We start from the raw sequence: 57,671 nt of genomic DNA, 5'->3' as shown, positions 1-57,671 counted from the left end.
CGTTCAACAGCGGAACAAGGATGGGAATGATCCCGAATTACTGCTGGTTATAGATGATGCGGACATGTTGAGTAAACAACTGAACGATTTTATGATAAAGGACCAGCTTTCCGCCATTGTACGTTTGGGGCGTGATCGCAATGTGCATGTCGTGTTGTCGGGCGTGCCATCTGATTTCCCGACCTTTGGGGTAGACTGGTTCAATGATGTCAAGGCAAGTCAAAGCGGTATGCTTTTCGGTACACTGGACTCAAATGACTTATCGTTCTTTCGTATCCCTTATTCGGAGGCGAATGCTGCTGCTGGTGGCCTAAAAGTCCTGCCGCCTGGGCAGGGATACTACGTACGGCGCAAATTTATCAGGATAAAAGCGGCAATTCCTTTCTCGGAGCAAATGAGCAGTAAGGATTGGATAACGAAAATTCGTGACCGATGGCATGTTGTAGTTTGAAGGGAGGTGGCTCATAATGTTAACGTTTCAAGCTTCCAAGCAGAAGATCATAACCCTCAAGTCGAAGGAACTGTTTTTTCTGGCAGGCGTGCTGGGTTCTGATAGACTGCTTGGGGTGGAAGATCCGTTTAAGGGCTATCTGGCTGAGGAGTTGGCAGAAGAGTGGGAAAAGGTAAAAGCCGCTCTTTTGGAAAAAGGTTATCTAAAAAAGGGAGATAAGGGCAAAGAGCTAGCCATGCCCCCTACTGTTTTTTCGAGAGTTGCTATCGCGGGATTATCTAATCGGGCTTGCCGCCTTCGCTATGCACGAGAAGGCAAGCAATTTGAAGGCTACCTTCATTGCACGAACGAGCGTGTCGTGGAACTGGTGAAATCCGTAGATGAACCCGATGAATATCGCCTGTACGATCTGGGTGATGTGGAAACGGCTTGTGAAACATTGATTGACAAGATGGGCTGGGAAGATCGGCCTCTGCCGGAATCTCCCGCGCTCATGTTTTCCAAGCAGGCATTTAATGAGATTTATAAGCAATCTGCAGGTGAGAGTGTAGCTCTAATCAGCAGTCAACTGACTGAGGCTAGCGGGGATGCTGAGGGAGCTGCCAGGCTGGCCCAGTCACTAAGTTCGCGAGTAGCTGAGGGAGAACTGCAATTGCTCGTTTGGAATGGCAGGGAATGGGAATCGCAACGGGCAGCTTTTGTCCTGTGTCCTGCTATAAGCTGGATATTTCGTATGAGCTCTGATGGGAATGGAGACTGGCTTATTGCAGCCATGACTTCAAGGAATCAGTTTGTGGATTTACTGTTAAATTGGCTGAGACAATCGGCAGTAACTGAAGAAGCATGAGAAGAAGGGTGATGGATATGCGCATTCGAGTTGAACCGGATGTGCTTCGGGGGCTTAGCGGACAGCTACAGCATGCGGCGGAGCAAATTCAACAGTTAACAGCAGGCTTGGAGCAGACGTTACAAATGCTGGATTGGGATGTATCTGTACGTGAGACGGTCCTGAATCATTGGATGCAGGCCAAGCGAATGTCGGAACAGATTCATGCTTATCTCCTTACAACAGGTGTGCAACTGAACCAAAAGGCAGAGCAGTTTCAGTCTGTTGACCACAACTACCATACGATTCTGTCATTTGCTGGCCTACCATTGGGAAGACCTGTCACGATGCTTGATTGGTCAAATCAGCAATCCCCGTCTATTTTGCCCGGGCAAACTTTGGAAGGAAGCGGTCTGATTTCAAATCCGCAGTCTGTCGTGCATGCCATTACCGGCATAACGTCTGCGGATACAGGAACACTGAATCAGGATATTCTAAAGCAGGCGTCCTCCAGTAGCCCGCAGGATTGGCATTTTACAGATCCGTCTGCGGCGGGAGATCAACCTGTTGCTTAACAGGGACAGCTCCGTGATGATCTTGTTGGTTGCGAGGTTACGCAATAATTAATATCATATTTCCCGGTCTTTCGGGACTTATTGGGTGTCTCTTTATTAAAAACATACTGTTAGGTGCTGTTTTGTAGTTAAAAAGTGGGATTGTTGTAATTAGGACCTTTGCCTTTTGTAGGGAATTAAATCCCTATAGTACAATTTGAACCAGCTAAACCATAACATTTTTTTATCATCAAGGAGGACTCCAAAAATGGCAGGACGCATTTTAATTACACCAGAACAGGTCGATCAGGTGGCAAATCAATTTAAGCAAAGCGGTGAGCAAAGTCAGCAAATCGTTTCCAGTCTGACACAATCCATCTCAGGTATGGAAGGTCAATGGGAAGGTATGACCAAGCAACGTTTCTTTCAAGAGTTTCAGGAAGCCAGCAAACAAATGCAAGCTTTCGTAACGACTTTGAACAGCATCAGCCAAGAACTGACGGCTATCGCTAACAAATTTCGTACAGTTGACCAAGCCAAGTAAGAAGCGAGATTGGCATTATTCTATAAATATACCACGCTATGAAGAAGCAATATGTGAACCATTCCTCACGGCTTAGTATAGGTGGTTTCTAGTAGAAACGGTTTAGCTGTCCAATATAAGGATAATATTCATTTCTGCGATAAATATAAGAACAGAGCATAACGTGCACTGATATTTTCTTATATTTTAAGAAAACCGGGCGATCTCAGGACACCCGGTTTTCTTGCCATCCATGGATGATATAATCAAGTAAGGAAACTAGCATATTGAACGATGTAAGGAGAGGGATGTTTCATGTCTTTTCAACCGAATCCGGGAGATGAATTGATCATAAACGGCACAGTCTATGTGGTTGGACGACATCCGGCTGCACCCGGTTTGGCCTATGCTCAAGCGGGACGACAGGGCATTGTATATCGGCTGGATGCTAAAAGTGGAGCACCGCATGAGGCTAAAGCCCTTAAAGTGTTTTTCCCGAAGTTCCGTATCCCGGCTATGGTTTATCAATCTGAGCATATGGAAGCATACGGGGATATTCCCGGTTTGCAGGTATGCAAGCGTGATGTGCTCACTCCAGAAAGAAACGGAAGTCTGATCGCCGAGCAGCCTGACTTGCTGTATGCGGTACTAATGCCGTGGATTCATGGTACGACGTGGTTCGATTGTCTTACAGCTCAGCGTCCACTTGAGGCTTCCGATAGTCTGGCTTTGGCCAGAGCGCTGGCAGGGATCGGTTCGGCTATGGAACAAAAAGGACTGGCGCATTGTGATTTATCAGCGCCCAATGTCATGCTTCCGTTTTTTTCTGAAGTGGAACTGCCTGAAGGCACGTCAGCTGTACAACTGGTGGACGTGGAGCAAATGTATAGTACCAAAATGGATCGTCCGGACGCCCTATTGGCAGGTTCACCGGGATATGCTGCACACCGCACCGTTCACAGCGGGTTATGGAGCGCATATGCAGACCGTTTTGCAGGGGCCATTATTATTGGAGAAATGCTGGGCTGGTCTGACCGTGTCATCGCAGATAAAGCATGGGGCGAAAGTTATTTTGACCAGCATGAAATGCAGACACCTTGCGAGCGTTATTTCATATTGCGAAAATCGCTGGAAATGCGCTGGGGGAGCAAGGTGGTAGAGCTGTTCAGCCGTGCCTGGGACAGTCAGGATTTAAGCAGCTGCCCGACCTTTGGGGAGTGGCTGGTTGTACTTAATGCAATAACGGAACAGGATATTCCTGTTGAAGCAGAGGCGACGGAGCTGGAGACGGCGGAAACAGCAGTATCAGCGGAAGCGGCAGCTACGGAAAGTTCCTCTGTTGAGGCAGGCTCCTCTTGGGTTGCACCGCTCGGAGCCGAGCAGGCTGCAATGCTAAATCACGCCGCTGAGGAGCAGGGGGAGCGAGGGGTAACGGACAAACTGTTCCGACAAGCCCGCGAGCTTGAGCAGCAAAACAAACCTGCTGCAGCGCTGGAGGTATATCGCTCGTTATACCATTTTGTGGAAGAAGGCAGTCCTCTACATGTGGAGGTATCGGCTGCGATCACCGGACTGGAGGAACAGTTAAATCCCGAGACACCGGAGCAGCCAAAAAAACTGGCAGCCTGGTATCGTTCCAAACCGTTTATCATATCAACTGCTGCTGCGGTCGTTCTGCTAGCGGCTGGAATTCCGGCCGTTAACATTCTTGCGGATCAATCCAACCAGCGGCAAATTGAAGCAGCCAAACAGGAAGAGGCTGCGAAGGCGGAAGAAGCCAAGCTGGATGCCGAGCAGGAGGCCGTGCAAAAGGCGCTGGCTGAAAAGCAACTGCAGGAAGCGGAAGAAAAGGCCAGACAGCAGGCCAACCAACAGGCCCTTGCTGCCCAAAAGCAGCAGGAAGAGCAAAAAAAACAGCAGGCTCTGATTGATCAACAGGTCAAATATGAAGCGTATCTAGCGCAAAAGGAAAAAGAAAAGCAGGCGGCTGTCAAGCTGGCCGCGCAAAAGGCGTATGATCAGCAGGCGAAGTATGAAAAGTATTTGGCCTGGAAAAAGGACCAGCAAGCCCGTGCAGCCAAGGAAGGAGCAGCCCGTAAGGCTTCGGCCGAGGCGGAAGAACAACGAAAAGCGTCAGTTCATGTACGCAACAAGGAGAATGTTCTCAACCTTATTACCCTGTATAACAAGGCTTATGCCTCCCAGGAGGGGGGAAGCACGGCAAAGGCGAAAAGCTTTGCCAATAAATTCAGAGCATTATATGATAGTAATCCATCCTATTATCGTTCGGTAGGCGAAGTGGGATATCGGGCTTCTTCTATTTATAATTTTTTAAGTGATACGAATTTTAGACTGCCTAAAATTTAATTTGCATATATTTATATGAGATAGATGGATAAATAGAGCTGGAAGGTAACTGAGGGGAGCATGTGTAAACTATGAACTATACAATACAGGCATCACAGCGTACCCCCGCCCTGATCATTTACCTGATTGACATCAGCGCATCGATGAACATGCTGATGGAGGGGCGACGGCGTATTGACGTTGTGTATGAGGCTATATCGCTGGCGATCCGGCAGATGGTCTTTCGATCCACCAAAGGGAATCGCCTGACTGCACGCTATCGGATTGCGATTTTGGCTTATAGCGATGACGTATATGATCTATTGAATGGTGTAAAAGGGATTGATGAAATCGCGGCGATTGGTTCGCTGCCCGATTTGACACCCAAACGGTTTTCAGATTCGGCCAAAGCGTTCCTGCAAGCGGAGCGTATTTTACAGGCAGAACTGCCGGGAATGCAGGATTGCCCTGCTCCTCTGGTATGCCATATGACAGATGGAGTATCTACAGGCGATGATCCGGAGCCGATTGCTAAGCGCATTATGAGCATGAGCGTACCGGATGGTAATGTGCTGGTGGAAAATATCTTTTTATCCGACAGACTGCTGGAGACGCCTATCCAGGACCCCCGTCGCTGGAAAGGCTTGACGTATAATACCCCGTTGCAGGATGAGCATGCTGTGAAATTGCGTAATATGTCTTCTGTACTTCCTGAAAGCTACCGGGAGATGCTGTTTGAGGCAGATTATCAGCTGGGTGAAGGGGCGATTATGATGCTGCCTGGAACCTGTGCGGAGCTGGTGTCCATCGGTTTTCAAATGTCGGCCGCAACGCCTGTACGGTAAGGGAGGTAAAAGCATGAATCCACTGCTGTCCCTGCTCCCTGCGAGCAAAAGAAAGGGAATGCATGCAAGGCTGTCTCAGCAGTTTGCATATATAAGCTCTCAGACGGGCGATCAGCGTGTAACATCACATCACAGTCGTTTTACGTGTCGGTATGGGTATGGAAGGTCTGCCGAGTCTGCTAGCATGGGGGAAAGCGGTCAGGATTTTGCCGCAGTGCGCATTCATAAATCCGTTTGTTGTTTTGTCTTGTGTGACGGTGTCGGGCTTAGTTACCGAGGAGATTTTGCAGCCCGCTATCTGGGTTCCTCTTTGATGGGCTGGTTGGAAGAGGGACGGGATCTGTCTGCTGATCAACTGAAAATGTATCTTGATCGTTTGGCTAGTGCGGCTACAGAGGAGCTGGATCGGGAGCCTCTGGAACACGAATCCGGGTTTATGCGTTCTGTACTGGAGGACAAGCGTCGCCAGGGAAGCCAGTCCATGTATATTTGTGGTCGAATTGAGCTCCCAAACCGCGGTACCCGCGGGCGATTGAGACTGGCCTGGCAGGGAGATTCACGCTTGCGGCTGTGGAACGGTACGGAGGAAATCAGCGAGTTGTTCGATCACACCTTTTCTACCGCCGAGCGCTGGTCCACCAACCGGGGATTGATCGGAGGGAAGCCTCATTGGTACGAGAGAAGCATACCCGCGGAGATGCCGATGAGATTACAGGTGTATACCGACGGTTTATCCGATTTGGACCCTATTCGCGAGCCTGTTCCTGATGAGCAGATACAAGTATTGCTCGATGCATCCCATACCGGGGGACTGGACGATGATGCTGCATTTATTGAATTGCAGTGGTAGGAAAATAAAACACGATCCTGCTGGTCCAGCAAGGTGCGAATGTGAAGCTCACATAAAATTCCCGGGTCCTTCGCACCTCGAAATTTTGTCGAAAAGGATTTAAATTGGTTGTCATGGATAAAAGTCAATCGTAGATTCAAGCTTTTTCGGCATCGTTTGTTTTAAAAACGTACCGAATAGATACCTTTTTGGGATCAATTGGGTGCATTTTCGCTGTCGCACTCTATATGAGTGCGTGGATTGAAATCCCGCGAATTGGTCGGTTTCAACGGCTGTCTGCCCGTCGCACTCTATATGAGTGCGTGGATTGAAATTGTTATGATGGTAGTTGTCCAGACTCACCTATCGTCGCACTCTATATGAGTGCGTGGATTGAAATCACACAAGGGCTGTCCGTCTTTAATCCTGACCAAGTCGCACTCTATATGAGTGCGTGGATTGAAATTTGCACTCATTGTCGGCCCCATGTTGTTGTTGGCGTCGCACTCTATATGAGTGCGTGGATTGAAATAGGCATGTCATGAATATAATATCGTACCTTTATTGTGTCGCACTCTATATGAGTGCGTGGATTGAAATTACCAAGCCATTAGCCAAGCTGGAGACAGGACCCGGGTCGCACTCTATATGAGTGCGTGGATTGAAATAATCATTACAGGAGCATATCCACGAATTACGCCTACGGTCGCACTCTATATGAGTGCGTGGATTGAAATTCACATAGAACTCTTGTGTTGCATCTGGTGGTGTTGTCGCACTCTACATGAGTGCGTGGATTGAAATGCGTTACCGCTCGTAACTGGCCTTCGAGCCCTCTCGTCGCACTCTACATGAGTGCGTGGATTGAAATATCCCGAAAATGAAGTAATACTCTCTTTTTTTAAGTAAAGAAAAGAAATGGCAAATAATGCGCAAAAATGGTGATTATAAAGTATACCCTTTTGGGTAATCTTGTGAATATACAGGATACTGAAAGGAGCGATACATATGAGCTACACACCTTCAGGAAGCCCGCGCTTTGAAGGTAAAACTGCTCTAATTACGGGGGCCGGTTCTGGAATTGGTAAAGCAACAGCCATCCAAATGGCGAGAGAAGGAGCGAATGTCTCCCTTTTTGACGTAAGTAATGAGCGGATTTTGGAGACGGAAAGAGAGATTAATGCGATACGAGAAGGCTCAGCCCGTGCGTTTGATGTGGATATTGCCGACCCGGTTCGCGTAGAAAAAGCAGTTCTGGAAGCAGTTGAACTGTTTGGCGGCCTGAACATCGTTTTTGCCAATGCAGGGATTAACGGTGTGCTTGGACCGATTGAGGATTTGAGCATTGAGGATTGGCGGCAAACGCTGTCTATAAATCTCGATGGTACCTTCCTGACGGTGAAGTATGCGGTACCTCATTTGAAAAAAAACGGTGGCGGCAGCATTATCATTACCAGCTCCATTAATGGAAATCAGCGGTTTACCAGCTTTGGGATGTCAGCGTATAGCACTTCGAAGGCAGGTCAAACCGGGTTCGCTAAAATGGCTGCGCTGGAGCTGGCCAAATTCCGTATTCGGGTCAATGTCATTTATCCTGGTGCCATTTCGACCAATATTGATGAAACAACAGAGAAATCCGAAAGGTTAAAGCAGATTACCATTCCCGTTCATTTTCCCGAAGGAGGGCAGCCGCTGGCAAATGGGCCCGGTCAACCTGAGCAGGTAGCTGATTTGGTAACATTCCTGGCCTCTGATCATTCGCGCCACATTACGGGTGCGCAAATTGTGATTGATGGGGCAGAATCTTTATTGTTTTAGTATGAAAGCATTTCTATGACGGAAAAAGGATTTATGGTATTCTGATTGTAATATTTTGGTTAAGGTGCGAATGTGAAGCTCACATAAAATCCCTGGGTCCTTCGCACCTCGAAATTTTCGAAAAGGATTTTAATCAGTTGTCATTCATAAAAGTCAATCGTAGATTCAGGCTTTTTTGGTATTGTTTATTTTGAAAATGTACCGAATAGATACCCTTTTTTGGATCAATTGGGCACATTTTCGCTGTCGCACTCTATATGAGTGCGTGGATTGAAATTTCAAATGCACCGGGCCAAAGTTCCGTTTGCCGATGTCGCACTCTATATGAGTGCGTGGATTGAAATTATTAGGTATTCCGGTTGATCACGAACCTCTGCACGTCGCACTCTATATGAGTGCGTGGATTGAAATACGCATAACCATAGCGTCTTTTTCCGTATAGCTCGTCGCACTCTATATGAGTGCGTGGATTGAAATTGTCTTCCGGCGACCTAATCGGAGGCCGATACGTTAGGTCGCACTTTATATGAGTGCGTGGATTGAAATCAACAGTTTCAGGAGAAGTACGGAGTGAATAAAGGTCGCACTCTATATGAGTGCGTGTATTGAAATTTAAAATAAGAAATACAAATTTCAATACACCTTAGGTGGATTGTCAACAGTAAATCAGACAACTTTTTTAAGGGCCTCTTGGCGGTACTGAACAGGTTTTATGTATCCCAGTGTTCCGTGAATGCGATGCTTATTAAACCAGTTGACGTAATCATATAGTTCGATCTCCAAATGATGAAGGCTCTGAAATTCCATCTGGTTTACGAACTCGGTTTTCATGACCTTGTAGGTGGCTTCCGCTACGGCATTGTCATAGGGACAGCCTTTCATGCTCAGTGAACGACCGATCTTAAAAGTTTCCAGAAGCTCGTTCATCTTTTCATTTTTAAATTCACTGCCACGGTCTGTAGGAAACCACTGAATTTGATGCAGATCACCCTGTACTGTGGCAAAGGCCCGAGAAATCAGAGCAGCGTCCTTGTTCGGACCTGCACTATGACCGATAATCTCTCGATTGAACAGGTCAACGAGTACGCAAATGTAGTGCCACTGGTGCTGAACCTTCACATAGGTCAGGTCGATGACAGCGAAGCGCCTGGTCTCGGTTTGGTCAAATTTACGATTCAGGATGTTGGCTGTAGCTTCTTCGTTGCATGCGGCTTTATGCGGCTTATACTGCGCCACCGTGTACGTGGAAACCAGTCCTTGTGCTTTCATGATGCGGCCAATTCGGCGTCTGGACACCACGAATCCGCGTTCATGGAGCTTGACCTTGATCTTGCCGTGTGCCGTAGGCTTTTCGGTTTTTGTGGAAGATATCCACAACCGCTTCGGTCATATCGTCTTCATGGACCCGTTCCCTGGCTTCATAGTAGAACGTACTTCTTGCCATTTGTAGGACATCGCACATTGCTGATACTGAGTATTTATCACGATTGTTCAGGATGATAGCTACTTTCGTCCCCTGATCAGCGCGGCTTGCTTTAAAATATCGACCTCCATCTTCAAACGCTGGTTCTCTTTTCGCAAAGCCATCAGCTCGTTTTCATCTGAAGAACGATTGTCTTTCTCCTTGAAGGATCCTGACGTCTAAGCTTGCTTGATCCAGCGATCTAAAGCTGAAGCTGTGAGTCCATATTCCTCCACAATCGTTGCCCGGGATTTCCCGTTTTCATAGAGTTGCACCATTTGCTTTTTAAATTCTGAGGTGAAGGTTTGCCGTTGTTGTTTTGGCATTGTAGAGATCCGCTCCTTAACATGATAGGTTTATTCTACAAGCCCTTATTTTTCTTCTCCAACTAAGTGTAGCCGATCCATTATTCAGCTAAAAGCAGATCATACTGTCACAGGTGAGCTACAAGGGACATGGCGCAAGGCAGGAGACGCTAGAGTCCAACTGACGCTGGGCGGGATCGCCTATGACGGAGTTTTCATAGACAATGGGATGAATTTACCAAGCGATATGTGATGGCATTTGCGGTTTATCCCAAACTGGGGAAATGGCTTGGGGCAGCCAGCTTCCTAATTCATCCGATGCAACCGTAGTTGAAAGTGTATATCGTGAGCTGGAGCTTGGTGATACAAGTCGGATGGTAGCAAATTTGACCTTGCCCAAAGAAGGCAGTCGGCAAACCTCGATTACCTGGAAAACCTCTGACCCGAACGTCATTTCCGCCACAGGCGAGGTCAAACGTCCTGCAATTGGTGAAAAGGCTACCTCAACAACCCTGACAGCTACGATTACCAAAGGGGGGAGTAATAAGCACAAAATCTTTAACATCACAGTATCCCCGTATGAGACGGCAACGCTGACGGCACAGTACCCATTTGAAAATGATCTCAAGGCTCACAAGGTTGTTTTTGCCAATGGAGTGGTTATCGGTGACCGAATCGATCGTGATGGCGGAGCCGTTACCTACACTGAGGGGGGAAGCGGCAAAGCGGTATTGTTGGATGGAAAATCCGGAATTCAACTGCCCCAAGGAATGATATCCGGTCCTGCATATTCCGTGTCATTGTGGGTTCCTCCCCATGAGTTGACGCTGTATACACCGACTTTTTTCGGAGCTATGGATAACAACCACTGGATTAGTTTGCTGCCCAAAGGTCCCGAGGGAGAGAACACGATGCTTTGGTCCGGCGGCTCACCTCGGTATAACGGCAGCACTGGTATGAAAATCAAAGCCAATGAGTGGACGCATCTGGCCTTCACGGTAGACAACGGAGTGTTATCCGTGTATGTGAACGGCAAACTTCAGTTAACAGGCGCAGGATTTCCGAATATATTTACATCCAAAGCCGGAACGTTTAGCTTAGGTGTTAACTGGTGGGACCCTGTTTTTAAAGGCGCTATCGATGAATTAAATATATTCGAAGGTGAGCTTCCTCCATCACAGTTGGCAGAGCTGGCAAAGATAAAATAAGTCCAGGCACGTATTTTCTGCCAAGTTAAAAGAACTTTGTGAAAGCAATTTTGTTCAGGTGCGAATGTGAAGCTCACATGAACTTCCCGGGTCCTTCGCACCTCAGATTTTGTCGAAAATACGTCGAAAGTGAACAAGATGTGAACGGATTGCAAGGGATTGAAGTAATAATGGATGCGTTTTGACCGAAATAACGCTAGAATATTACTTAAATGGGGAAGATTTGACCCATTTTCGCTGTCGCACTCTATGCGAGTGCGTGGATTGAAATATCCATAACATGTTCCTCCTGCTGTGCGACGACCGTCGCACTCTATGCGAGTGCGTGGATTGAAATACCTTCGCAATAATACTCGCTTGGCTGTTTTTCTGTCGCACTCTATGCGAGTGCGTGGATTGAAATCATATAAATCCGAAAGCATCGGTAGCACCCCGCTGGGTCGCACTCTATGCGAGTGCGTGGATTGAAATCTTTAATTGTCCAAGAAACTTTACCTTGCGTCGTTAGTCGCACTCTATGCGAGTGCGTGGATTGAAATATCCACAATCAAAAACAGTTTCTATCCACCTGTTTGGTCGCACTCTATGCGAGTGCGTGGATTGAAATATGACCAACCGTACTCGAATATCCACGTTAACAAGTCGCACTCTATGCGAGTGCGTGGATTGAAATCATATAAGGTACTCCCCAGCACTATCCACGCGTCGTCGCACTCTATGCGAGTGCGTGGATTGAAATTGTACTGGAACGTCCTGAGTTGGAACGCCCTGCGCTGGTCGCACTCTATGCGAGTGCGTGGATTGAAATTCCCTACTCCAGTCATCTAATAGCCACAAGATAGCCTCGTCGCACTCTATGCGAGTGCGTGGATTGAAATTTCAATCAAAAAATATACGATGCTCATAAAGTGCTTACCGTCGCACTCTATGCGAGTGCGTGGATTGAAATATAGCAGGTTTTTCTCCGTTATATGCCAACTGTACCGTCGCACTCTATGCGAGTGCGTGGATTGAAATAGATATGCAGGCTGCCCGTAGTCTCCTGAACCGATGTCGCACTCTATGCGAGTGCGTGGATTGAAATCCCTCATCATCACGTAGGCGTTTGATGTAGGTGGCATAGTCGCACTCTATGCGAGTGCGTGGATTGAAATAGTGAGTTGCTTTGTGGTGCTGCCCGCCTTGCGTTCGTCGCACTCTATGCGAGTGCGTGGATTGAAATCCCAGGCTACCCCAAACCAAATTAAAAACAGTAGTCGCACTCTATGCGAGTGCGTGGATTGAAATCATCCGTTCGAGGCCGCCGTTTGCTGCGATAAACTGTCGCACTCTATGCGACCGCGTGGGTTGTAATCGTGGAGGGTGTAAGTGAGGGACTAAAACGTAGAATCGTCCTCTGACTAAGTTAGTGAATTGAAAATAAAGCTGAATAAATTTCAGCTTTATTTTCAGTCTATACATCCAATATGTGCCGATAATTTAAATAATATAGTTGCTAATATGTAATTCAATAATTTTAGTGAATAGATTGAGAGGATTATGAGAAAAGACGGAAGTTATGTTTAAAAAGAATGAGAAAAAACCCGCTAAGGGCGGGCTCTTCAATATAATTCTATAGTTTTCAATCCACGCCTTTCAGCGACACGCCGAGTGTATCATAAATCATTAATTTAAAGCAATTTTTATCGACTACGTTGCAAAACATAAATTTTTTTGATCTTTTGGGAAATGTTACTGTGTTTTATATAAGGCTCCTATAAAATTATATTGAATAAGATGGGCGACATTAACATTCAGTAGTTATTAGTGAATTACAAGGAGGCGCTTAAAGATGGAGAAAAACAGTAGAAAAACAGAAAACAGTTTTCAGGAATTTAGTTTTTTGTTGCGAGTTGATAGATTTAATTATGATGAGTTATTAGATTATTGCCGCACTAAAGGGCTGCTTGTACACGAAATTAAAACTTGGGTTAATGTTTCTGAGCAACCTAATGAAATCAGAATTAAACAGTTGGAAGAAGAACTTAGAGGTACAAAGCAGAAATTGAAGGCATTAGCTAATGAGATGAAACAAAAAAATTATGCATTAGCAGACATTGCAACAGCAATAATTTCACGAGGAAAAAAATCCAAAAAACCTTAATTTTATAATTGTTCTATACAGTCATCCATAAATATAAGTGTGGTATTATAGAGGAGATTCAATACTGCTAACAATGGAAGAGATGCTAAAAAGACAGGAAATAAGTCTTATTATGAGACACTAGTTTTAATCAAAGAAATCTACAGAACGCATACAGCAGGTAATGTTATTAGCATAAATTTGATTTTGTTGTTTTTTTACTTGGTAAAAAAATTACTCTAAAAGAAAATTAAAGGGGATTAATGATGGACTATATCGCCCATATACGGGAAAGTGATCAAGAGGTTCAAACGGTTGCCGAACATCTATTGGAAACTCAACAATTAGCAGAAATCTATGGTGACAAAATAGGTATTCGGCATATTACCGGACTCGCTGGTATGTTGCATGACTTAGGGAAGTACACGACAAAGTTCCAGAATTACATTCGTTTAGCGATACAAAATCCGGAGAATCCACCGAAACGGGGAAGCGTGGATCATTCGACCGCTGGTGGAAAGTTATTGTACAACCTCTTTCACATTCAACCTCAAGGAGCATTTGATCAGCAGGATTTTATGAACAAGGGTCTATTAGCTGAAGTAGTAGGAAACGTGATTATTTCGCACCATGCTTATTTACAGGATTTTTTAGACCCCAATTTGGAATCGAAATTCTTGGATCGGGTGCGTGACCGAAAACTGGAGGGATTTGATCATGCGGTTGCCCTTTTTTATGAGCAAGTTATAGAGGAAACTACGTTTTATCATTATGTGAATCAGGCAGGAGCCGAGTTGGTTCGCTATATGAAACGAGATGATAAGACAGAGACTGAACTTAAAATGATGTTCTTAACCAAGTTTGTGTTCAGCGCATTGATTGATGCGGATCGAACGAACACTCGTTGTTTTGAAGAAAATAACGTGAAAGGCGATATAAGCAGCAATGAACCGATGATCCATCAAAAGTTATTTCAAACGTATTACGAAAAATTAATGGTACATATAAACACTTTGCAAACAGGGTTGAATGCCAGTTCTTCCATTCAACAACTTAGAAAAGAAATGTCCCAACAATGTGAGCAGTTTGCGGACAAGCCGTCCGGGATATATACGCTCTCCATACCTACAGGAGGTGGAAAAACACTAGCCAGCTTACGTTATGCCCTAAGGCATGCAGCCGCTTTTGAAAAAAAGCATATCATCTATGTTGTTCCATTTACGACAATAATTGAACAAAATGCCCAAGAGGTTCGAAAAATCTTACTGGATGATGCTAACATTCTGGAGCATCATTCCAACGTGGTCATGGATGAAGTAGAAAATATAGATGGAGAGAGTAACGAACTTGAAGATGCTGTCGTGAATACACGCCAAAAATTAAAGCTGGCGAAGGACAATTGGGATTCGCCGGTCATCTTCACCACGCTGGTTCAGTTTTTAAATGTGTTTTATGCAAGCGGCAGCAGAAATATCCGCAGACTTCACAATTTGAGTGAGTCCGTTATCATCTTTGATGAAGTACAAAAAATACCCACCCACTGTATTTCATTGTTTAATCAAGCAGTGAATTTTTTGAAAACATATGCTTCTTCAAGTATTGTTCTCTGCACTGCCACACAACCGGAATTGGATTTTGTACACAATAAGCTGGAAATTGAACCAGATGCCGAAATGGTGCACGACCTCGATTTTGTCATAGAAGCGTTTAAGCGGGTTGAGATCGTTGATAAAGCAACAGATGTGAGCATGGACACGGAAAAACTTGCCGATTTCGTGGAACAACGGCTTGCTGATGAACCAAGTATACTTGTTATTTTAAATACAAAAACGGTCGTGAAAAATCTGTATCACCGCTTAACAGAAGGAAGCAGTGGGGTCCCTGTTTATCACTTAAGTACCTCTATGTGCCCTGCTCACCGCAATCACATTCTGGACAAAGTAAAACAGCATCTAGCAAACCAACAACCTGTTGTTTGTATCAGTACACAACTCATTGAGGCGGGAGTGGATATTAGCTTTACATGTGTCATTCGCTCTTTAGCTGGCTTAGATTCTATTGCTCAGGCAGCAGGCAGATGTAATCGCCACGGAAGAGATGAAATGAAACAGGTGTTTGTCATTGATCATGAAGAAGAAGATCTTGGGCGGCTCAAAGAAATTAAAATCGGCAAAGAAATTACTAGAAAAATGTTCATTGACTTACAACGTGATCAAGCCTGCTATGGGGGTAACATATTGTCTCCCCAGGCTTTGGAAGTATATTTTCAAAAATATTATACCGAGCTAGAAACGAATTTGAATTATTTTATACCCGAGTTGAGAAAAAACATGACTGAACTACTGGCGGCCAATCGTAGTGAAAATACGTACTATCGTTCGTATTACAATGAGAGAGGCACGATTCTCCCCTTATTTTTAGCGAATAGCTATAACACAGCAGCAGATTATTTTGAAGTTATTGAAGATCATACGACCGCAGTCATTGTTCCTTATGGAAGTGGGGCCAAAGAAGGGAAGGAAATCATTGCTGATCTAAACGGACAGCAAAGCATAGAGGACCTTAGCAGCCTGCTGCGCAGGGCGCAGCAATTCACCATTAATATATTCCATTATGAGAAACAACAACTAGATCAAAATAAGGCGTTGGTTTCTTATTTGGATGGGAAAATATGGGCTTTAACTGAGGGGGCCTATAATAATTCCTATGGGCTTAACCTTGAAAATGATAGTCTGCATGACGGTTTTATCTTATAGGAAAACCTTTTTAGGTCTTGGGGCTTGTATTTTGCGTTGACTGACTGCGTCAAAAGTAATATTCTGGTATTGAATTTAGAAAAAAGTCATAGAAAGGAGGCAGTTGCCAGTTGAGAAACGCAATCGAATTTAAAGTTTATGGTGATTATGCACTGTTTACAGACCCGCTTACCAAACTGGGTGGGGAGAAATTAACGTACAGTGTACCAACCTATCAGGCATTAAAAGGAATTGTAGAAAGTATTTATTGGAAGCCTACCATTACAATGGTTGTCGACAAGGTTCGTGTTCTTAACCCCATCCGCATGGAATCCAAGGGGATTCGGCCCATCGAATATGGCGGCGGTAATACGCTTGCAAATTATACGTACTTGAAAGACCCTTGTTATGAGGTTCAGGCTCATTTTGTTTTTAATCTGCATCGTCCCGAGATGGAATATGACCGTAATGAGAACAAGCATCATAATATACTCAAACGATCGTTACTTGCGGGCGGTCGGAGAGATATTTTTCTGGGCACACGAGAATGTCAAGCCTATGTAGAGCCCTGTGTTTTTGGTGAAGAAGCTGGTTTCTATGATAACTATGGTGACATTCATCTGGGAAACATGGTGCATGGAATCAATTATCCGGATGAGACAGGCAGAAATCAGTTGGAAGTACGCTTGTGGAATCCGGTGATGAAGAATGGAGTTATTGAATTTATTCCACCGGAGAAATGTCCACAAGTTCGCATCATTTCGGATATGCAGCCTAAACGGTTTGATGAGCACAATGTTCAACCCGTTGATGAATTGCTTGCAGAATGGGAGGGGTGGAACATGAAATGAGTTGGCTGTTGAATTTATATGAAACGTATCAATCCAACCTTGGCCGTGTGGGTGTGATAGAGAAAAAGTATAAGGATCGCGAGTACACGCTGCTGCCCATCTCCCACACGACCCAAAATGCGCAGATTGAAGTGGAAATCACGGAACAGGGGGATTTTCATTCAGCCAGAGTGCTTGATAAAGATGACTTTAATACATTGATTCCTTGTACGGAGAAATCAGCCAGCCGGGCCGGGTCTGTCGTAGCGCCTTATCCGCTGCATGATAAATTAGGCTACGTTGCTGGAGATTTTGCAGCATATGGAGGAGAAGTTAACAAAGAAGATCCCTTTGCCGCTTATATTCAACAGTTGGAAGGTTGGGCCACGTCAGACTATGCTACTTCAAAGGTGAAAAGTATCTATTGTTATTTAAGCAAACGCCGATTGATTCAGGATCTGGTAAACGAATCTGTTTTATATCTGGATGAGCATCAGAAATTAATAGCTAAATGGGACAAAAAGTACGAGGCTTTACATCGAGAAAAACCTCTTATTTTTACGGCGGTTCCTGGTGAACAAGCGAGTGCTTTCATTCGTTTTAATGTGTATTCTCCACATCAAGCATTAGCCAAGGTCTGGAAAGATAAAGAGATGTATGATTCATTTGTTGGTTACTACAGTCACTTGCTGGGGGAAGAAGACATTTGTTATGTTACCGGAAAGCAACTTCCCAGCACAGATAAACATGCGAATAAAATCAGAAATTCCGGGGATAAAGCGAAGCTGATTTCCGCCAATGATACGAGTGGATTTACGTTCAGAGGCCGATTTGTTCATAGTCAAGAAGCGGCAAGTATCAGCTATGAAGTCTCTCAAAAGGCTCATAATGCATTAAAGTGGCTGATTCATCGTCAAGGTAAAATTATGGATAATCGTGTTTTTCTAGTATGGGGGAATGATGCCCCGGATGTGCCCGGCTTTACAGACAATGATAACATCTTTGCAATGGATTTTGGTCTCGAATCATCCAAACCGATAGCAATCAAAAGTCATACAAATGAAGAGATTGCATTTGACCTGGCCAAAGCCCTAACGGGTTACAGTAATAAACTTGCTGTCAAATCGGATTCCAAAGCAAAGGTCAATATTCTTGTGCTTGACTCAGCAACAACGGGACGCATGGCTGTTCTATATTATCGTAATTTGAATAAAAAACTGTATTTTAAAAAATTGATTGACTGGCATTCTACGTGTGTCTGGCTGCACCGTTATCAAAAAAATGAACAAGGCGAGTTGTTACAATTTTGGGGAGCTCCAGCGACTAAGGATATTGCTTTTGCGTCATACGGCCCCAAAGCGAATGACAAACTCGTTAAGGGTTTGATGGAACGCATGCTTCCATGCATCGTAGATGGGCGAGAAATTCCTCAGGATATCGTGAGGAGCGCTGTTCACCGTGCTTCTAATCCGGTATCTATGGAAAAATGGGAATGGGAGAAGACATTGAGTGTAACATGTGCATTAATTAACAAACAGGAGGGATACAACGTGGCATTAGATGAAGAAAATACGGATCGCAGCTATTTGTTTGGCAGACTGTTAGCGATTGCGGATGTGCTGGAACGAAACGCATTGGATCAGGAAGAGAAGCGTTCGACCAATGCCATACGCTATATGAATGCATTCTCACAACATCCTGAAAGAACCTGGAGAACGATTCAGAATGCCCTGCAGCCACACCAAGCTAAATTTGGCAAACGCCTCAACTATTATTCCAGCATGATTGATGAAGTCGCTTCAAAAATCCCATTTGATCAATTTAATAATGAACCGCTAACCGGCAAATATTTGCTAGGATTTTATAGTCAGCGATATAAGCTCTATCACAGCAAGAATAAACAAGAAAATAAGGACAGCAACGCAGGTAATGACGACAACCAAGATAGTAACAACTCAGACATGTAAATAAACAGTAGTATCAGATCATAACAATCTTTGAAATATAGAGTCACATGAAAAGGAGAAGAATAACATGTCTATTTTGGATCATAAAATTGATTTTGCCGTTGTTTTGTCTGTCACGAAAGCAAATCCGAATGGGGATCCTCTGAATGGTAATCGCCCGCGTCAAAATTACGATGGTTATGGAGAGATTTCAGATGTGGCCCTGAAACGGAAAATAAGAAATCGTCTGCAAGATATGGGAGAATCCATTTTTGTTCAGTCTAATGATCGGAAATGGGATGCTTATAATAGTTTAAGAGAACGTGCAGAGGCTAATCCTGAATTGGAAAAAATTTTCAAAGATAAGCAAGGCTCCAGTGATGAATTTGCCAAAATCGCCTGTCAGGGATGGATAGATGTTCGTAGCTTTGGTCAAGTCTTTGCATTCAAAGCGGCGAGTAAAGGAGCGGGGGTATCCGTAGGGGTGAGGGGACCTGTATCTGTACATACTGCAACTAGTATTGAGCCCATTGACATTACAACCATGCAAATCACAAAAAGTGTAAATTCCGAGCCAGGGAAAGAAAAAGGTTCTGATACGATGGGGATGAAGCATCGGGTAGATTTTGGTGTATATGTTTTTAAGGGAAGTATTAATACACAGCTAGCTGAAAAAACGGGATTTACAAACGAGGATGCCGGAAAAATCAAGGATGCGCTCATTTCGCTGTTTGAAAATGATGTATCCTCTGCCCGCCCTGACGGCAGTATGGAGGTTCATAAAGTCTATTGGTGGGAGCACAATTCCAAGCTTGGAAAATACTCATCCGCTAAGGTACACCGATCTTTAGAAGTTAAATTAAAAGAAAATGTAAACGGAAACGACAAAACTTTTGATACACATTATGAATGCATACTCACACCGCTCGAAGGCTTAGAGGTTCAAGAGTATGCAGGGCTATAATGAAGAAGACTATTTGCTGTTGTCAGGGATTCAGCATTTTAACTTCTGCAGAAGACAGTGGGCATTAATTCATATTGAGCAGCAATGGGAAGAAAACGTACGGACGATTGAGGGCAATCATTTACACCGAAAAGCCGATCAGCCTATGATTCGTGAGAAAAGAGGGGATAAGCTTGTGGTGCGCGCATTACCTGTACATTCCAGAGAACTTGGGATTACTGGCATCTGTGATGTGGTGGAGTTTGTGCGTGATCCTCTCGGCGTTTCGCTTGCAGGGGAGGAAGGTACGTACCTTCCTTTTCCTGTTGAATACAAGCGCGGCAAACCTAAACGAAATGATTCGGACCATGCTCAGTTGGTCGCACAAGTCATGTGCCTTGAAGAAATGCTCGTATGTGATATTTCCAAAGGCTATTTTTATTACGATGAGATCAAACACCGCGTAGAGGTCATCATCACCGCATCGGACCGTGAACGTGTGCGATCAAGTTTGCAGGAAATGAGGCAATACTTTGAGCGGAATCATACACCTAAAGCCAAAGTGGGTCCGCACTGCCAAAGTTGCTCGCTACATAACATATGTGTGCCTGAAATATTGAATAAAAGATCAGTTTCAAGCTTTATTGAAAGCAGGATAGCTGAATGAAAAAATTACTGAACACCTTATTTGTAACGTTGCCGGATACGTATTTGTCACTGGATGGAGAAAATATCGTGGTCAAACAAGAAGAATCCATTCTTGCACGTTATCCTTTGCATAATTTGGAGGCTGTTTGCACGTTTGGCTACGCAGGAGTCAGCCCAGGCCTAATGGGAGCTTGTGCAACACGCAACATCAACCTGACCTTTATGACGCGCAGCGGACGTTTTCTGGCACGAGTTACCGGAGAAAGCCGGGGAAATGTGGTGCTTAGAAAAGAACAGTATCGGATTTCGGATGATGAGAGAAGAAGTGCTCTTATCGCAAGAAATATGATTTTAGGTAAGATATATAACCATAAATGGATTTTGGAACGGGCAACGAGGGACTACTCTCTTCGTATTGATACGGATCGCATGAAGAAGGTGACCGCTTCTTTAACAGAGATCATGAAGCAGGTCCGCGAAGTGGAGGAACTGGACATGTTGCGCGGCTTGGAAGGAACAGCGGCGGTTCAGTATAATTCTGTGTTTGATGAATTGATCTTGCAGCAAAAGGATGATTTTTATTTCCATGGCCGTCATAAGCGTCCGCCGTTGGATAATGTAAATGCTCTATTGTCCTTTGCCTACACATTGCTGTCAAACGATATGAAGTCTGCTTTGGAAGCTGTTGGTCTGGATGCTTATGTAGGCTTCCTGCATAGAGATCGCCCGGGACGAGCCTCATTGGCACTGGACGTGATGGAAGAACTTCGAGGAGTCTATGCCGACCGCTTTGTGCTTTCGTTGATTAACAAAAAGCTGATTCATGGCAAAGGATTTTACAAGAAGGAAAACGGTGCTGTGGTGATGGACGATGATACGAGAAAAATCGTATTGAAGGCATGGCAGGAGCGGAAGCAGGACAAGATCATTCATCCTTATTTGAATGAGAAAATGTCCTGGGGGCTGGTGCCCTATTCACAGGCCTTGCTCATGGCTAGGCATATTCGGGGAGACTTGGACGAGTATCCTCCATTTTTGTGGAAGTAGGTGTTAGCTTGCTGATTCTGATTACTTATGATGTAAGCACGGTAGACAGTGCAGGTAGAAAAAGACTGGCCAAGGTTGCAAAAAAGTGTACAGATCACGGACAAAGGGTACAAAATTCCGTATTTGAATGTATTTTGGATTCGACGCAGTTCCGTCGTTTGAAATATGAATTAGAAGAATTGATAGACAAAAAAGAAGACAGCCTGCGATTCTACAACTTAGGTGATAACTACAAAAAGAAAGTAGAACATATCGGGGCCAAAGAAACTTATGATATGGAAAGCCCACTGATTTTGTAAGGTGCGAATGTGAAGCTCACATAAAAACTCCGGGTCCTTCCCACCTCGAAATTTGTCGAATAGCAATGGAGAAGCTTTCTATCCGTAAAAGTCAATAGGTAACCCAAGCCTATTTGGCATCAGTTTTTCGAAAATACATGAAATTGATATCACTTAGATATGAATTACTGCATTTTCGCTGTCGCACTCCACGTGAGTGCGTGGATTGAAATATAATCCAATGCAGAAAATGAAATCATCGCTTCAAAGTCGCACTCCACGTGAGTGCGTGGATTGAAATCATCTGATCAACGAACCAGTCTTGCCCGGGTGACGTCGCACTCCACGTGATTGCGTGGATTGAAATACTTGGAGAGATTACTGGAGCGCTCGGTCCCTTTTGTCGCACTCCACGTGAGTGCGTGGATTGAAATATCCACGATCTGATCAATCTTACCGGACAATATAGGTCGCACTCCACGTGAGTGCGTGGATTGAAATTCGTATTCATCAAGATTGCTCACGATTACAGCATAGTCGCACTCCACGTGAGTGCGTGGATTGAAATAATCAAGAAGTACACGAAACGCATAAAGTGCTCACTTCCGTCGCACTCCACGTGAGTGCGTGGATTGAAATTATCGTGACCAGTGAATTAATGTGATACCACCCACGTCGCACTCCACGTGAGTGCGTGGATTGAAATCATCACCACCAGTGTGAAATTAAGTGAATACAAAGTCGCACTCCACGTGAGTGCGTGGATTGAAATAGCAATGCTGACGGCGTGACCGGGCATGAGGGTGCAGTCGCACTCCACGTGAGTGCGTGGATTGAAATCAGTATGTTGTATACGATGAGGAAATAGGTGTAGTCGCACTCCACGTGAGTGCGTGGATTGAAATCCCCTGTAGCTCAACGGCGTTCAGATCCCATAAAATGCCTCTGTAATGTCCCAGAAGCCTTTTTTGTTAAGCGTATTTTTATAAAATCCAAAACTTGACGTTTTGCATTAGTATATGACATAGAAGGAGGAATCATGCTGATGAATCCGGGTGTCTTTACTTCGTGTCGAACGGGCCAGAAAAAGACTGTACCAAGTGCAGGAGAAATACGGATTTTTAACGCATCCCAAAGTGATAGAACAATCCAGAAAACTGGATCATTTACTGAATCAATACCAAACCTGCAAATCAAAATCTTAGCTCATGCGTTCTTGCGTGCTCTGAAGGCAGAACACAGACCATAATCATGTGAAATTGAACATTACATAAATTGAACATAACCATCATGTGGAGGTAACATAGTTGAAAAGAAGCATTACTCCTATAACCCCTTTCGGTTGGAAAATCAAACAAAAGCTGGCCGAGAAACAGCTTGACCAAAGCACGTTTTGCGATACATATCATATTCCTCCTAGCCGATTGTCCAATCTCATTCACGGAACACGTAAGGCCAAAAAATATAGAAAGCAAATATCTGAATTGCTTGGCATAGAAGAATAACCCCTCTGTGTTCTCCTTCTACATAGGAAATCCTAAGCGTAGGCTACAGTGGCAAAAGAACCCTTGTTTATTTAATATAGATGTATGTCAAATGCTTAGACAAGGAGTTGATGCGGTCTATGGGGATCTTTTCCAGAATGGCAGAACGGAAGATTGCGGAGGCGATGGCAAGAGGTGAGTTTGATAACTTACCGGGAGCAGGCAAGCCACTGGACATTGAGGATTTATCCCATGTCCCGGAGGAACTGCGTATGTCGTACAAGCTGCTGAAAAATGCGAACATTTTACCGGAGGAGCTCCAGCTGCAGCAGGAATGTGTTCAACTGCATGATTTGCTTCACGCTTGTCGCGAGGCGGGAGAACAGGAGCGAATCAGTCGCAGGCTAACTGAAAAGTCACTGCGTCTCCGCATGCTGCTGGAGGAAAGAGGACTGAACACTTCGTCTGTATTTTATGAATATGAGTCCGCTGTACGTAAGCGGCTGGAAGAATAGAAGCGAATGAAGCAAAGACAAAATGCCATTGCCCGTATATTGAGCACTATCAATAAAAGCATTAACGCTGCAAAGCAGACAGCTTCCTGAGGAACTGTTCTGTCAGGATGACTGGCTCTTTGGGCAGCTTATCGAGATGAAAACCCTGGATCAAATCCACAGCCTTCACAGGCTCGGGAGCATCCAGCAGTCCGGAAAAATAGGCGAGCCAGCCAATGACTGCTTCCGGTGTGATCCCTTGCCTCCGCATCGCCCGGAGTGCTACTGCGCCATGTCGTTTGGCGAGCCGCCGGCCATCCGGACCCAGGACAAGTGGGACGTGTGCAAATCGTGGCGGTTCCCAGCCAAGAGCCTGGTACAGCAAGAGCTGCCGGGGGGTGGAATCGAGCAGATCATATCCGCGCAGCACATCGGTGATATGCATATCCGCGTCATCGACCACGACGGCAAGCTGATAGGAAAACATGCCGTCCGCCCGTTTGATGATAAAATCTCCCCCTTCTGCAGCGCCGAAGGCCACATGACCTGCTACCTGATCCTGAAATGAGATGACAGTTTCAGGACTTTGCGGTACTTTAAAGCGAAGTGAAGGGAGCTTGTACTGTGACCTGGCCATGGCTTCCTGAGGACTAAGGCTGCGACATGTCCCCGAATATGCAGGTCCTTCACCAGATAGTCCGTGCGGAGCACTGGCGGCAGCAAAAATATCTGCCCGGCTGCAAAAGCAAGGATACAGCAAATCCTGCCCCTGTAGTTTGTCCAATGCAGCCTGGAACCGTTCCAGCCGCTCACTTTGGGTATAGGGGCCGTAGGGGCCGCCTACATCCGGTCCTTCATCCCATTCCAGCCCGATCCAGCGCAAATCCTCCATAATTCCCTGAGCCAGCGGGCTGCGAGCCCGAGTCATATCAATGTCTTCCATACGCAAAACATAGGTTCCGCCCAGAGAGCGAACATGCAGCCATGATAATAATGCGGTGCGGGCGTTTCCCAAGTGTATCCATCCCGATGGTGTTGGGGCAAACCGACCTCTGATGGGTTGGGCCTGTAATTCCATACAACAATGACCTCGTTTCTAGATCCGTCCTTTAGCATTCCATATAATACATATTATAAAACGATTATGCCGCGAGTGCATCCCGACAGGACAAGACGATAACATCGGAAACTTTGATACAGCTAGCATACCTACTATAGCCAGACGGGACATCTAAAAATCTGTATAATAGATTCAAAAGCATGTCAGACCATCATAATTACAGGTAGTGAAAAATTCAAATAGAAATTAACATTGATAGAAAATTCACATATAAATTCGAAACAGAAAATTTATTGCAGAAATAATAGATGCAACGAAGCAAAATAAATAAGTAAATTTAGAACATGCGCATTCGCGTATTATTGGAGAGATTTCAATTGACAGAATTTCATTTATCGGATAAACAACTGCCAATCATGCAAGTGATCCCCGAGCTTAGACATGCGCTGCAATCCCATTCGTCCGCTGTCCTGATTGCACAGCCGGGTGCAGGAAAAACGACGGTTACACCGCTGGAGCTGCTGAATGAGTCGTGGCTGGCAGGACAAAAGATGATCATGCTGGAGCCAAGGCGTCTGGCAGCACGTGCAGCGGCGGCCCAAATGGCGAAGGCATTGGGAGAATCGACCGGGCAGACGGTAGGCTACCGGGTTCGCATGGACACCAAAGCAGGTCCAAACACCAGAATTGAAGTGGTTACTGAGGGGGTGCTGACCCGAATGCTGCAGCATGACCAGGCTTTGGAAGGAGTGGGACTCATCATTTTTGATGAATTCCATGAGCGCAGTCTGCACGCAGATTTGGGCTTAGCGCTTGCTCTGCAAAGTCAGGCACTGCTGCGACCAGATTTAAAAATATTAATCATGTCTGCCACACTGGAGGCCGAGCCGGTCTGCCGACTATTGAGAGATGCGCCATTGCTGGAATGTCCGGGCAATGTATTTCCGGTAGAAACGTTTTATAAATCCAAGCCTTTATCGGCTTCATTAGAAGATTTTACGGCAGAAGCGGTGGAACAGGCGCTTCATGCCCATGAAGGAGATGTGCTGGTATTCCTGCCCGGGGCCAGGGAAATTCATCGAACGGAGCGAGAGCTGGTTTCGAGGAATTTGCCTGCACAGGTCAAGGTCATTCCACTGTATGGCAGCATGAAGCTGGAGCAGCAAGACGAGGCGATACGCCCTTCGGCATTGGGTAGCCGAAAAGTAGTCCTGGCCACCTCGATTGCTGAGTCCAGCCTCACGATTGCAGGGATTACGGTGGTGATCGACAGCGGATTGTCGCGGGAGTCGGTATTTTCCGCGCGAACCGGCATGAGCCGTTTAACCACCGTCAGGGTGTCCAAAGCCTCGGCTGACCAGCGCCGCGGGCGGGCGGGCCGTCTTCAGCCGGGCGTATGCTACCGGCTGTGGAGCGCGCAGGAACACGCCGCGCTCCCGGAGGCCAGCCGCCCGGAAATCGTGGCGGCCGATTTGGCTCCGCTCGCGCTGGAGCTGGCCGCCTGGGGCGTGCGCGAGCCCGCCGAGCTGGCCTGGCTGGATACCCCGCCTGAGGCGGCGTATCGCCAGGCCACGGGCCTGCTGCGCCAGCTCGGCTGCCTGTGCAGCGCAGCCGATGGCACCGCAGGCGGCATAACCGCGCACGGGCGCGAGGTGTCCGCTCTGGGCGCACATCCGCGGCTGGGGCACATGCTGCTGCGTGCAGCCGCCCTCGGTCTGGCGCCTACCGCCAGCCGCCTGGCTGCGCTGCTGCAAGAGCGTGACCCGTTCCGCGCCCATGGCGGAACGGACTTGCGCCCGCGGCTGGATGCCTTGCGCGAGGCGGCTCATGCCCGCAGCACGCACAGCCTGCTGCGGGAGGCCGACGATACGGTGATCCGCCGTATCGTGCAGGAAAGCCGGCAGCTGCTGGCATCGCTGTCGCAAGCAGCCGCAGCGGAGGACGAGCCTGACGGCTCCGCGGCCTGCGGGCTGCTGCTGGCCTTTGCGTATCCGGACCGGATCGCGCAGGGCCGGGGGGATGGCCGCTTTTTGCTTAGCAGCGGCCGTGGAGCGCGACTTCGGCAAGTGGAGTGGATGTCGCGCTCGTCCTATCTCGTCGCTGCTGAGGTAGACGACGAGGGAGCGGATGGGGTCATTCAGTTGGCGGCCCCGGTTGAGCTGCATGAGCTGCTGGACCATTGTAGGGAATGGCTGCAGGAGCAAGCCCATGTATACTGGGACAGTTCAGCTTCAGCGGTAAGAGCGCGTAAGGTTTTACAGCTTGGCTCGCTTGTTTTGAAGGAAGCATCCTATGAACGGCCACCGGCTGAGGAAATAGCTGCCGCCTTGATGCAGGGCGTCCGTGAACGTGGCTTGAAGCTGCTATCGTGGAACCGGCAAACCCTTCAGCTGCAAGCCCGCTTGATTTTTATGCACTTCTCGGCTCCCGAGGACTGGCCGGACAGCTCGGATGCCGCGCTGCTGGATTCACTGGAGTCGTGGCTGTTGCCTTTTGCGCTTGGAGCCAAAAATGTATCCGACCTGCAGCGGCTGGACGGTAGCGGATTGCTGCTTGGCAGGCTGGATTGGGAGCAGCGGCAGCAGCTTGAGCAGGAAGCGCCAACGCATATACGTGTACCCAGCGGCTCCCGTCTTCCTGTCGATTACTCGAATCCCGAGGCACCTGTGCTGGCAGTACGGCTGCAGGAGCTGTTCGGCATGAAGAATACGCCCCGCATTGGCCGTGGGCGCGTGCCGCTCGTGCTGCATTTGCTGTCACCTGCCCAGCGGCCTGTCCAAGTGACCTCCGACCTGTCCAGCTTCTGGAATGAGGCATATTTTGAAGTCAAAAAGGACTTGAAAGGCAGATATCCCAAGCATTATTGGCCGGATGATCCTCTGGAAGCAACGGCGACTCACAGAGCCAAGCCCAAGCGTTGATTTGCTCTATTTGATGTCCAATCCGTTTGTTATAGTGAGCAGCGTCTTCCTAAGAGGGAAGGCTGCTTTTTTTATCGGCTATGTTAATCAGAAAGAACTTCCGTATCAACAACAAAGAAGACCGAGAAAGTTATTCCTCGGCTTAGTAATGTCCTAAAGATACACCACTTAGAAATAGGCGACATCGGGATCAGCAGTATGAAATTGTTTTTGTTACACGCACGTTTAACCATTCTATATCTTTTGGTGGAATTGCAGTTATAATAGATTCATACTTTGCTAGAAGATAACAGGAGAGTGACATGAGTCGAAAAGAGAAAATATCCGAAGTCGCTTTGTTGAGAGGACTGGCCTTTGCGGCCGTTGTTCTTCAGCATTCCGTCGCACATCATGCGGTTGCGCAGGGGGCGCGCATCCAGGACGGGGTTTTGATGACACTGCTATTGCTGTGTTCCAAATTTGCAGTACCTGTGTTTGTATTTATTACCGGAATGGTGTTGTTTTACAATTATGATGGAGCTTTAAAATACGGGACGTTTTTACGTAAAAGGTTCATGGATATCATCGTTCCTTATATCATATGGTCTCTTGTATACGAGTTGGGAAATCAGCTTGCCCAAGATGGAGGGCTTATTCACCCGCTCGATTTTTTTCTGAAGCTTTTGAACGGGAAAAGCAGCTATCATCTGTGGTATATCGTTATGATTATCCAATGTTATGTGTTATTTCCTGTATTTCGTGATGTGGTGCGCCGCTTGTCTGCGTTAATGCCGTCAAAATGGCGACCCGCTGCATTGGCTGGAGTCGGGGCACTATATGTGTTGCTTATGTTCGCAGTAGGACCTGTATATCATATGATGGATAAGCTCCAGCTTCCGGTCATTACTTCCTGGTTTACCCTTTACGCTGACCGGAATGTGATCTACTTTTTCTTTTATTTTGTGCTAGGCGCGGCGGCGGGGATGAACGTCAAACGCTGGGATGAATGGGTGATCAAGGCCCAGAGGGTGTACTGGCCGCTGTTTATCGTGATTACAGGATACTTGCTGTATGAGATGATCAGCTTGTTCCAGACGCCGCAAGGAGCGGTATTTTCCTTTAATTACTTGTCCCTGCTGCGTCCGGTCATGGCTGTGTATTGCGTTACATCTATTTTTGCAGCCTATCGGGTGGCTACGTGGATCGCCCATAAGGGTGGGCGTGCGGCGAGTCTGCTAACCTCAATCGGTACGCTGTCCTACGGAGCGTATCTGATGCATGCCTTTATGCTGCGTGTGACCTACTATTTTGATGAAACGTTGTTTGCAGAATGGAATCATGTGCTGCGTACGCTGATCTCGTTTGTACTTTGTGCCGTATTCTCCATTGCGGGAACCTGGCTGCTGGCTCGTACGCCACTGGGAAAATGGGTGGTGGGGCTGCAGGTGCGTCCCCGTCCGGCCGGAGGTCCGCCAGCCCTGCAAAAGCAGGCCTGATTTTACGGTTTCCTTACGCCTCAAATAATCTCGTTGTGGATGTTGCTTAAGTCCGCAACGGGATTTTTTTACATATAAAACGGAAAAATGGAGCGAAATTCACCTTTTCCAGGATTCTTCTCACCATGCAGAAATGAGATATTCTAGATTGCTAATTATATAATTTCAACATATGAAAAATTCACAATAGAAAAAATAATATGGTATCCCACCACTCGCAGCCTGCCTGAGAACGCTTCATTTTATCTCTCTCCCCATCTAAAAAACAGTCACAAGGGGCGAAGTATCTTATATGCTCTCCTGTACTGAAAGGAAATAGGGTATGGACACAGTGTGGTTTATAATGGAAGATAAGGTGTATGAATAAGTATGGAGGAGGCTGTGAAAATGGCGTTTATGATATCCCAGCGGGCTTTTATTAAAATTTATCTGATCACTATGGTGGAGAAGCATCGCGGTTATGGATATCAGATGCTCGAATCGATGAAGGACGAATTTCGTAGTTTCGGCTATGTTCCGCCTCAGAGCGAGGTCTATCGGGCGCTGCATGAGCTGGTACAGGAAGGCGTGTTTTATCGTACCAAACGTTTAAAAGGAACAGACCCCCGCGTAGATTTTCAGGAAATCGTGCTGTATCATTTTACAGATGATGGGGAGGAGAAGGCCCGGCTTTATAAAAAGCAGGTCAAAACCGATCTGGACCGCTGCTTGGGGATGCTGCACAAAGCGGAACAAGACAATTATTCCTAACCTTGAAAGGATGAAAATCATCGCATAAAAGTTATAACCACATTCACAGAAGATTCAGAGAGCAGCCTGTCCCAAGGACAAGCTGCTTTCTTTGGGATTTCACGAATACCTGGCCATATCATACCTGCTCCTAGTGCCGGACAATCAGCCTAAACTTTTATTTCCAGCCTGGAATGTGTTATAAAAAGAATAGTGTGTTAAGGAGGGAACAACCGATGGATGAACATATGAAGCGTCGTCTGGACAAACAAAAGCAGCTGTTTAAACAACTGGGCATTCAGCTGGACGCGCTCTCCATTCATGAAAAACAGTTTAAACATAAAATGCGCGGCTATGATCCGGATGAGGTAGATGCCTTTCTGGATGAAATCATCAAGGACTACGAACGTTTTTATGCGAATATAGCCGACCTGATGGACAAATGGCAGGAACAGCAGGCAACGATACGTGATTTGAAAAATGCACCCAAGCCTGCCGCCGATTTTAACGCGCTTGACCGCCGTCAGCTGGAGGATATCGTCAAACAGCTTGAATACAGTGTTCGTCAGTTGAAGGTGCGCTTGCGTCCTGAAAATGACTATTTTCCGGAGTGAAGCGCAGCAAGCGCTGTGTCGGCGCCTCTGTATTGTGGTATGATGTAGTTATATATTTTACACAATCATTCAATGAGGCACACATTAAAAGGTGGTTAACATGAGTACCCATTTTTCCGTAAGTATCCATTGTCTGCTTCTACTGGCTGAAGGAGCGCCTGAGCGAATGACCTCGACACTTATCGCTTCGAGCATTAATACCAATCCGGTCGTTGTCAGGAGAATTATGAGCAAGCTCAAGCAAGCCGGACTGGTTGACTCCTCGCCGGGAGCACGCGGCTTTCGTTTGAGCATGTCGAGCTCTAATATGAATCTAAAAATGGTATATGAAGCGACCAAGGATGAAGGTCCGCTGTTTGCCATTCATACCGACAGCAATCATAATTGCGAGGTAGGCAAGAATATAGACGCTTTGTTGGATGGTTTATATGCCGTGGCGGAGCAGAAAATACAGGCGTTTTTCGAGACCATCACGCTGCGTGATCTGGAGCAGGCACTCCAGCAGCGGATTGGGCACCAGACCTCGTCTGTGTAAAGATACCGGTAAGGAGAATTGAATATGAAAATCGTCGTACTTTCCGATACACATATGCCGTATCGAAGCAAAGCGCTTCCCAGTCGGCTTGTTCAGGAGTTAAAAGACAGTGATCTGATTCTCCATGCCGGAGACTGGACAGACTGGTTCGTATATGAACGCCTGGCTGAATTTGCACCTGTACAAGGGATTGCCGGAAACAATGATGGAATAGACATCGTAGATCGTCTCGGCTATCAACGCATCGTTGAAGCCCGGGGCAAACGAATTGGTATGGTTCACGGCCACGGCTGGCGCGGCTCGACAGAAAATATTGCGCTGAATACGTTCAAGGGAGAACCGTTGGATTGTGTGATTTATGGACATTCGCATATTCCGGTGATCAAAAGAGTAGGAGAACTGCTTGTCCTGAATCCCGGTTCTCCGACGGACAAGCGTGGTGAGGATGAATATTCATTCATCGTGCTAACCCTGGAAGCCGGGCGGCTCGAAGCACAGCTCGTTCTTTACCCAGATAAACATTAATAAACCTACAACCGTTGATCAAAGGGGAAGCTATGGCTATATTTGAATTGGAACCGATGAAGCATCATGTGCTGATCTGTAATGGAGGCACATGTATGCGTCATGACGGTGAAGAAGTGACACAAGCAATCCGGGAAGAAATCCGCAAGCAAAACGCGGAAACCTATATTCATACGACCAGAACTCGCTGTAATGGCCGCTGTCACGATACTGCGGTGGTGATCGTCTATCCTCAAGGCGACTGGTATGGCCAGATGACGCCCGCTGCGGGCACACAACTGGTACAGAAGCTCGTTGAGGGAAAAAAGCTGGAGCCTCATCTTTTTCATGAATGTACGGGCTCATCCCGTCCGGAATAATCCAATACGTGATCCAAATAGGAACATGGGAAGAGAAAATCTTTACGGAGATTTTCTCTTTTTTGCGTTTAATCCTTGTTCTGAAAGGTAAAAGTATACTGTGACAACCAGACCGATAGGGAGGGAAGCAACAATGGCCCCATTTGACAATGAACTGCACGATCAGAATGATGGGAAGGAACGAAGAGGGAGAATGGAGCATGACGCTCAGGAGCAGCCCGTAAGCCGGGATCATGCAGAGCAGTATCCGACGGAGCAGGAGAGCCTCTTTGACCGTTTTGAAAGTGAGCAGACAGTAGATGCTATTCCTGTCGAGGATTTGAAGCTGGAACAACAGGAGGAATTCGACAAGGATGCAACCAAACACACCTCTTCCAGTGAGAAAAAATACAAAGGCGATGTATAAACGTTCAGGCGGCTGGTAATATTTTTAAAAAATCTCTTGACATTAAGATATATATATTATACATTTGGTTACGAAAAGTAATTAAATTTTCTCAGGAGGTAACAAAAATGTCCAAAGACTTTTTCACAGCTCTGAAAGAAAGACGTTCCTATTATGGTATTAGCAAAGAACAAGTAATCTCTGATCAACGGATTCAAGAGATTGTAGAGGAAGCTGTGAAATATACACCGACCTCTTTTAACTCTCAAACTTCACGCGCAGTGGTATTGCTCGGAGAGCATCATGACAAACTGTGGAATATTACGGAGAACATCTTGCGTGAGGTTGTAGGCAACGAGGAGCAGTTTAAGTCTACTGCTGAGAAAATGAATGGCTTCCGCAGCGGCTACGGAACCGTGCTGTTCTTTGAAGACAACAATGTTGTAGCTGGACTGCAGCAACAATTTGAAGCATATGCAGACAATTTCCCGATCTGGGCCAACCAATCCAACGGTATGCTGCAACTCGTTGTATGGACAGCTCTGGAGCAAGAAGGACTCGGGGCATCCCTTCAGCATTACAACCCTCTGATCGACGAAAAAGTGAAAAATGAATGGAACATCCCTGAGCACTGGAAACTGATTGCTGAAATGCCATTCGGCAAACCAACCTTCCAACCTGGCGATAAAGAATTCCAGCCTATTGAAGAACGCGTAAAAACGTTTAAGTAAGACCCTACTTTGAATAGAAATTGGCTATAAAAAATGACCTCATCCTCCACTTTACCGTGGGTTTTGAGGTCATTTTTGGGATGTTCCCGTTTAAGTGCAACCCAAATACCGCAGCTTTAGGAGCTGCGGCTATAAGGATGGATGTGTATCTGTCTCAGACTAAAGGGCGAAGCGCTTTAATTGATCGCTTATGCCGTACTTACGTAAAATTTCCGTTTGTTTGCTGCCGATCAGATCAAAATGAGGATAGGGCTGACGCTGATGGATATATCGGGGGTTCAAGCCGTTATTGCCGCACCACAAACGCAGCTTGTCCAAATCAGAGCACCCTACCTTGGTGACCGTCGTATTTCCCGGGAAACGATCATCCAGCCAGTAATGCGTCAGAAACGCAATTTCACCGCGACTGACCTCTCGTTTCCAGGCGGCAAGCTCCTGTCGGTTAATGCCAAATGCCATCTGTCTCATCCTTTCCCGGCTCATTCCCCAAAATCATGGATTGTCACGTAAAAGTGCCAGTTTTTTCGTACCATCGCTTGTATGATGATCCTTGCCGGAACACACAATAACAGGAGATCGTGTATGACGATCTCCTATTCGCGGTTAAAGCCATCTTTCGGCCCAGATCTCTACACCATTCAATGCATCACCCAGCTCTTTCCCTTTGCGTGTCAGACAATACTCGGTACGCACAGGCCGTTCGGCGATGACATTGCGAAGGATCAGACCGGAAAGCTCTAATTCCTTGATGCGTTCGTTCAGCATACGTTTGCTAAGATCAGGTATAGAGGCATGAATTTCACTGAATCGTTTGGGATGTTCCATCAAAGTATGAATGATGAGAGCGGTCCATTTTTTGCTGATGATCTGAAAGGATTGTTCAACCTTACCACACAAAAGCTTGGGCTGCCTGTCGTCGCTCATCTGAATCCCCTCAATTTCATTGTTTGTTTTAAACAGTATACTAAAAGTAACTCCGTATACCAATAGTAACTATAACATGTTAGAGCAACTGTAACATTTTTTCACTTTCCTTTTGTCAATCATACCATAGAAAACGTTATCATAGCAGTATATATCCAATGTTCACGATTTCGCTGAAATTTGATTGACTTTCCCCTTATTTTGGGTGTATTATGGGTTGCGTTAATTCTGCAGGTAACTTTTAATAACCTCATCTTTAAAATGGGAAGAAGGAATAATTCATGGATTCAATGACTTTTGTCTTGTTTGGAGCGACAGGGGATTTGGCAAAACGCAAAATTTACCCTGCCTTGTATAATTTGTTTGTAGAAGGTAAAATTCCGGCTTCCTTTTCTGTCATTGGGATGGGGCGCCGTGAAGTGGCTGACGAGCAGTTTCAAAGTAATGTAGAGCAATCCATTAAGGATTTTTCCAGACAGGTGAATGATGATCGTGCACAGATGGATCAATTTTTGAGTGCTTTCCGCTATTGCGCTTTGAACGTTAATCATCCGCAAGATTATAAAAATCTGCTGCAACTTGCTGAGCAACGCGAAAATGACTTGGGAATTCCGGGGAACCGCATGTTTTACTTATCGGTGGCGCCGGAATTTTTTGATGTGATCGCTCTCAATATTCGGGAAAGTGGTTTGGCCGAAACCAAGGGCTGGAAACGACTCATTATCGAAAAACCGTTTGGGCACGATCTGGAATCGGCCCGTGAGCTTAATGATCGCTTGAGCAGAACATTTGCCGAGGATGAGATTTATCGCATTGACCATTATTTGGGCAAGCCAATGGTGCAGAACCTGGAAGCCTTGAAATTTGCTAATCCATTACTCCAGGGGGTATGGAACAATCAGTACATTGCCAATGTACAAATTACCGCTTCTGAGATCGTGGGGGTTGAGGAGCGCGCAGGATACTACGATCATTCCGGAGCGATTCGTGACATGGTACAAAATCACATGCTGCAGGTGCTGATGATGGCAGCCATGAACAAGCCTGCGCATGTAACCGCTGATCAGGTGCGTGACGAAAAAACCAAAGTTATGCAGGCGCTCCGTCCACTTGATCCTTCGGATATCGCCTCCAGCGTGGTTAGAGGGCAGTATACGAGCGGTGAGATTAACGGAACCGCAGTTCCTTCCTATAAAGAAGAACCGGGAATTGCGCCTGATTCGCAAAATGATACATTTATCTCTGCTCGTCTATGGATTGACAATGAGCAGTGGTCAGGTGTGCCATTTTATATTCGCACCGGTAAACGCATGAAAGAAAAATCCACACGTATTGTTGTGGAGTTCAAAAAAGACAGCACAGATCCATATGCTGCTCAAGGGCAGTCATCTGAAGCAAACTTACTTGTTATTCATGTGAATCCGGATGAAAAGATAACCCTGCGTCTGAACAGTAAAGACCCGCTGGATAATGGTCATCTGGAAACCGTTCTGATGAACTATAATACCGATGATAAGGATGTACCGGAAGCTTATGAGCGCCTTATCTTTGATGCGCTGCGCGGCGATTCCACCTTCTTCGCTCACTGGAATGAAGTCGAGCTTTCTTGGATGTGGGTACAACCCGTACTGGAAGCTTTTGCACGTGGGGAGGTTCCGCTTCACATCTATGCAGCAGGCTCTTATGGTCCGAAAGCCTCGGATCAATTGTTACAGGAACAGGGCTTTGCCTGGTGGCTTGACCAAAAGTCAGAAAGTGCTGAAAAAGCAGTTGTTCGCGCTTAATCATTAGCAGGTTACAATATAATTTTGCTACGGCAGGAGGCCTTTACAATGCAAATTGGACTAATTGGTTTGGGAAAAATGGGCTTGAATCTCGGCAGAAACCTGATCGATCATAAGCATGAAGTGGTTGCTTATGACGTGAATGCAGCAGCGATTCAAGAATTGAAGGAGTATGGCGCTACAGGTGCTTCTACATTAGAGGAGCTTGTTCAAGCTACACAATCTCCGAGAGTGCTGTGGATTATGGTTCCCCATCAAATTGTGGATACTGTGTTGGATCAGCTTCAACCGTTACTGTCCAAAGGAGACATCATTATTGAAGGCGGCAACTCTCATTACAAGGAGTCCATTGCTCGTCATACCCGTCTGAAAGATCACGGCATCAGCTTCATGGATGCAGGAACTTCCGGCGGTATGGAAGGCGCGCGTCATGGCGCTTGTTACATGGTCGGCGGCGATCCGGAAGCATGGGCAGTGGTTGAACCCATTTTCCGCGATACAGCGGTGGAAAATGGCTATCTGTATGCTGGTAAATCCGGCAGCGGACATTTTCTCAAAATGGTTCATAACGGTGTGGAATACGGTATGATGGCTTCTATTGGTGAAGGCTTTGAAGTACTGGAAAAAAGCAACTTTGAATTTGACTATGAGCAAGTAGCGCGTGTTTGGAACAACGGGTCCGTTATTCGCTCCTGGCTGATGGGCTTGACTGAACGTGCCTTTTCCAAGGATGCGAATTTGGATGAAATCCGTGGTGTTATGCACTCTTCCGGTGAAGGCAAATGGACCGTTGAAGAAGCACTGGATCTTCAGGCGGCCACTCCTGTCATTGCTTTGTCCCTGCTGATGCGTTACCGCTCTCTGGATACAGATACGTTTAACGGTAAAGTAGTTGCTGCGCTTCGCAATGAGTTCGGCGGTCACGCAGTTGAAAAGAAATAAAACCGATCTCAGGTAGTATGTATCCCCGTAGCTGCACAGGCTGCGGGGATATTGTTATATGCTCTTGCCATGCGCTTTTGCACGGTATGCATATTTTTCCTTGTATGTTCGCACAATAATTGAAAAAAGGCGGAAGGAAGAAGCGCATATGTGCAAAAGATTTTCGTTATCGGCTGATCTGGATGAGGTAAGGGATCACTTTGGCATACAGCGAGTGATGTATTATTACAAAACACGTTATAACATGAGTCCCACCCAGTATATCCCTATCGTGCTGCATCAGGATGGAGAACGGGTGCTTGATGAATTCCGTTGGGGGTTTATCCCGTACTGGGGAAAGGATTGTGTCAACGCCGATTTCAATACGGTTCGCGTTAATCCGAGCTATCGCAAAATGGTCGAGACCCGGCGCTGCATCATTCCTTGCAACGGGTTTTTTTATTGGAGAAAATTAGGCAAACGCATATGTGCTGTGCGAGTGGTGCTGCCGAAGCAGAAAATGTTTGCGGTCGCAGGCTTATACGAAATATGGCAGGATAGCCGCAAGGAGCCGCTGCGCACCTGTTCGATGGTGATGGTTCAGGCTAATAGCCATATACGTGAGTTCAACAGTCGTATGCCGGCTATTCTGGAACCCGAGCATATCGATTCATGGCTGAATCCATCCATTCAGAATGTCGGGGATTTGCTGCCGTTACTGAACACATATGAGCATGGCGATATGAGCATTTACCCGGTCACCCCGCTGGTGGCCAATGATGAACATGATAACCGCGAATGCATTCAGGAAATGGACTTGCAACTTTCCTGGATCAAACCTTAAATGCATGAAGATTTTTCATTCACCAAGATCATAAGCTGCCCGCCGCCTGCATAGGTATGTATTGGGGAACAAGTGTCATCAGTCCGGGGAGAGGGGAAACGGCCGAAGGAGTATCTCATATGGGATGGAGGCGTTTGGAATGAGCAACGATACACTCATCCAGCTGCTGGTGCTCATGGTGACGATCATCGGTCTGGTTCATAACCGGTAAGCGACAGGTTCCGAAAAGGCGGGAGAATTGCCGAAGGCAATCTTCCGTTTTTTTTGCGTTAAAATACTCGCAGACTGACGAGGCTTGCGATACAATAGAGGCTAGGCTACAGGTGACAAGACATTTGAATATACATCTGTATACATACATTTAAGGGAGAGCGAATCATGAGTGAATTAACTTCATTACCACCAGCCAAAAAAAGAAAGCTGCTATTCAGCGCGGGGCTCAGTTGGCTTTTTGATGCCATGGATGTAGGGCTGCTTTCATTTATAGTGGCAGTACTGGCGAAGGAGTGGCATCTGGACTCTGAGCAAATTGGCCTGCTGACGGCGATGAATTCCATCGGAATGATGTTTGGGGCCGCTTTGGCCGGGATTTTAGCTGATCGTTATGGCAGGCGCGCCATATTAGTGTGGACGCTGCTTATCTTTTCCATTGCCAGCGGCCTGTCTGCTTTAGCAACAGGGCTCGGCATGCTGCTGGTATTGCGTTTTATCGCCGGGGCAGGTTTGGGCGGGGAGTTGCCTGTAGCCTCGACGCTGGTGTCGGAATCAGTGCCTGTGAGAGAGCGCGGCAGAGCCGTTGTATTGCTGGAAAGCTTCTGGGCGGCAGGCTGGATTCTTTCGGCGCTTATTGCCTATTTTGTTATTCCAAAGTATGGTTGGCAAATGGCCTTTATTCTCGGTGCAGTCCCTGCGCTGTATGCGCTGTATTTACGCAAGGCGGTTGAGGATTCACCGCGTTACAAGCAGCAAAGCGCCAAGCCTCCGTTACGTGAACGTCTGGCTTCGATTTGGTCAGGGGCAAACCGCAGGTCTACGCTAATGCTATGGATTTTATGGTTTACGGTTGTATTTTCCTATTACGGCATGTTCCTGTGGCTGCCAAGCATGATGTTCATGAAAGGATTCGAGCTGGTTAAAAGCTTTGAGTACGTTCTGATCATGACGCTTGCCCAATTGCCAGGCTACTTTACCGCTGCGTATTTGATTGAAAAGCTGGGCCGCAAATTCGTACTGATTCTCTACTTATTGCTGACAGCGGTATCAGCGATCTGGTTTGGTACCTCGGAGACGGCAGGAATGCTGCTGGCAGCCGGGATTTGCTTGTCCTTTTTCAATCTCGGCGCGTGGGGAGCAATGTATGCCTATACCCCTGAATTGTATCCGACAGCAGCCCGTTCAACCGGTGTGGGCATGGCGGCTGCATTTGGACGCATCGGTGGCGTCATCGGGCCTTTTGTGGTCGGAATACTGGTCAGACAAGGTGTTACCTTGCCAGTCATCTTTGCCATTTTCTTCGTAGCGATCCTGATCGGAGCGGCGGCAGTAGGGGTGCTGGGTACCGAAACCAAAAATCAGGAGATTGATTAACTTTACATTCACCTGTGTAAAGATTCATAATACAAGAGAGGGGAGTGACCTGAAGTGGAGCATACCTTTCTGCTCAAGGCAGACTGGAACGGGGGGCGCAACAGCGACGGCCGCATTGAAGCCGGCCAGCTGCGGACGGCGATTTCGATCCCTGCTGAGATGGGCGGCCCCGGTGTAGGGACCAATCCGGATGAAATGCTGCTCGGTGCTGCCGCGACCTGCTACTTGATTACCCTGGCGGCGATGATGGAGCGTGCCAGTCTTCCGGTGGCATCACTGGCGCTGGAATCCGAAGGGATTGTCGATGTAACGAACAACATTTTTACATATCGCCAAATCGTGCATCGCCCACGGGTTCAACTGGCCGCTGGTGCGTCAGAACCGCAAATCGAACAAGCATTGCGACTGACACAGCAGGCAGAAACATCCTGCATGATCTCGCGTGCCGTTGCGGGAAACGTGGCTTTGTCTACAGAGCCTGTTGTGGAACGCGCCTCTTCAAGCGAAATTTAGACCAGAAGCAATCATTCCAATTGCCCGCTATTCTCTAATTCAAGGAGGACACAACCATGAATGCACAACAAAAATTGCTCGTATTCGCAGGCTCTTACGCCGAATTGGAAGGCAACGGAGTGTATGCGTACACTTTTAATGAAGAGACTGGTGAACTTACACTTCAGGATGAGTTCTCCGGATTGAAAAATCCTACATTCCTGAATGTGGACGTCAAAAATCGGAAGCTGTATTCCATCGGCGAGACGATTTCGGCTAACGGAGCGAAGGTAGGCGAAGCGGCTGCTTTTGAAATTGACCCGGTCAAGGGAACATTTGCATTGCTCAACCGCGCCGAAAATGTCAGCTCCACGACTTGCCACATTCAGCGTGATCCATCTGACCGTTACCTTATCGTCGTCAGCTACCACGGAGGTATGGTGGGACTGGTGTCTCTGACCGAGGACGGACGGATCGGCGAACTGCTGGATGTCAAGCAGCATGAAGGAAAAGGAGCGCATCCTGAACGTCAGGATCGTCCACATCCTCATTCCAGCTTCTTCAGTCCTGACGGCCGCTTCCTGTTCGTGCAAGATCTGGGCCTGGACCTGATCCGCGCTTACACCATTGATGCTAGCAGAGGCCAACTGGTATTCCATGGAGAAACCAAAACCCATGCAGGTGCAGGCCCACGCCACCTGACGTTTCATCCGAACGGCAAGTTTGCATTTGTCATTAATGAAGTGGATTCTTCCATCACTTCCTTTGCATATGATGCAGAGGCTGGCAAGCTGACTGAGATTGAAAGCGTATCGACATTGCCGTCTGATTTTACTGATGAAAATACCACCGCTGAAATTGCTATTTCAAAGGATGGTGCTTATCTGTACGGCTCCAACCGTGGACATGACAGCATCGTGGTATATGCTGTAGACGGAGCTACTGGCAAGCTGAGCCTGGTAGAGCATGTATCCGCCGAGGGCGAGCATCCGCGCCATTTTGCTTTGACTCCAAGCGGGGAACATTTGCTGGTGGCAAACCGTGACACCAACAACATTGTTACCTTCAAAGTGGACAAGACGAGCGGACGCTTGACCTACACCGGACAACAAGTGACCGTGTCCAAGCCTGTATGTGTGCAGCCTTTTTACTTTTCCGTGTAAAGTGATAAAGTAACAGTATGCGGCTCATGACCGCTATGAGGACGGATTATTCTTCCGATGGCTGTTACCCCCGGATTTCATGATTGTATGTTAGGTGACCATTCACTTTTAGTCAGGATTAAAAGAATTTGTGCATATACGATGGTTTCAGTGATTCACCAAGAATAGAGGATTTTTATAAAACGGTTCGTAGATTATTCTGCGACCGTTTTTTATTTTATGCTCAGTCGTTTTGATGAGGTTATAACCTAACCTAACCTACGAAAGTAATCTAGAATTTTAAGATCACAAATAAGATACGAATAAACTCGGCGGGGAAAGGGTACATATGTTATAAGCAGAACAGTTATGATTTATAGGGGGGATTTACATGAGAATTATCATTACACAAAAGGAAGCCGTCGACAAAGGAATCTGGACCGAGATTATGGGAATGTTCGGTGTAATTAAAGAAGATGAGGTATGGCCAAATGAGGAGTTTATTCTCACCGAGGAACAAGCACGTCAGGTCGGTTTGTTAAGTTGACGAGAAGCAGCTGGACATGTTATCAAGTTTTAAGACCAAGTCTTAAAAAATCGTAACTTCTTTTTTATGTATCTGATACACTTTTTAACTTTATAACGTTTATGATGGGTATATAAGGCTAATGAAGCTTACAGACACCGTATATATACCCAGACGGTAAGGAGAGATCAGACATGATGAGATTAGCTTCGAAATGGACAGTATTGGCTTTAATGCTAATGATGATGACGGCGGCAGGGGCCACAGCGCAAGGCTACACGCCCGTAACACCTGCTGAGAATCAGGAGACCGTATATATAAATCAAATGGAGATGCGTAACGGACAAATCTATTTGTCGGCTGATCCGATTGAATGGTATGAAGGTAAGGAAGCAGACAAGGCATTTTTGGAACATGAGGGAAATACAGGATTGGACGGAGCACCAGATGGCTATTATATCGTCAACAATTCCGTTCAAAATGATGTATATGAGGTTGCGCCGGATGCTTCGGTAGAGGTGCAACTTTATGATCACACCGGTCGTATGGAAGACATCGCTGTGAAATGGAATGAGTCGATTCCGCTGGGACAGTTTGAAAAAGATTTTGCCAAAAAAGATGTACTGGACCTCAGCCAATTTCCGTACCATGTGACGCTGCATGACGGCAAGATTGTTAAAATTGTACAGCAGTTCATTCCTTAATATACAAGGTAGTAGATAACCAACACGTGCTTTTATGTTATAACAAATAAAGAGGATATCCATCCCAAACAGGGTGCGGATATCCTCTTCTGTCCATATATATGGTATTAGAACGATTTTGCTGTTTCTACTGCATGTTGAACAGCAGATGCTACGATGTCTTGTGCTTGATCTGGAGCTTGGTTATGTCCTTCCAATACAACCTTCACGATATCTTTCACTCCGAAGAAGGACAGGATATTGCTCATGTAGTTCAAGGACATTTCAGCAGCCGCAGCCGGTCCTTCGGAATATACGCCGCCTCTTGCGTTCAACAGGACTACTTTTTTGTCAGTTATGAGACCAACAGGACCTTCAGCAGTGTATTTGAATGTTTTGCCAGCTTGGTTCAGGTAGTCAATGTACGTATGCAGCACTGCAGGAATCGTCATGTTCCAGAGCGGGAAAGCAAATACCACTTTGTCTGCTGCCAGGAATTGATCCAGGTAGCCATTGGCAATGTTAGCCAGGCGTGCTTCCTCAGCGTTCAGTTCCATGCCTCTAGCGGATTTGAACGTACCATTGATCATGTTGGCATTCAAGTAAGGCAACTCGACGGAGAATAGGTCCAGCTCTGTGATTTCATCAGATGGATGGGAAGACTTGTAGCTTTCCACGAAGGCATTATACAATTTAACAGTTGCAGATTCTTCAGCAGTACGGTCATTTGCTTTGACAAACAATACTTTAGACATGAAATATTTCCCCCTAAGTAGATGAATAAGTAAGTTTAGTAAGTAAGTTACCTCGCAATATTACAATATAAAGATAATTCCTGTCAACTCTTTGATATTAAATTAATTTTGAAAAGCTGCTTTATTTTTTACACTGCAAAAATAGTGTGTTTCTTTTGCAAATTATCAGTTTTGCGGTAAAATTTAAATATGAGCAGTTGAGTGGATGGATTAAATAGGTGAAAAATGAAGTTGCGACGCTGCCAGCAAGAAACGGTACAACAGTTGAACGAAAAAGGTGAGTAGCTTGAAAATTGGTTTTTTTGATTCAGGACTGGGTGGAATTACGGTATTATCCGAGGCGTTAAGACGGCTACCGAACGAGCGTTTTGTATACATGGCAGATACGCTGCATGTTCCTTACGGGACGAAAACACCGCAAGAAGTGTGCGGCTATGTCAAGGCTTCTGTACAAACGATTATGAAAGAAGAGGTCAAGGCATTGGTCATTGCCTGCAACACGGCTACGAGCATTGCAGTTGCGGAGCTGCGAAAAGAGTATTCTATTCCGATTATTGGCATGGAGCCGGCAGTGAAGCCTGCGGTAGAGATGAACCGGACGAATGGCAAAAGAGTTCTGGTGTTAGCCACACCGCTGACATTAAAGCAATCCGGTTATGCAGCACTGGTATCCAGAGTCGACGATCATGGAAGTGTGGACTCTTTGCCTTTGCCGGAGCTTGTGCAATATTGTGAGCAATTAAATTTTGACCGGACAGAATTGTCCGAGTATTTTAATCGCAAGCTGGCTTCGTTCAATCTGGAAATATATGGTACAGTTGTTTTGGGATGTACACATTATCCGTTTTATAAGGAAATTCTCAAGGAAGTGCTGCCTTCTCATATTCAGCTTATCGATGGAAGCCAAGGAACGGTCAGACGACTAAAGCAGGTGCTGTCCGAGCGTAATTTGCTGGCATCTCCGGTGAAAGCGGGCCAATCGCAGGAAGAGCATGTTACATTTCTATGTTCCAGCCAGGATGAAGCGTATATTCATAAGATGGAGCAGGCGCTTGAAATCTATACGGAGCATGAAAAAATATATTTGTAATTAGGGATAGTGCGGCTGGCGGAAAGGTTGGGTTAGAATGAATAATCCAAAGCGCCAGCCGCATGATGGATCAGATACGTGGGGGAGGTTTTACATGGACATTCAATTGATCCTGAATGAGCTTTATAAAGCAGGCGTGCTTGAAAGTCATATGCAAAAGCTCAAACCGCTGTCCGGGGGAACTTCGAGCGAAGTGGTTGCTGTCATGGATGGAACGAATCCGCGATATGTGATCAAGCAAAATGATCCAGCAATTATAGAAGCCGAAGCGGAATTTTTACATACTTATTTACGGATTGAGAAGCTGTCGCGATTGGTTTATGTAGATTCGTTGCATCGTTATCTGGTATATACGTTCAAGCAAGGGATCACTAAGCAATATGGTGGAACGAACAAAGCTGATTTGCTGGTCAGTCTGGCGACCGAAGTTATTGCACATTACAAGCCCCTTGGAGCGGAACGCCACTATGGATATCCAGACCATCCGTTTGTAGAATGGAGAGATCTTCTGCTGCATAGAATGAAGGAATCCGGAAAGATCATACAAGACGTTTTGCCCCAAGAGGATCATCATTTTGTCCATACACTTGTGGCCGGATTGCCACAACGGAATATTAAATATTTACTTCATGGCGACTTTGGAGTACATAATTTTGTGTTTGCTGAAAACGACACGTTGACGGGTATTATTGATCCTGATCCAATGGTGGGAGAACCTCTATATGATCTGATATACGCCTTTTGCTCTTCACCAGATAGCTTGACAGTCGATACCATTGTACCTGCGGCAGAGAAGCTTGGACCGGAGATGACAAGGGAATCTGAGCTGAACAGGGAAGTGCTGCAGGGATTATACTTTCGTATAGCTACCTGTATTCGGCATCATCCGGAAGATCTCGATCAAAATATAGAAGCGTGGACCTATTGGCTGAACGGGGTTCGCTGAAAGGAAGAGAGAATATGAACATACAAGGATGGAATCATATTTGCTTTTCGGTGTCAGATTTGGAGAAATCGATACATTTTTATCAACATGTACTAAATGGAAAACTGCTCGTCAAAGGACGTAAGCTGGCTTATCTTGACTGTCTGGGAATGTGGCTGGCTCTCAACGTGGAAGAGGATATCCCGAGAAATGAAATTCATCATTCCTATACGCATATTGCATTTTCGGTTGCGGAAGCGGATTTTGAGGATGTGCTTAACAAGCTGAAAACTTTCAATGTCACCATTTTGCCCGGCCGAGAACGAAATGAACAGGACAAAAGGTCGGTCTATTTTACAGATCCGGACGGTCATAAGTTTGAATTCCACACAGGACAATTGCAGGACCGCCTGGAATATTATAAAAATGAGAAGAAGCATATGACTTTTTATGAATGAGTAAGAGTTATCGATATTGATGTGTAAGTAATGATTGGGTCCGCATTTGGGAGGAATACAGGAGTATGTCACTGTCTCAGGAAAACGGTTCCAATCAAGTGAAAAACGTTAAAACGATGACGGTTTTCGTGATTACTTGGCCGATCTTTATAGAAATGCTGTTTCATATTTTGATGGGCAGCGTGGATACGTTCATGCTCAGCCATGTTTCAGACGAGGTTGTATCGGCTGTAGGGGTATCGAGGCAGTTGATTGAATTTACGATTATACTGTTCAATCTGCTTGGTCTTGGAGTAGGTGTCATCATTGCCCAGCTATTAGGTGCGCAAAAGCATGTGGATGCGAGCCGTGTTACGGCTTCAGCCTTAACCTTCAATCTGGTATTTGGTTTGACGCTGAGTTTGATGTTTATTATGAGCCGCGATTTCCTCCTTTCCTTTTACCATATTACTCCAACGATAAAGAAAAATGCCGAGATCTATATGATGCTGGCAGGAGGCTCGCTGTTTCTGGAAGCGCTAATGCTAACCGCAGGTCCGGTTATTCGCTCGCATGGTTATACCAAGGATACAATAATTGTGGGCATTGGTATGAATATTTTACACGTTGTGGGGAATGCGCTGCTTATTTACGGCTGGTTTGGGTTGCCGCAAATGGGAGTGGCGGGAGCGGCTATTTCAACAGTAGTTAGCCGAGCTGTAGCATGTATCTGGATTTTTATACTGCTGTACAAACGCGTAAGTGCGCCGATTCGCATTCAGTATTATGTACAGCTTCAATGGAGCAAGCTGGTGGCGATCCTGAAGATCGGTATTCCGGCGGGGCTGGAGTGGTTGTCTTATCAGCTTAGTCAAATGATGGTGACCCGGTTTGTCAGCTTTATGGGTACAACGGCGATCGCCACTCATTTTTATACGAATACGATTGTGCACTTTTTCATGGTATTCGGAATGGCGGTAGGCGAAGGGACAGAAATTATTGTTGCCCGCCTGATTGGAGCAGGAGACAAGGAAAAGGCGTTCTACAACAGACATTTTCCAAGAAAATGGTGGGGATGTCTGTTTTTTTCATAAATAAGCAAAATCAGGATGGAAAAACCTTTCAAAAGTTTCTAGAATATAGTAACCTCGGACGATATACTTCGTAGAGGGTTTCAAAGTTTCATAGACGGATGGTTTTCGACTGTATCCATGAAGGAGGGAATAGGATGGAACGTAAAGTGCATATCATTCCTTACCAAGTGATCAAGCAGGAGCAGCAAGTGAATGAAATATCGCGAGGTGTAGAGCTGATTCAGGTTCCTGCGGTATGGAATCAGACCCGAGGCCGAGGAGTGAAGGTGGCAGTGCTGGACACGGGCTGTGATTCGGACCATCCTGATTTGCAGGAGCGCATTATTGGCGGCCGGAATTTTACGCATGACGATGGAGGCGATCCGGAAATTTTCAAGGATTACAACGGTCACGGCACACATGTGGCAGGAACCATCGCGGCAGCCGAAAATGAGCGTGGTGTCGTGGTTGTCGCTCCAGAGGCGGATCTGCTTATTGTCAAAGTGCTGAACAAGGAAGGCTCCGGCCAATATGACTGGATTATTCAGGGCATCTATTATGCAATTGGCTACTCCGCATGTAGCCGGTGCATTGGCATTGATAAAGCAGCTGACGAATGCGAGCTTTACAACGTCATCTCACGGAGTCGGAGCTGTACGCACAGCTCATCAAGCGCACGATTCCTCTCGGCAGTTCGCCCAAGGCGTAAGCGGGCCGGAGTAAGAGCTAAAGCAACAATGTGTATACATGTTCATTTATCGCAAAAGATCACAGCCGGAGAGAAGCAAGCCTCTCTTCTCGACTGTGATCTTTTGCTGTCTAGCTATAGGCTACGTACCCTGGAGAGTGGCATGCCGCGATTATTGCGCACCTTCGGTAACAGCGATTTCCTTATCCAGGTCTTTTCTCGACAGGTTGGCATTCAAGTAATCCGGTGTATCTGGCAGCACCAGATGCAGATTGGATTTTTGACATATGCGGATGGTGCATTTTTCGACGACGACATCAAAGACATGGCCGCCTCCGGTACGTTCGTCGTTTATAAAATGAAGATGAAAACCGGCTACTCCGATGCCTTGGGCATATGCAGGTGTCCAGAAACCTGTAATGACACCGGAAGCTTCATTAAAAGTAAAGGTAGGCTGAGACTTGGTTACCTCAATAAAAGGTTTATAAGGCTTTACCTGGTGAGGAACGGTCCGTGTCTTTACTTCGCGGAAAGTGCCATCTATACGGAAGGCATAGAACATGTTGCGGCTTGGAAAAAGCTTGAGCAACAGGGCTTCCAGTTCTTCGCGACGCATAGGACGGTCAACCGTATATATGAAATCTTCACGAAAAAAGGTGACGGTGGAAAAGGGAGTGGTTTCTTCAGGTTTTACACGATGGGCCGTACCATCTGGGAATAAGTGGTAAAATTCACTATCAAACGCAATCATCTCACCATTGAGCTGGTCAAAGGTACCGAGCCCGAAATCTCCGTGTTTTTGCAGTTCCGCGAAGGAAACGACCCCGTCATATAGACCATCCAATAAAGCGAGCATGGTGGATGTTTGGTAAATATCATGATCAGTTTCCTGCTTGGTTTCCTGCTTGGTTTCTAGTTCTGCAACAGTCATAGTAACACACTTCCTTTTGTAATTGTATGCGTATATTTTCTTTCTTTTTCGATATTAAACAGATTTCTCATTCAGGTTAGTTTAATTGGTCAGGCAATAGTTTGCGTCCTAGCTGGATGTTATCCTGATAGTCAATCGGAACATCGACGACCACGGGGCCATCGGTACGGAGTGCCTGCTGCAATACACTTTCCAGTTCTTCAGGGCCATGTACACGCAAGCCGGTTGCCCCAAAGCTTTCAGCGTATTTCACAATATCTACGTCTCCAAATTCTACACCAGCTGTTCTGCCGTATTTAATCTTTTGCTGAAAAGCAACCATGTCGTAGGAGCCGTCTCTCCATACGATATGCACGAGCTGGGAGTTAAGACGTACAGCGGTCTCAAGTTCCATGGATGAAAAAAGGAATCCTCCGTCTCCCGAAATCGAAACGGCCTTTTGACCAGGGTTGATAAGTGTGGCAGCAATCCCCCAAGGTAGAGCCACGCCCAGCGTCTGCATCCCATTGCTGAACAGAAGGCGTCGCGGCTCATATGAGCGGAAATATCGGGCCATCCAAATGTAGTGTGAACCAACATCACAGGTGACCGTGACACGATCATCAATCAGGCTGCGCAATGTGCGTATGAAATGCAAGGGATGAATCAGGTAGTTGTTTTTGCGTGCAGGGACAGCAGCCTGGTCATCCAAGTCTTGCCGAAGGCGGTTCAATTGGGCACATGAGTCTTCCGACAGCTTCAATGTAGGTATTTCCTCTGCGAGACTGCTCACGATCAGGGCAATATCGCCGATAAGCTCGTAATCCGGCTGATAATCATGATCGATATCCGCCTGATGATCATCCAGATGGATGAGGGTTCGATTAGCAGGAACATTCCAGTTTTTAGGGTCGTATTCGATAGGATCATAACCAATCGTCAGTACCAGATCTGCGGCTTCAAGAAGCATGTCTCCCGGTTGATTGTGGAACAAGCCCACTCTCCCGAAATAGTGGCTTTCCAGTTCACGGGAAATGGCTCCGGCGGCCTGGAAAGTTTCGACGACAGGCAAATCAGTGCTTCTAATGAGCGCGCGGATAGCTGCTGTGGCTTCAGGAGTGCTGGCTTTCATTCCGAGGAGGAGGACGGGGAGCTTGGCTCTTTTGATTTGGCCTGCGACTTGTGTGATGAGCCCGGCCGGTGCGACTCCAAACTGTGGAAGGGAAAGCTTTTCAATAGCGGCAACTTCGGATGAAGAAGTCAACACGTCCTGCGGCAGACTGACAAAGGTTGCTCCAGGCTGTCCTGAGGTCGCAATCCGAAATGCATTGGTAATTGCTTCCGGTACATTATCAGGATGTTCTACTTCGACGCTATATTTGGTAATGGGTTCGAAAAGCCCCGCATTATCCATAGATTGATGTGTGCGTTTCAAGCGTTCAGATCTTGGGACTGCACCGGCGAGAGCAACGACGGGATCACTTTCCGCATTAGCGGTGACAAGTCCTGTCGCCAAATTCGATGCGCCTGGACCGGAGGTAACGAGACATACACCCGGTTTTCCGGTTAAGCGACCGACTGCGGCTGCCATGAAGGCGGCGTTTTGTTCATGACGGCATATAATTAATTCTGGACCACGGTCTTGAAGAATATCAAAAACGGAGTCAATTTTGGCACCAGGAATGCCAAAAATGTGCGTTACGCCTTGCTTGATCAAACAATCGACTACAAGGTCAGCTCCCTTCACATTGGTCTTTGCTTGGACATCTTGCACTTTTGTACTCAATGCAGTCACCTCTTCTTTTATCTTTGAAATACGATGAAATACTTTCAATGTAAAACAATGGATTCATATGTTAATTATAGTACAATAAATGGTATTTTCAAGGATGAAATTTTCTGAAAAGTAGCGAAAAATGTTGAAATCGCTTTCGGAGTTTTATTTTAAAAGGAACAATAAAAATTGCGGAATACAGTTCTTCATCAAATCGGGATCCAGAATAACAGAGCAGGGGAAGGCAGGCAGGTCTGTTTTTTGTACCCTCAGATAATAAAAATCACTTTCCTCTACAAAGGATAGCGGTTACAATGGAATTGTTGTTAACGTAAACATTAAATTAAACTGAAATATTCCAGGGCAATTCAGCAAGTGATATGACCAGCAGGAATCATCATATTGCTTCATCAACTTGTACACCAACGCAGCCTGTTAAACCATGCAGAATGCGATTTCTGAATAATAGGCATGCGAAATTTTAATTCTTGTTAACGTTAACAATTAGGTTGGAATAATGACTAGAGAAGGGATGAGAAGGGAATGGCTAAAGCATTTTTGGATGAAAACTTTTTGTTAAGCAATCCTACGGCTGAAATTTTGTATCATCAATATGCCAAGGATATGCCGATTATCGACTATCATTGTCATTTAAGTCCGCAGGAAATTTACGAAAATAAAAAGTTTCAGAACATTACGGAAGCCTGGCTGTATGGAGATCATTACAAATGGAGACTAATGCGGGCCAACGGGGTAGAGGAGCGCCTGATTACGGGGGATGCTGAAGATTATGACAAATTTTTGGCTTGGGCCAAAACTGTACCTACACTGATCGGCAACCCACTGTACCATTGGACTCATTTGGAACTTCAACGCTTTTTTGGTGTCTATGAACTGCTAAATGAACAGAACGCACCTGTGATTTGGGAAAAATTGAACCAAAAGCTGCAAGGACAGGGTTTTGGGGCACGTGACCTGATTGTGAATTCGAAGGTAACGGTGGTGTGTACCACGGATGATCCGACAGACCATCTTGAATACCATAAGCTAATCAGCAAATGGAGTGATTTTCCAGTCGCCGTATTGCCTAGCTTCCGCCCGGACAAAGCATTGGAAATTAATCGTGAAACATTCCAGCCTTGGGTGGCCCGGTTGGGTGAGGTCAGCGGATTGGATGTTTCCGGCTTTGAAGGATTTTTGAATGCGCTGGCAAGCCGGGTGCGCCATTTTCATGCAGCTGGAGGACGGGTATCCGATCATGCGCTGGATACTGTAGTTTATGAAGCAACGACACGGGAAGAAGCGGCAGCCATATACGACAAGGGGCGGAAGGAAGGTCATGTAACTCCACTGGAGGAGGCGAAATACAAATCATATGTGCTGGTATTCCTCGGCAGACAGTATGCGGAGCTTGGCTGGGCTATGCAGTATCACATTCACGCGCTGCGCAACAATAACACGGCCATGTTCCGGCATTTGGGACCGGATACCGGCTATGATTCCGTAAATGATGGCTCCCTCGCCCGCTCGCTGGCAGCACTGCTGGATGCGCAGGAACTGGCAGGAGGATTGCCGCGAACGATTTTGTATTCGCTTAATTCGGTTGATTATCCGGTGCTGGCAAGTCTCGCGGGCTGCTTCCAATCCGGTGGAAGCGTGGGAAAAATCCAGTTTGGTACTGCCTGGTGGTTTAACGACCACATCGAAGGCATGCAGGAGCAAATGAAGCTGCTGGCAAACTATGGAGTACTGTCCCGTTTTATCGGTATGCTAACGGATTCACGCAGCTTCCTGTCCTACACACGCCACGAATATTTTCGGCGCATTCTCTGTAATATGATCGGCAAGTGGGTTCAGGAGGGCAAGGCGCCTGAGGATCTGGAGCTGCTCGGAGCCATGGTACAAAATATTTGCTACCATAACGCCGAGCAATATTTTAATTTCCCGACAGTTGTTCATCACAAGTGATTCGGTTGTGTAAGGCAGCGGCTTGCAAGCTTCAAGCAGATGCACTTGTCAGGGAGCTGATTCAAGCTAACTGGCAAGTGCAATGAGACAGCAGCATAAGATCAAACAGACACGTGAAATAAATCACAAAATTAGAGAGGTGAGCAGGCATGGGTGTGCCTATCGTACAGGAGAGCGTCCAAGCTGACAACAAAACAGGCGGGCACATTAGTCTGAAAGAAAAGATTTCTTATGGTATGGGTGACTTTGGCAACGGATTCATGTTTGATTTGGGGCAGTTGTACCTGCTAAAATTTTTTACGGATGTGGCAGGCGTTTCGGCGGGAGCAGCCGCTGGCATTTTCCTGGTCAGCAAACTGTTTGCCGCTGTATGCGACCCGGTTGTCGGGTCCTTCATTGATTATCGCAAGCATATTGGGCTACGTGGGAAGTTTAGACCTTTTCTTATCTTTGGAAGCGTTATACTAGCTATTCTTACCGTCCTTACCTTTATTTCGCCCAATATTTCACCTACAGGCAAGCTCATTTACGCTTATGCGTCTTACATGATCTGGGGAATTGGCTATTCGATTGTCAACATCCCGTATGGCTCACTGGGCGCGGCCATTACGCAGGACACAACCCAGCGTGCCTCCTTGTCTTCTTTCCGCCAGGCGGGCTCGCTGGGTGCATTATTTGTAACCAGTATCATTGTCATGCCGCTTATTTTGCTGTTTCCCAATCATCATGTTGGATATCCGGTTGTAATGGGAATCATGTCATTCATTGGTGTAATCGCTTTCATCATATGTTATCTGGGCACGAAAGAACGTATTATCAGCCAATCTGGACCAAAGGAGAAGTTGTCGATCGGCGTTATCGTGCATACCTTTACGAATAACAAGCCTCTGCTGGTCCTTGTTTTTATGACGATTTTTACCATCTCTGCGTACAATATCAAGTCAGCACTGCTGATCTATTTTGCCGAATATAATTTGGGGCATGTAGAGCTAATGGCTTATATGAATTTTATTATTATCGGTTCGTCGCTGCTGGGTGTGTTGTTCCTGCCCAAGCTGGTGCGGCGATTTGGCAAGCGAAAAACCGCCGTACTCGGGATGCTGGTCAGTGTCATTGCCGATATGCTGAACTTTTTTATGCCTTCCAATGTATATATTTTCACTATTTTGGCCAGTATTTCGTTCATTGGTATTAGTATTCCGAACGGCGTGACCTGGGCATTTGTCTCCGACATCATTGATTACGGCGAATGGTCGTCCGGAGAGCGTAAGGAAGGAATTACCTACTCACTATTCAACTTTTCACGCAAGCTGGCTCAATCCTTGTCCGGTTTTCTATCAGGTATTGGTCTGGCGCTCATCGGGTATGTTCCGAATGTGGTGCAGTCCTCAGCAACCTTGCTTGGGATCAAGGCGTTGCTCTGCCTTTATCCGGCTGTTGCCCTGATGTTGGCGATGCTGATCATCGGTAAAATGTACACGCTGACTGACAGCAAACATAGTGAAATGGTTCAGGAATTACAGCGTCGACATGCGGAAAACCGCGTATAATTTGTGAAAGTCTTCTTTTCCGGGCGGCTCCTGTGGTATGGTGAGTATATAATTTTTTTAGAAGCCCTCACAATAGAAAGGATACGTCGTATATGGCAGCAACTATCAAAGACATTGCCAAATTGGCTAATGTTTCCCATACAACCGTCTCCCGGGCGCTTAACAATAGCCCGCTGATTAAAGAAGATACCAAGCGCAAAATTATGGAGCTGGCAGAGCAGCTGAATTATATTCCGAACGTTAACGCCAAAAGCCTTGTTCTCCAGCGCTCGCATACGATAGGCCTGTTTTTCACCAGTATTTCGGAAGGGACCAGCTCCAGCTTTTTTGCGGATACCATTCGCGGCGTAAATCGGGTCATCGGGGTGGATTACAATCTGTTTGTGCGGGGAATTGACGATTACACCGATTTTTCGGCGATTCACCGCAAGCGCTTTGATGGCATTATTCTGATGAGCCAAAGTGAAGCCGATAACCCGTTTATTTATCATGTGCTTGGTCAAGGCATTCCGCTTGTGGTGCTGAATCGGCAGGTGCCCGGAGCTGGCATTGTGAATATCATTTCCAATGATAAGGAAGGCTCCTACGAGGCGGTTTCCTTTCTCATTGAAAGCGGGCATGAACGCATCGCAATCATCGAAGGGGTAGAGGGCTTCAAGTCTACCCAGCAACGCCGCGAGGGCTTTATGAATGCGTTGATTGATCACGGTAAGCCGATCCGGCACGAATACATCGTACAGGGGCATTATGACACCGAAAGCGGAAGCCAGGCGATGAAGCGGCTGCTTTCCTTGCAGGAGCCGCCGACCGCGGTGTTTTGCTCTAATGATGATATGGCCATCGGCGCCATGAATGCAGTATTTGAAAACGGCTTGAAGGTACCTGAGGACGTGTCGGTCATTGGCTTTGACGACATTGGTTTCTCCATGTACACGACCCCGCCGTTAACGACGGTCAAAAGACCGATCGAGCAGATTAGTGCGCACGGAGCTGCCTGTATTCTTGAGCGAATCCAGTCACCGTCGAACGAGGGCGAGCTTATATTTATGGAAACTGCGCTCATGAAGCGGAGATCGACGGCAGAGAGACCGCGTTGAGTATCATTTCGAAAACAGACAGGCCGCAAAAAGGACAGGTCCAGTGCATCCAGCACTGCTTCCTGCCCTTTTTGGTCTGAATGCTTATGGTTTCGCCGTATTTAACGAAAGAGATTGGTTTTCCCCAGTTCAACAATCTCGTCGCCACGCCCGTTCAGCACCGCTTTCATCATCCCTGCCGGCTAAAATCAACCTTGCGCTTGCTTAAGGTTGATTTTAGGCCGCATAGATAGCTCTGACGGTTGACCACCACATCCACCACTACAGGCCCGTCATGGGCCAGTGCTTGCTGAATGGCCTCCTCCAGCATGGACGGATCTTCGACCCGGATGCCCATGAGCCCCATCGCTTGCGCGACAGCGCCAAAGTCAGGGTGCATCAGTTCAGTGCCGCTTTCCAGGAATCCGGCCGCCTTCATTTCCAGCTCGACAAAACCAAGGGCGCCATTATTGAAAATAATGACTTTTACAGGCAATTGATGCTGCTTCAGGGTAAGCAGATCGCCCATCAGCATCGTGAGTCCACCATCGCCCGAAAGGGAAATAACCTGCCGGCCAGGCTCCGCAGCCTGCGCGCCAATCGCCTGCGGCAGTTCATTAGCCATCGTACCATGATTGAAGGAACCGATAAGCCGCCGCTGACCGTTCATCTGCAAATAACGGGCTACCCACACCGTAGGCGTGCCGACGTCACAGGTAAAAATGGCATTGGCTTGAGCGGTATCGCTAATGATCTTGGTGAGGTATTGCGGATGGATCGGCGTATGCCCCGGCTTGCCGGCCGCCAGTTCATCCAGCTCCTTGCGGACCTTGACATAGCGGGAGACTGATTTCTCCAGATGCTGGCTATTATGTTTTGATGTCAAATGAGGAAGCAGCATCTCCAGCGTTGCCTTGATGTCTCCACATAAACCATAGGCTAGAGGAGTGCGTCTGACGAGGTGGGAAGGCTCTATATCCACCTGCAGCGCAATTGCATTTTCCGGATAAAATTGTCTGTATGGAAAGTCTGTTCCGAGCATGAGCAGGACGTCGCAATCCATCATCGCATGGTACCCGGAAGCGTATCCGATCAGTCCGGTCAAACCTGCATAATAAGGATTGTTATATTCCAGATATTTCTTGCCCCGCAGAGCAGACACCATAGGTGATTTGAGCTTGTCGCACAGCTGCATGAGCAACTCGTGAGATTGGGCGCAGCCTGCTCCGCATAATAAAGTGATACGCTCGCCTTTATTCAATACTCGGCCAGCCGGGAGATTTCGGAAGCTGATGGATGCAGGACAGGTACAGCGGGGTATTAGACATGCTCCGGGACGATGGCTTTCTCTGCTTCCAAAGCTGCTACATCGCCGGGAAGGACAATGACGGAGACACCTGAACGAGACACGGCCTGTTGAATGGCCATAGTTACGATTCTCGGAACCTGGCGCGGTGTCATAATCACCTCACAGAAGTGGCTGCATTCTCCGAAAAGACGCTCGGGATGTGTAGCCTGAAAGTATGCACTTCCGATCTCGTCGCTAGGAATATGGGCTGCAATCGCGAGCACAGGCAACCGGTTGCGGTGACAATCATACAATCCGTTAATCAAATGCAGGTTTCCGACCCGCTGGGAGGATAGTTAGCTTTAACCGTCTTGGATCAAAGAAACATCGGAAGCAGAGGGAAAGAAAGCGGACCGTTGTATATTTTTCCATGTTAACGTGTTCGTATTATTGTCATTAATATTTATATAAATTAAAAATGTTAGGAAAACTATTTTGTTAACGTGTGCATTATGATAAAATAACCTTGCAATCATAATGGTAATAGTGGGAGGTTACTCCAGATGAAAGAAGTTGATGAATTGGATCAATTAAACAGAAAGAGCTTTATTGTAGCAGATTCGCAACCTGAAAGGGTGCTGCAATTCGGGGAAGGAAACTTCCTGCGTGCTTTTGTAGACTGGCAGTTCGACAAAATGAATAAGCAGGCAGGATGGGATACGGGTGTTGTCATTGTACAACCGCAGCCATCCGGCATGGTGGAGAAGCTTAACGAGCAGGATGGCGTGTATACGGTTATTCTCGAAGGGATCAAGGATGGGCAAGCGATGAAGGAGCATACCGTAGTGGAGTGTGTAACCCGCGGGCTCAATCCGTACGGCGCGGACTTTGCGGAATATGAGGCGTTATCTCAAAAGCCGGAACTTCGCTTTGTTGTATCAAACACGACGGAAGCAGGGATTGCTTATGTGCCGGAGGATCGGCTGGAAGATCGCCCGCAAAAGAGCTTTCCAGGCAAGCTGGCTGCTTTGCTGTACAAGCGCTTTCAATTTTTCAGAGGGGATCAGAGCAAGGGATTGGTGATTATTCCGTGCGAGCTGATCGACCGCAATGGAGATGCGCTCAAGGAGATTGTGCTGAGATATGCCGATCAATGGGGGCTTGGCGTAGAATTTACAGCCTGGCTGAAGGAAGCCAATACGTTCTGCAACAGCTTGGTAGACCGGATTGTACCCGGTTATCCGAAGGATCGAATTCACGAAATTCAAGCCGAATTGGGCTACAAGGACAATTTGGCTGTTGTAGGCGAACAATATCATCTCTGGGTCATCGAGGGACCACAATGGCTCAAGAAAGAACTGCCGACTCATCTGGCGGGATTAAATGTACTGATTGTTGACGATATGACGCCTTATCGTACACGCAAGGTGCGCATTTTGAATGGGGCGCATACGGCGCTAACACCTGTGGCCTATTTGTATGGCCTGGATACAGTGGGGCAGGCGGTCGAGCATGAGGTGATAGGCGCTTTTATCCAATCGTTGATTCGAGAGGAAATCATTCCGACGCTGGGTTCCCCGGAAGCGGAATTGAATCTGTATGCCGATGATGTTATCGAGCGTTTCCGTAATCCATTTGTCAATCATTATGTCATGAGCATTGCCCTGAATTCGGTGTCCAAGTTCAAGACACGGAACCTTCCATCCTTGCTCCAGTATGTGAAGCGGCATAAGACACTGCCCGCTAAAATCGTATTTTCGCTGTCCTCCCTGCTCGTATTTTACCGGGGAGACAGAAACGGCGAGCCGATTGCCCTGGCTGACGAGGCGGAAGTGCTGAGCGCATTTGGCAAGCTGTGGAGCGGATATGATGGGACACTTGCCGGGGCGAAGCACTTGACCAAACAGGTGCTTGGCAAACAGATATGGTGGGGGGAAGACCTGAACCAGATCGAAGGGCTGGCTGAACAGACGGCACAGCATGTATATGCTTTGACAAGCAGAGGAATGAAGGAGACGTTGGAGATTCTAACCGGGAAGAGCGTGCCCAGAGTATAAGCAAGGAGGAAACCGGAATGCTGGAATTCATTCAAATTCATGATCAAGATAACGTAGCCGTCGCTTTGCGTGATTACAAGCGGGGGGAGACGCTGGTGTGGGGAACGGAGGAAAATCAGCGCGTGGAGCTGAGCGGCGATGTAGCGCGC

At 46.6% G+C, this 57,671-nt stretch carries 53 protein-coding genes, 3 pseudogenes and 4 CRISPR repeat arrays (2 of these 60 running past the window's edge); of the genes and pseudogenes, 48 read left to right on the top strand and 8 right to left on the bottom strand.

Annotation, left to right across the window (positions count from 1 at the left end; all coding sequences use genetic code 11):
* The 8 genes from essC to JO375_RS01795 form a co-directional block, all read left to right on the top strand.
* Window positions 1–451: the 3' portion of a type VII secretion protein EssC gene (essC, locus tag JO375_RS01830; RefSeq protein WP_229522858.1), read on the top strand. Its footprint begins 3,545 nt before the window's first position; the window shows 451 of its 3,996 coding nt (coding positions 3,546–3,996); the start codon falls outside the window, past its left edge; its stop codon occupies window positions 449–451.
* 16 nt (window positions 452–467) lie between these two features.
* Window positions 468–1,298: a hypothetical protein gene (locus tag JO375_RS01825; protein ID WP_229522857.1), complete on the top strand. Its 831-nt coding sequence runs from the start codon at window positions 468–470 to the stop codon at window positions 1,296–1,298.
* A gap of 17 nt (window positions 1,299–1,315) precedes the next feature.
* Window positions 1,316–1,852, top strand: coding sequence for a WXG100 family type VII secretion target (locus JO375_RS01820; protein ID WP_322098686.1), 537 nt, complete (start codon window positions 1,316–1,318; stop codon window positions 1,850–1,852).
* Window positions 1,853–2,099: 247 nt separating this feature from the next.
* Window positions 2,100–2,375 carry a WXG100 family type VII secretion target gene (locus JO375_RS01815; protein WP_007430133.1) on the top strand — a complete coding sequence of 92 codons (276 nt, stop codon included), beginning with the start codon at window positions 2,100–2,102 and terminating at the stop codon, window positions 2,373–2,375.
* A 294-nt stretch (window positions 2,376–2,669) separates the two neighbouring features.
* Window positions 2,670–4,721 carry a hypothetical protein gene (locus JO375_RS01810; RefSeq protein WP_229522855.1) on the top strand — a complete coding sequence of 684 codons (2,052 nt, stop codon included), beginning with the start codon at window positions 2,670–2,672 and terminating at the stop codon, window positions 4,719–4,721.
* Window positions 4,722–4,792: 71 nt separating this feature from the next.
* A complete protein-coding gene (locus tag JO375_RS01805) occupies window positions 4,793–5,545 on the top strand; it encodes a vWA domain-containing protein (RefSeq protein ID WP_229522854.1) in 753 nt (250 codons plus the stop codon).
* A 13-nt stretch (window positions 5,546–5,558) separates the two neighbouring features.
* Entirely contained in the window at window positions 5,559–6,395 is an 837-nt protein-coding gene (locus tag JO375_RS01800) for a hypothetical protein (protein WP_229522853.1), read from the top strand.
* A 215-nt stretch (window positions 6,396–6,610) separates the two neighbouring features.
* A CRISPR array of direct repeats spans window positions 6,611–7,245; the repeat unit is 32 nt; unit sequence GTCGCACTCTATATGAGTGCGTGGATTGAAAT.
* A gap of 137 nt (window positions 7,246–7,382) precedes the next feature.
* Window positions 7,383–8,192 (top strand): SDR family oxidoreductase, encoded by an 810-nt coding sequence (locus JO375_RS01795; protein WP_229522852.1) that lies wholly within the window; start codon window positions 7,383–7,385, stop codon window positions 8,190–8,192.
* A gap of 244 nt (window positions 8,193–8,436) precedes the next feature.
* A CRISPR array of direct repeats spans window positions 8,437–8,804; the repeat unit is 32 nt; unit sequence GTCGCACTCTATATGAGTGCGTGGATTGAAAT.
* Window positions 8,805–8,858: 54 nt separating this feature from the next.
* On the opposite strand, the pseudogene JO375_RS01790 reads toward JO375_RS01795, so the two are convergent.
* A pseudogene (locus tag JO375_RS01790) lies at window positions 8,859–9,980 on the bottom strand (IS3 family transposase).
* A gap of 79 nt (window positions 9,981–10,059) precedes the next feature.
* On the opposite strand from JO375_RS01790, the gene JO375_RS01785 reads away from it, so the two are divergent.
* The 13 genes from JO375_RS01785 to JO375_RS01725 all read left to right on the top strand — a co-directional run bounded on the left by JO375_RS01785 (window position 10,060) and on the right by JO375_RS01725 (window position 23,715).
* Window positions 10,060–10,212, top strand: a complete 153-nt coding sequence (locus JO375_RS01785; protein WP_322098685.1) for a lipocalin-like domain-containing protein — start codon at window positions 10,060–10,062, stop codon at window positions 10,210–10,212.
* Window positions 10,213–10,243: 31 nt separating this feature from the next.
* Window positions 10,244–11,167, top strand: a complete 924-nt coding sequence (locus JO375_RS01780) for a LamG domain-containing protein (protein WP_229522851.1) — start codon at window positions 10,244–10,246, stop codon at window positions 11,165–11,167.
* 239 nt (window positions 11,168–11,406) lie between these two features.
* A CRISPR array of direct repeats spans window positions 11,407–12,521; the repeat unit is 32 nt; unit sequence GTCGCACTCTATGCGAGTGCGTGGATTGAAAT.
* A gap of 477 nt (window positions 12,522–12,998) precedes the next feature.
* Window positions 12,999–13,310, top strand: a complete 312-nt coding sequence (locus JO375_RS01775) for a hypothetical protein (protein WP_229522850.1) — start codon at window positions 12,999–13,001, stop codon at window positions 13,308–13,310.
* A 245-nt stretch (window positions 13,311–13,555) separates the two neighbouring features.
* Window positions 13,556–16,045, top strand: coding sequence for a CRISPR-associated helicase Cas3' (cas3, locus tag JO375_RS01770; protein WP_229522849.1), 2,490 nt, complete (start codon window positions 13,556–13,558; stop codon window positions 16,043–16,045).
* A gap of 110 nt (window positions 16,046–16,155) precedes the next feature.
* Entirely contained in the window at window positions 16,156–16,875 is a 720-nt protein-coding gene (cas5c, locus tag JO375_RS01765; protein WP_229522848.1) for a type I-C CRISPR-associated protein Cas5c, read from the top strand.
* Complete coding sequence (gene cas8c, locus JO375_RS01760) at window positions 16,872–18,821, top strand: type I-C CRISPR-associated protein Cas8c/Csd1 (RefSeq protein ID WP_229522847.1); 1,950 nt, start codon at window positions 16,872–16,874, stop codon at window positions 18,819–18,821. Before cas5c ends, cas8c begins: the two co-directional genes overlap by 4 nt.
* Window positions 18,822–18,888: 67 nt before the next feature.
* Window positions 18,889–19,764, top strand: coding sequence for a type I-C CRISPR-associated protein Cas7/Csd2 (gene cas7c / locus JO375_RS01755; protein WP_229522846.1), 876 nt, complete (start codon window positions 18,889–18,891; stop codon window positions 19,762–19,764).
* A complete protein-coding gene (gene cas4 / locus JO375_RS01750) occupies window positions 19,751–20,410 on the top strand; it encodes a CRISPR-associated protein Cas4 (protein WP_229522845.1) in 660 nt (219 codons plus the stop codon). Before cas7c ends, cas4 begins: the two co-directional genes overlap by 14 nt.
* A complete protein-coding gene (cas1c, locus tag JO375_RS01745) occupies window positions 20,407–21,438 on the top strand; it encodes a type I-C CRISPR-associated endonuclease Cas1c (protein WP_229522844.1) in 1,032 nt (343 codons plus the stop codon). Before cas4 ends, cas1c begins: the two co-directional genes overlap by 4 nt.
* An 8-nt stretch (window positions 21,439–21,446) precedes the next feature.
* Window positions 21,447–21,737: a CRISPR-associated endonuclease Cas2 gene (gene cas2 / locus JO375_RS01740; protein ID WP_229522886.1), complete on the top strand. Its 291-nt coding sequence runs from the start codon at window positions 21,447–21,449 to the stop codon at window positions 21,735–21,737.
* 180 nt (window positions 21,738–21,917) lie between these two features.
* Window positions 21,918–22,621: direct repeats of the CRISPR family, unit length 32 nt; unit sequence GTCGCACTCCACGTGAGTGCGTGGATTGAAAT.
* 150 nt (window positions 22,622–22,771) lie between these two features.
* Window positions 22,772–22,921 (top strand): aspartyl-phosphate phosphatase Spo0E family protein, encoded by a 150-nt coding sequence (locus tag JO375_RS01735; protein WP_322098684.1) that lies wholly within the window; start codon window positions 22,772–22,774, stop codon window positions 22,919–22,921.
* Between the two features lie 102 nt (window positions 22,922–23,023).
* Window positions 23,024–23,221, top strand: coding sequence for an XRE family transcriptional regulator (locus JO375_RS01730; RefSeq protein WP_229522843.1), 198 nt, complete (start codon window positions 23,024–23,026; stop codon window positions 23,219–23,221).
* Between the two features lie 119 nt (window positions 23,222–23,340).
* Complete coding sequence (locus JO375_RS01725) at window positions 23,341–23,715, top strand: DnaJ family domain-containing protein (RefSeq protein ID WP_229522842.1); 375 nt, start codon at window positions 23,341–23,343, stop codon at window positions 23,713–23,715.
* A 61-nt stretch (window positions 23,716–23,776) separates the two neighbouring features.
* Here the strand turns inward: JO375_RS01725 and gluQRS are convergent, their stop codons facing one another.
* Window positions 23,777–24,772 carry a tRNA glutamyl-Q(34) synthetase GluQRS gene (gene gluQRS, locus JO375_RS01720; protein ID WP_229522841.1) on the bottom strand — a complete coding sequence of 332 codons (996 nt, stop codon included), beginning with the start codon at window positions 24,770–24,772 and terminating at the stop codon, window positions 23,777–23,779.
* A 398-nt stretch (window positions 24,773–25,170) separates the two neighbouring features.
* On the opposite strand from gluQRS, the gene hrpB reads away from it, so the two are divergent.
* The 9 genes from hrpB to JO375_RS01675 all read left to right on the top strand — a co-directional run bounded on the left by hrpB (window position 25,171) and on the right by JO375_RS01675 (window position 33,028).
* Window positions 25,171–27,675: an ATP-dependent helicase HrpB gene (hrpB, locus tag JO375_RS01715; RefSeq protein WP_229522884.1), complete on the top strand. Its 2,505-nt coding sequence runs from the start codon at window positions 25,171–25,173 to the stop codon at window positions 27,673–27,675.
* Window positions 27,676–27,977: 302 nt separating this feature from the next.
* Window positions 27,978–29,150 (top strand): acyltransferase, encoded by a 1,173-nt coding sequence (locus JO375_RS01710; protein ID WP_229522840.1) that lies wholly within the window; start codon window positions 27,978–27,980, stop codon window positions 29,148–29,150.
* Between the two features lie 387 nt (window positions 29,151–29,537).
* The gene (locus JO375_RS01705) at window positions 29,538–29,900 is read left to right on the top strand and encodes a helix-turn-helix transcriptional regulator (protein WP_229522839.1); all 363 of its coding nucleotides are present in this window, start codon (window positions 29,538–29,540) and stop codon (window positions 29,898–29,900) included.
* A gap of 215 nt (window positions 29,901–30,115) precedes the next feature.
* A complete protein-coding gene (locus JO375_RS01700) occupies window positions 30,116–30,493 on the top strand; it encodes a DivIVA domain-containing protein (protein ID WP_229522838.1) in 378 nt (125 codons plus the stop codon).
* A gap of 100 nt (window positions 30,494–30,593) precedes the next feature.
* Window positions 30,594–31,028, top strand: coding sequence for an Rrf2 family transcriptional regulator (locus JO375_RS01695; protein ID WP_229522837.1), 435 nt, complete (start codon window positions 30,594–30,596; stop codon window positions 31,026–31,028).
* A gap of 24 nt (window positions 31,029–31,052) precedes the next feature.
* Window positions 31,053–31,553: a metallophosphoesterase family protein gene (locus tag JO375_RS01690; RefSeq protein WP_229522836.1), complete on the top strand. Its 501-nt coding sequence runs from the start codon at window positions 31,053–31,055 to the stop codon at window positions 31,551–31,553.
* A 32-nt stretch (window positions 31,554–31,585) separates the two neighbouring features.
* Entirely contained in the window at window positions 31,586–31,912 is a 327-nt protein-coding gene (locus tag JO375_RS01685; RefSeq protein ID WP_229522835.1) for a (2Fe-2S) ferredoxin domain-containing protein, read from the top strand.
* A 133-nt stretch (window positions 31,913–32,045) separates the two neighbouring features.
* Window positions 32,046–32,318 (top strand): hypothetical protein, encoded by a 273-nt coding sequence (locus tag JO375_RS01680; protein ID WP_229522834.1) that lies wholly within the window; start codon window positions 32,046–32,048, stop codon window positions 32,316–32,318.
* A gap of 107 nt (window positions 32,319–32,425) precedes the next feature.
* A complete protein-coding gene (locus JO375_RS01675) occupies window positions 32,426–33,028 on the top strand; it encodes a nitroreductase family protein (RefSeq protein ID WP_229522833.1) in 603 nt (200 codons plus the stop codon).
* Window positions 33,029–33,187: 159 nt separating this feature from the next.
* Here JO375_RS01675 and JO375_RS01670 read toward each other — a convergent pair whose 3' ends face one another.
* Window positions 33,188–33,487 carry a hypothetical protein gene (locus JO375_RS01670; protein ID WP_229522832.1) on the bottom strand — a complete coding sequence of 100 codons (300 nt, stop codon included), beginning with the start codon at window positions 33,485–33,487 and terminating at the stop codon, window positions 33,188–33,190.
* Between the two features lie 144 nt (window positions 33,488–33,631).
* A complete protein-coding gene (locus JO375_RS01665) occupies window positions 33,632–33,952 on the bottom strand; it encodes a winged helix-turn-helix transcriptional regulator (RefSeq protein WP_229522831.1) in 321 nt (106 codons plus the stop codon).
* 281 nt (window positions 33,953–34,233) lie between these two features.
* Here JO375_RS01665 and zwf point away from each other — a divergent pair, with 281 nt between their 5' ends.
* The 8 genes from zwf to JO375_RS01625 all read left to right on the top strand — a co-directional run bounded on the left by zwf (window position 34,234) and on the right by JO375_RS01625 (window position 41,952).
* Window positions 34,234–35,736, top strand: a complete 1,503-nt coding sequence (gene zwf / locus JO375_RS01660; RefSeq protein ID WP_229522830.1) for a glucose-6-phosphate dehydrogenase — start codon at window positions 34,234–34,236, stop codon at window positions 35,734–35,736.
* 48 nt (window positions 35,737–35,784) lie between these two features.
* Window positions 35,785–36,678 (top strand): phosphogluconate dehydrogenase (NAD(+)-dependent, decarboxylating), encoded by an 894-nt coding sequence (gene gnd / locus JO375_RS01655; protein WP_229522829.1) that lies wholly within the window; start codon window positions 35,785–35,787, stop codon window positions 36,676–36,678.
* 148 nt (window positions 36,679–36,826) lie between these two features.
* Complete coding sequence (locus JO375_RS01650; RefSeq protein ID WP_229522828.1) at window positions 36,827–37,501, top strand: SOS response-associated peptidase; 675 nt, start codon at window positions 36,827–36,829, stop codon at window positions 37,499–37,501.
* 378 nt (window positions 37,502–37,879) lie between these two features.
* Window positions 37,880–39,088 carry an MFS transporter gene (locus tag JO375_RS01645; protein ID WP_229522827.1) on the top strand — a complete coding sequence of 403 codons (1,209 nt, stop codon included), beginning with the start codon at window positions 37,880–37,882 and terminating at the stop codon, window positions 39,086–39,088.
* Window positions 39,089–39,142: 54 nt separating this feature from the next.
* Window positions 39,143–39,601 (top strand): OsmC family protein, encoded by a 459-nt coding sequence (locus JO375_RS01640; RefSeq protein WP_229522826.1) that lies wholly within the window; start codon window positions 39,143–39,145, stop codon window positions 39,599–39,601.
* A gap of 56 nt (window positions 39,602–39,657) precedes the next feature.
* Window positions 39,658–40,743: a lactonase family protein gene (locus JO375_RS01635; protein ID WP_229522825.1), complete on the top strand. Its 1,086-nt coding sequence runs from the start codon at window positions 39,658–39,660 to the stop codon at window positions 40,741–40,743.
* A gap of 370 nt (window positions 40,744–41,113) precedes the next feature.
* Window positions 41,114–41,269 (top strand): hypothetical protein, encoded by a 156-nt coding sequence (locus JO375_RS01630; RefSeq protein WP_229522824.1) that lies wholly within the window; start codon window positions 41,114–41,116, stop codon window positions 41,267–41,269.
* Between the two features lie 173 nt (window positions 41,270–41,442).
* Window positions 41,443–41,952 carry a hypothetical protein gene (locus JO375_RS01625; RefSeq protein WP_229522823.1) on the top strand — a complete coding sequence of 170 codons (510 nt, stop codon included), beginning with the start codon at window positions 41,443–41,445 and terminating at the stop codon, window positions 41,950–41,952.
* A 107-nt stretch (window positions 41,953–42,059) separates the two neighbouring features.
* Here JO375_RS01625 and JO375_RS01620 read toward each other — a convergent pair whose 3' ends face one another.
* A complete protein-coding gene (locus JO375_RS01620) occupies window positions 42,060–42,686 on the bottom strand; it encodes an FMN-dependent NADH-azoreductase (protein ID WP_229522822.1) in 627 nt (208 codons plus the stop codon).
* 286 nt (window positions 42,687–42,972) lie between these two features.
* Between JO375_RS01620 and murI the strand changes: the two genes are divergently transcribed.
* From murI to JO375_RS01595, 5 genes and pseudogenes are all read left to right on the top strand, one after another.
* Window positions 42,973–43,776 (top strand): glutamate racemase, encoded by an 804-nt coding sequence (gene murI / locus JO375_RS01615; protein WP_229522821.1) that lies wholly within the window; start codon window positions 42,973–42,975, stop codon window positions 43,774–43,776.
* Window positions 43,777–43,870: 94 nt separating this feature from the next.
* Window positions 43,871–44,722, top strand: coding sequence for an aminoglycoside phosphotransferase family protein (locus tag JO375_RS01610; protein ID WP_229522820.1), 852 nt, complete (start codon window positions 43,871–43,873; stop codon window positions 44,720–44,722).
* A gap of 14 nt (window positions 44,723–44,736) precedes the next feature.
* Window positions 44,737–45,159 carry a metallothiol transferase FosB gene (gene fosB / locus JO375_RS01605; RefSeq protein WP_229522819.1) on the top strand — a complete coding sequence of 141 codons (423 nt, stop codon included), beginning with the start codon at window positions 44,737–44,739 and terminating at the stop codon, window positions 45,157–45,159.
* Between the two features lie 65 nt (window positions 45,160–45,224).
* Entirely contained in the window at window positions 45,225–46,232 is a 1,008-nt protein-coding gene (locus JO375_RS01600) for an MATE family efflux transporter (protein ID WP_229522818.1), read from the top strand.
* Between the two features lie 134 nt (window positions 46,233–46,366).
* A pseudogene (locus JO375_RS01595) lies at window positions 46,367–46,914 on the top strand (S8 family serine peptidase); the annotation flags it as partial.
* A gap of 157 nt (window positions 46,915–47,071) precedes the next feature.
* On the opposite strand, the gene budA reads toward JO375_RS01595, so the two are convergent.
* A complete protein-coding gene (gene budA, locus JO375_RS01590; protein ID WP_229522817.1) occupies window positions 47,072–47,830 on the bottom strand; it encodes an acetolactate decarboxylase in 759 nt (252 codons plus the stop codon).
* 76 nt (window positions 47,831–47,906) lie between these two features.
* The gene (gene alsS, locus JO375_RS01585) at window positions 47,907–49,604 is read right to left on the bottom strand and encodes an acetolactate synthase AlsS (RefSeq protein WP_229522816.1); all 1,698 of its coding nucleotides are present in this window, start codon (window positions 49,602–49,604) and stop codon (window positions 47,907–47,909) included.
* 522 nt (window positions 49,605–50,126) lie between these two features.
* On the opposite strand from alsS, the gene uxaC reads away from it, so the two are divergent.
* From uxaC to JO375_RS01570, 3 genes are all read left to right on the top strand, one after another.
* Entirely contained in the window at window positions 50,127–51,551 is a 1,425-nt protein-coding gene (gene uxaC, locus JO375_RS01580) for a glucuronate isomerase (RefSeq protein ID WP_229522815.1), read from the top strand.
* 149 nt (window positions 51,552–51,700) lie between these two features.
* The gene (locus JO375_RS01575) at window positions 51,701–53,101 is read left to right on the top strand and encodes a glycoside-pentoside-hexuronide (GPH):cation symporter (RefSeq protein WP_229522814.1); all 1,401 of its coding nucleotides are present in this window, start codon (window positions 51,701–51,703) and stop codon (window positions 53,099–53,101) included.
* A 92-nt stretch (window positions 53,102–53,193) separates the two neighbouring features.
* On the top strand, window positions 53,194–54,198 hold the full coding sequence (locus tag JO375_RS01570) for a LacI family DNA-binding transcriptional regulator (RefSeq protein WP_229522813.1): 1,005 nt from the start codon (window positions 53,194–53,196) through the stop codon (window positions 54,196–54,198).
* Between the two features lie 101 nt (window positions 54,199–54,299).
* Here JO375_RS01570 and JO375_RS01565 read toward each other — a convergent pair.
* Window positions 54,300–55,803 (bottom strand): annotated as a pseudogene (locus JO375_RS01565) (thiamine pyrophosphate-dependent enzyme); the annotation flags it as partial.
* A 225-nt stretch (window positions 55,804–56,028) separates the two neighbouring features.
* Between JO375_RS01565 and JO375_RS01560 the strand changes: the two are divergent.
* Complete coding sequence (locus JO375_RS01560) at window positions 56,029–57,522, top strand: tagaturonate reductase (RefSeq protein ID WP_229522812.1); 1,494 nt, start codon at window positions 56,029–56,031, stop codon at window positions 57,520–57,522.
* Window positions 57,523–57,539: 17 nt separating this feature from the next.
* Window positions 57,540–57,671, top strand: the 5' end (the start) of a protein-coding gene (locus JO375_RS01555; protein ID WP_229522811.1) for a UxaA family hydrolase. Its footprint extends 1,368 nt past the window's final position; the window shows 132 of its 1,500 coding nt (coding positions 1–132); it begins with the start codon at window positions 57,540–57,542; its stop codon lies beyond the right edge, outside the window.

Source organism: Paenibacillus farraposensis (assembly GCF_020736845.1).
GTDB lineage: Bacteria > Bacillota > Bacilli > Paenibacillales > Paenibacillaceae > Paenibacillus > Paenibacillus farraposensis.
The sequence above is the reverse complement of the archived record's forward strand: the minus strand, read 5'-3'. Positions and strand labels throughout refer to the sequence as shown.

Excerpts from the sequence above, each read along its gene's own strand:
- JO375_RS01825 (WP_229522857.1), top strand. The coding sequence starts at position 468 with ATGTTAACGTTTCAAGCTTCCAAGCAGAAGATCATAACCCTCAAGTCG.
- JO375_RS01820 (WP_322098686.1), top strand. The coding sequence starts at position 1,316 with ATGCGCATTCGAGTTGAACCGGATGTGCTTCGGGGGCTTAGCGGACAG.
- JO375_RS01815 (WP_007430133.1), top strand. The coding sequence starts at position 2,100 with ATGGCAGGACGCATTTTAATTACACCAGAACAGGTCGATCAGGTGGCA.
- JO375_RS01810 (WP_229522855.1), top strand. The coding sequence starts at position 2,670 with ATGTCTTTTCAACCGAATCCGGGAGATGAATTGATCATAAACGGCACA.
- JO375_RS01805 (WP_229522854.1), top strand. The coding sequence starts at position 4,793 with ATGAACTATACAATACAGGCATCACAGCGTACCCCCGCCCTGATCATT.
- JO375_RS01800 (WP_229522853.1), top strand. The coding sequence starts at position 5,559 with ATGAATCCACTGCTGTCCCTGCTCCCTGCGAGCAAAAGAAAGGGAATG.
- JO375_RS01795 (WP_229522852.1), top strand. The coding sequence starts at position 7,383 with ATGAGCTACACACCTTCAGGAAGCCCGCGCTTTGAAGGTAAAACTGCT.
- JO375_RS01780 (WP_229522851.1), top strand. The coding sequence starts at position 10,244 with ATGGCTTGGGGCAGCCAGCTTCCTAATTCATCCGATGCAACCGTAGTT.
- JO375_RS01775 (WP_229522850.1), top strand. The coding sequence starts at position 12,999 with ATGGAGAAAAACAGTAGAAAAACAGAAAACAGTTTTCAGGAATTTAGT.
- cas3 (WP_229522849.1), top strand. The coding sequence starts at position 13,556 with ATGGACTATATCGCCCATATACGGGAAAGTGATCAAGAGGTTCAAACG.
- cas8c (WP_229522847.1), top strand. The coding sequence starts at position 16,872 with ATGAGTTGGCTGTTGAATTTATATGAAACGTATCAATCCAACCTTGGC.
- cas7c (WP_229522846.1), top strand. The coding sequence starts at position 18,889 with ATGTCTATTTTGGATCATAAAATTGATTTTGCCGTTGTTTTGTCTGTC.
- cas4 (WP_229522845.1), top strand. The coding sequence starts at position 19,751 with ATGCAGGGCTATAATGAAGAAGACTATTTGCTGTTGTCAGGGATTCAG.
- cas1c (WP_229522844.1), top strand. The coding sequence starts at position 20,407 with ATGAAAAAATTACTGAACACCTTATTTGTAACGTTGCCGGATACGTAT.
- JO375_RS01725 (WP_229522842.1), top strand. The coding sequence starts at position 23,341 with ATGGGGATCTTTTCCAGAATGGCAGAACGGAAGATTGCGGAGGCGATG.
- gluQRS (WP_229522841.1), bottom strand. The coding sequence starts at position 24,772 with ATGGAATTACAGGCCCAACCCATCAGAGGTCGGTTTGCCCCAACACCA.
- hrpB (WP_229522884.1), top strand. The coding sequence starts at position 25,171 with ATGCAAGTGATCCCCGAGCTTAGACATGCGCTGCAATCCCATTCGTCC.
- JO375_RS01710 (WP_229522840.1), top strand. The coding sequence starts at position 27,978 with ATGAGTCGAAAAGAGAAAATATCCGAAGTCGCTTTGTTGAGAGGACTG.
- JO375_RS01705 (WP_229522839.1), top strand. The coding sequence starts at position 29,538 with ATGGCGTTTATGATATCCCAGCGGGCTTTTATTAAAATTTATCTGATC.
- JO375_RS01700 (WP_229522838.1), top strand. The coding sequence starts at position 30,116 with ATGGATGAACATATGAAGCGTCGTCTGGACAAACAAAAGCAGCTGTTT.
- JO375_RS01695 (WP_229522837.1), top strand. The coding sequence starts at position 30,594 with ATGAGTACCCATTTTTCCGTAAGTATCCATTGTCTGCTTCTACTGGCT.
- JO375_RS01690 (WP_229522836.1), top strand. The coding sequence starts at position 31,053 with ATGAAAATCGTCGTACTTTCCGATACACATATGCCGTATCGAAGCAAA.
- JO375_RS01685 (WP_229522835.1), top strand. The coding sequence starts at position 31,586 with ATGGCTATATTTGAATTGGAACCGATGAAGCATCATGTGCTGATCTGT.
- JO375_RS01680 (WP_229522834.1), top strand. The coding sequence starts at position 32,046 with ATGGCCCCATTTGACAATGAACTGCACGATCAGAATGATGGGAAGGAA.
- JO375_RS01675 (WP_229522833.1), top strand. The coding sequence starts at position 32,426 with ATGTCCAAAGACTTTTTCACAGCTCTGAAAGAAAGACGTTCCTATTAT.
- JO375_RS01670 (WP_229522832.1), bottom strand. The coding sequence starts at position 33,487 with ATGGCATTTGGCATTAACCGACAGGAGCTTGCCGCCTGGAAACGAGAG.
- JO375_RS01665 (WP_229522831.1), bottom strand. The coding sequence starts at position 33,952 with ATGAGCGACGACAGGCAGCCCAAGCTTTTGTGTGGTAAGGTTGAACAA.
- zwf (WP_229522830.1), top strand. The coding sequence starts at position 34,234 with ATGGATTCAATGACTTTTGTCTTGTTTGGAGCGACAGGGGATTTGGCA.
- gnd (WP_229522829.1), top strand. The coding sequence starts at position 35,785 with ATGCAAATTGGACTAATTGGTTTGGGAAAAATGGGCTTGAATCTCGGC.
- JO375_RS01650 (WP_229522828.1), top strand. The coding sequence starts at position 36,827 with ATGTGCAAAAGATTTTCGTTATCGGCTGATCTGGATGAGGTAAGGGAT.
- JO375_RS01645 (WP_229522827.1), top strand. The coding sequence starts at position 37,880 with ATGAGTGAATTAACTTCATTACCACCAGCCAAAAAAAGAAAGCTGCTA.
- JO375_RS01635 (WP_229522825.1), top strand. The coding sequence starts at position 39,658 with ATGAATGCACAACAAAAATTGCTCGTATTCGCAGGCTCTTACGCCGAA.
- JO375_RS01630 (WP_229522824.1), top strand. The coding sequence starts at position 41,114 with ATGAGAATTATCATTACACAAAAGGAAGCCGTCGACAAAGGAATCTGG.
- JO375_RS01625 (WP_229522823.1), top strand. The coding sequence starts at position 41,443 with ATGATGAGATTAGCTTCGAAATGGACAGTATTGGCTTTAATGCTAATG.
- JO375_RS01620 (WP_229522822.1), bottom strand. The coding sequence starts at position 42,686 with ATGTCTAAAGTATTGTTTGTCAAAGCAAATGACCGTACTGCTGAAGAA.
- JO375_RS01610 (WP_229522820.1), top strand. The coding sequence starts at position 43,871 with ATGGACATTCAATTGATCCTGAATGAGCTTTATAAAGCAGGCGTGCTT.
- fosB (WP_229522819.1), top strand. The coding sequence starts at position 44,737 with ATGAACATACAAGGATGGAATCATATTTGCTTTTCGGTGTCAGATTTG.
- JO375_RS01600 (WP_229522818.1), top strand. The coding sequence starts at position 45,225 with ATGTCACTGTCTCAGGAAAACGGTTCCAATCAAGTGAAAAACGTTAAA.
- budA (WP_229522817.1), bottom strand. The coding sequence starts at position 47,830 with ATGACTGTTGCAGAACTAGAAACCAAGCAGGAAACCAAGCAGGAAACT.
- uxaC (WP_229522815.1), top strand. The coding sequence starts at position 50,127 with ATGGCTAAAGCATTTTTGGATGAAAACTTTTTGTTAAGCAATCCTACG.
- JO375_RS01575 (WP_229522814.1), top strand. The coding sequence starts at position 51,701 with ATGGGTGTGCCTATCGTACAGGAGAGCGTCCAAGCTGACAACAAAACA.
- JO375_RS01570 (WP_229522813.1), top strand. The coding sequence starts at position 53,194 with ATGGCAGCAACTATCAAAGACATTGCCAAATTGGCTAATGTTTCCCAT.
- JO375_RS01560 (WP_229522812.1), top strand. The coding sequence starts at position 56,029 with ATGAAAGAAGTTGATGAATTGGATCAATTAAACAGAAAGAGCTTTATT.